Source organism: Butyricicoccus faecihominis, from assembly GCF_014648015.1.
Taxonomy (GTDB): Bacteria; Bacillota; Clostridia; order Oscillospirales; family Butyricicoccaceae; genus Agathobaculum; species Agathobaculum butyriciproducens.
The window spans coordinates 111,607-155,918 of record NZ_BMQH01000009.1 but is presented as its reverse complement, the minus strand read 5'-3'; the positions used below and the strand labels follow the sequence as shown (position 1 = coordinate 155,918).

At 54.7% G+C, this 44,312-nt stretch carries 47 protein-coding genes and 2 pseudogenes (1 of these 49 running past the window's edge); 32 read left to right on the top strand and 17 right to left on the bottom strand.

Annotated features, from left to right (window positions below; all coding sequences use genetic code 11):
- Positions 1 to 139 precede the first annotated feature (139 nt).
- On the bottom strand, positions 140 to 571 hold the full coding sequence (locus IEY11_RS10500) for a hypothetical protein (RefSeq protein ID WP_118478214.1): 432 nt from the start codon (positions 569 to 571) through the stop codon (positions 140 to 142).
- Positions 572 to 584: 13 nt separating this feature from the next.
- Positions 585 to 1,085 carry a recombinase family protein gene (locus tag IEY11_RS10495; RefSeq protein ID WP_279289189.1) on the bottom strand — a complete coding sequence of 167 codons (501 nt, stop codon included), beginning with the start codon at positions 1,083 to 1,085 and terminating at the stop codon, positions 585 to 587.
- Between IEY11_RS10495 and IEY11_RS10490 the strand changes: the two are divergent.
- Positions 1,080 to 1,517 (top strand): annotated as a pseudogene (locus tag IEY11_RS10490) (DUF4316 domain-containing protein); the annotation flags it as partial. The gene IEY11_RS10495 and the pseudogene IEY11_RS10490 sit on opposite strands and share 6 nt — an antisense overlap.
- Positions 1,518 to 1,937: 420 nt before the next feature.
- Here the strand turns inward: IEY11_RS10490 and IEY11_RS10485 are convergent.
- The 7 genes from IEY11_RS10485 to IEY11_RS14655 form a co-directional block, all read right to left on the bottom strand.
- Positions 1,938 to 2,207 (bottom strand): helix-turn-helix domain-containing protein, encoded by a 270-nt coding sequence (locus IEY11_RS10485; protein WP_243022604.1) that lies wholly within the window; start codon positions 2,205 to 2,207, stop codon positions 1,938 to 1,940.
- Positions 2,208 to 2,663: 456 nt separating this feature from the next.
- Positions 2,664 to 5,093 (bottom strand): ABC transporter permease, encoded by a 2,430-nt coding sequence (locus tag IEY11_RS10480; protein WP_188886497.1) that lies wholly within the window; start codon positions 5,091 to 5,093, stop codon positions 2,664 to 2,666.
- Positions 5,090 to 5,764: an ABC transporter ATP-binding protein gene (locus IEY11_RS10475; RefSeq protein ID WP_117489470.1), complete on the bottom strand. Its 675-nt coding sequence runs from the start codon at positions 5,762 to 5,764 to the stop codon at positions 5,090 to 5,092. The genes IEY11_RS10480 and IEY11_RS10475 overlap by 4 nt, the downstream gene beginning before the upstream one ends.
- A gap of 112 nt (positions 5,765 to 5,876) precedes the next feature.
- The gene (locus tag IEY11_RS10470) at positions 5,877 to 7,127 is read right to left on the bottom strand and encodes a sensor histidine kinase (RefSeq protein ID WP_243183993.1); all 1,251 of its coding nucleotides are present in this window, start codon (positions 7,125 to 7,127) and stop codon (positions 5,877 to 5,879) included.
- Positions 7,124 to 7,813: a response regulator transcription factor gene (locus IEY11_RS10465; RefSeq protein ID WP_188886495.1), complete on the bottom strand. Its 690-nt coding sequence runs from the start codon at positions 7,811 to 7,813 to the stop codon at positions 7,124 to 7,126. Before IEY11_RS10465 ends, IEY11_RS10470 begins: the two co-directional genes overlap by 4 nt.
- 574 nt (positions 7,814 to 8,387) lie before the next feature.
- Complete coding sequence (locus tag IEY11_RS10455) at positions 8,388 to 8,591, bottom strand: DNA-binding protein (protein ID WP_119980059.1); 204 nt, start codon at positions 8,589 to 8,591, stop codon at positions 8,388 to 8,390.
- Between the two features lie 126 nt (positions 8,592 to 8,717).
- On the bottom strand, positions 8,718 to 9,047 hold the full coding sequence (locus tag IEY11_RS14655) for a hypothetical protein (protein WP_188886493.1): 330 nt from the start codon (positions 9,045 to 9,047) through the stop codon (positions 8,718 to 8,720).
- Position 9,048: 1 nt separating this feature from the next.
- Between IEY11_RS14655 and IEY11_RS14930 the strand changes: the two genes are divergently transcribed.
- The 6 genes and pseudogenes from IEY11_RS14930 (at position 9,049) to IEY11_RS10420 (ending at position 12,772) form a co-directional block, all read left to right on the top strand.
- Positions 9,049 to 9,414: a plasmid mobilization relaxosome protein MobC gene (locus IEY11_RS14930; RefSeq protein WP_243183992.1), complete on the top strand. Its 366-nt coding sequence runs from the start codon at positions 9,049 to 9,051 to the stop codon at positions 9,412 to 9,414.
- 38 nt (positions 9,415 to 9,452) lie between these two features.
- Positions 9,453 to 9,584 (top strand): replication initiator protein A, encoded by a 132-nt coding sequence (locus IEY11_RS15245; RefSeq protein ID WP_407926652.1) that lies wholly within the window; start codon positions 9,453 to 9,455, stop codon positions 9,582 to 9,584.
- Positions 9,585 to 9,887 (top strand): helix-turn-helix domain-containing protein, encoded by a 303-nt coding sequence (locus tag IEY11_RS10435; protein WP_188886491.1) that lies wholly within the window; start codon positions 9,585 to 9,587, stop codon positions 9,885 to 9,887.
- Positions 9,848 to 9,982, top strand: a pseudogene (locus tag IEY11_RS15310) (IS256 family transposase); the annotation flags it as partial. The gene IEY11_RS10435 and the pseudogene IEY11_RS15310, both read left to right, overlap by 40 nt.
- 248 nt (positions 9,983 to 10,230) lie before the next feature.
- Positions 10,231 to 12,615 carry a ferrous iron transport protein B gene (gene feoB, locus IEY11_RS10425; protein WP_188886490.1) on the top strand — a complete coding sequence of 795 codons (2,385 nt, stop codon included), beginning with the start codon at positions 10,231 to 10,233 and terminating at the stop codon, positions 12,613 to 12,615.
- Between the two features lie 13 nt (positions 12,616 to 12,628).
- Positions 12,629 to 12,772 carry a FeoB-associated Cys-rich membrane protein gene (locus IEY11_RS10420; protein WP_116704689.1) on the top strand — a complete coding sequence of 48 codons (144 nt, stop codon included), beginning with the start codon at positions 12,629 to 12,631 and terminating at the stop codon, positions 12,770 to 12,772.
- A gap of 98 nt (positions 12,773 to 12,870) precedes the next feature.
- Here IEY11_RS10420 and IEY11_RS10415 read toward each other — a convergent pair whose 3' ends face one another.
- Positions 12,871 to 13,416, bottom strand: a complete 546-nt coding sequence (locus IEY11_RS10415; protein WP_110435265.1) for an NADH peroxidase — start codon at positions 13,414 to 13,416, stop codon at positions 12,871 to 12,873.
- 30 nt (positions 13,417 to 13,446) lie between these two features.
- Positions 13,447 to 13,857, bottom strand: a complete 411-nt coding sequence (locus IEY11_RS10410; RefSeq protein ID WP_118285485.1) for an RrF2 family transcriptional regulator — start codon at positions 13,855 to 13,857, stop codon at positions 13,447 to 13,449.
- Positions 13,858 to 14,336: 479 nt separating this feature from the next.
- On the opposite strand from IEY11_RS10410, the gene IEY11_RS10405 reads away from it, so the two are divergent.
- Complete coding sequence (locus IEY11_RS10405) at positions 14,337 to 14,819, top strand: RNA polymerase sigma factor (RefSeq protein WP_243183990.1); 483 nt, start codon at positions 14,337 to 14,339, stop codon at positions 14,817 to 14,819.
- Positions 14,816 to 15,835 carry a hypothetical protein gene (locus tag IEY11_RS10400; protein ID WP_188886489.1) on the top strand — a complete coding sequence of 340 codons (1,020 nt, stop codon included), beginning with the start codon at positions 14,816 to 14,818 and terminating at the stop codon, positions 15,833 to 15,835. The genes IEY11_RS10405 and IEY11_RS10400 overlap by 4 nt, the downstream gene beginning before the upstream one ends.
- Before the next feature lie 50 nt (positions 15,836 to 15,885).
- On the opposite strand, the gene IEY11_RS10395 is transcribed toward IEY11_RS10400, so the two are convergent.
- The 5 genes from IEY11_RS10395 to IEY11_RS10375 all read right to left on the bottom strand — a co-directional run bounded on the left by IEY11_RS10395 (position 15,886) and on the right by IEY11_RS10375 (position 19,584).
- Positions 15,886 to 16,431: a CAP domain-containing protein gene (locus IEY11_RS10395; protein ID WP_188886488.1), complete on the bottom strand. Its 546-nt coding sequence runs from the start codon at positions 16,429 to 16,431 to the stop codon at positions 15,886 to 15,888.
- Positions 16,432 to 16,583: 152 nt separating this feature from the next.
- Complete coding sequence (locus IEY11_RS10390) at positions 16,584 to 17,861, bottom strand: glycosyl hydrolase family 18 protein (protein ID WP_188886487.1); 1,278 nt, start codon at positions 17,859 to 17,861, stop codon at positions 16,584 to 16,586.
- A gap of 109 nt (positions 17,862 to 17,970) precedes the next feature.
- Positions 17,971 to 18,663, bottom strand: coding sequence for an LrgB family protein (locus tag IEY11_RS10385; protein WP_117489444.1), 693 nt, complete (start codon positions 18,661 to 18,663; stop codon positions 17,971 to 17,973).
- Complete coding sequence (locus IEY11_RS10380; RefSeq protein ID WP_147357269.1) at positions 18,656 to 19,024, bottom strand: CidA/LrgA family protein; 369 nt, start codon at positions 19,022 to 19,024, stop codon at positions 18,656 to 18,658. The genes IEY11_RS10385 and IEY11_RS10380 overlap by 8 nt, the downstream gene beginning before the upstream one ends.
- A 5-nt stretch (positions 19,025 to 19,029) precedes the next feature.
- A complete protein-coding gene (locus IEY11_RS10375) occupies positions 19,030 to 19,584 on the bottom strand; it encodes a DUF4364 family protein (protein WP_188886486.1) in 555 nt (184 codons plus the stop codon).
- A gap of 260 nt (positions 19,585 to 19,844) precedes the next feature.
- Between IEY11_RS10375 and IEY11_RS10370 the strand changes: the two genes are divergently transcribed.
- From IEY11_RS10370 to rsmA, 23 genes are all read left to right on the top strand, one after another.
- On the top strand, positions 19,845 to 20,444 hold the full coding sequence (locus tag IEY11_RS10370; protein ID WP_188886485.1) for a GNAT family N-acetyltransferase: 600 nt from the start codon (positions 19,845 to 19,847) through the stop codon (positions 20,442 to 20,444).
- A 135-nt stretch (positions 20,445 to 20,579) separates the two neighbouring features.
- Entirely contained in the window at positions 20,580 to 21,284 is a 705-nt protein-coding gene (locus tag IEY11_RS10365) for a JAB domain-containing protein (protein WP_117489438.1), read from the top strand.
- Between the two features lie 57 nt (positions 21,285 to 21,341).
- The gene (gene uvrB, locus IEY11_RS10360; RefSeq protein WP_243183995.1) at positions 21,342 to 23,264 is read left to right on the top strand and encodes an excinuclease ABC subunit UvrB; all 1,923 of its coding nucleotides are present in this window, start codon (positions 21,342 to 21,344) and stop codon (positions 23,262 to 23,264) included.
- A gap of 68 nt (positions 23,265 to 23,332) precedes the next feature.
- The gene (gene uvrA, locus IEY11_RS10355) at positions 23,333 to 26,179 is read left to right on the top strand and encodes an excinuclease ABC subunit UvrA (protein WP_188886483.1); all 2,847 of its coding nucleotides are present in this window, start codon (positions 23,333 to 23,335) and stop codon (positions 26,177 to 26,179) included.
- Positions 26,180 to 26,359: 180 nt separating this feature from the next.
- Entirely contained in the window at positions 26,360 to 28,435 is a 2,076-nt protein-coding gene (recJ, locus tag IEY11_RS10350; RefSeq protein WP_188886482.1) for a single-stranded-DNA-specific exonuclease RecJ, read from the top strand.
- 20 nt (positions 28,436 to 28,455) lie between these two features.
- On the top strand, positions 28,456 to 30,642 hold the full coding sequence (locus tag IEY11_RS10345; protein WP_110435252.1) for a RelA/SpoT family protein: 2,187 nt from the start codon (positions 28,456 to 28,458) through the stop codon (positions 30,640 to 30,642).
- 414 nt (positions 30,643 to 31,056) lie between these two features.
- Positions 31,057 to 31,509 carry a D-aminoacyl-tRNA deacylase gene (dtd, locus tag IEY11_RS10340; protein WP_118761116.1) on the top strand — a complete coding sequence of 151 codons (453 nt, stop codon included), beginning with the start codon at positions 31,057 to 31,059 and terminating at the stop codon, positions 31,507 to 31,509.
- Between the two features lie 176 nt (positions 31,510 to 31,685).
- Positions 31,686 to 32,318, top strand: a complete 633-nt coding sequence (locus tag IEY11_RS10335) for an MBL fold metallo-hydrolase (protein ID WP_188886481.1) — start codon at positions 31,686 to 31,688, stop codon at positions 32,316 to 32,318.
- The gene (hemZ, locus tag IEY11_RS10330) at positions 32,315 to 33,784 is read left to right on the top strand and encodes a coproporphyrinogen dehydrogenase HemZ (protein ID WP_188886480.1); all 1,470 of its coding nucleotides are present in this window, start codon (positions 32,315 to 32,317) and stop codon (positions 33,782 to 33,784) included. Before IEY11_RS10335 ends, hemZ begins: the two co-directional genes overlap by 4 nt.
- A gap of 46 nt (positions 33,785 to 33,830) precedes the next feature.
- Positions 33,831 to 34,754 (top strand): uridine kinase family protein, encoded by a 924-nt coding sequence (locus IEY11_RS10325; protein WP_188886479.1) that lies wholly within the window; start codon positions 33,831 to 33,833, stop codon positions 34,752 to 34,754.
- 170 nt (positions 34,755 to 34,924) lie between these two features.
- The gene (locus IEY11_RS10320) at positions 34,925 to 35,317 is read left to right on the top strand and encodes a zinc ribbon domain-containing protein (protein ID WP_117751371.1); all 393 of its coding nucleotides are present in this window, start codon (positions 34,925 to 34,927) and stop codon (positions 35,315 to 35,317) included.
- Positions 35,318 to 35,401: 84 nt separating this feature from the next.
- Positions 35,402 to 37,027 (top strand): putative polysaccharide biosynthesis protein, encoded by a 1,626-nt coding sequence (locus tag IEY11_RS10315; RefSeq protein WP_188886478.1) that lies wholly within the window; start codon positions 35,402 to 35,404, stop codon positions 37,025 to 37,027.
- A gap of 15 nt (positions 37,028 to 37,042) precedes the next feature.
- On the top strand, positions 37,043 to 37,840 hold the full coding sequence (gene mazG / locus IEY11_RS10310; protein WP_110435245.1) for a nucleoside triphosphate pyrophosphohydrolase: 798 nt from the start codon (positions 37,043 to 37,045) through the stop codon (positions 37,838 to 37,840).
- Between the two features lie 11 nt (positions 37,841 to 37,851).
- Positions 37,852 to 38,133 carry an HU family DNA-binding protein gene (locus tag IEY11_RS10305; protein WP_110435244.1) on the top strand — a complete coding sequence of 94 codons (282 nt, stop codon included), beginning with the start codon at positions 37,852 to 37,854 and terminating at the stop codon, positions 38,131 to 38,133.
- Positions 38,130 to 38,375 (top strand): RNA-binding S4 domain-containing protein, encoded by a 246-nt coding sequence (locus IEY11_RS10300; RefSeq protein ID WP_118285471.1) that lies wholly within the window; start codon positions 38,130 to 38,132, stop codon positions 38,373 to 38,375. Before IEY11_RS10305 ends, IEY11_RS10300 begins: the two co-directional genes overlap by 4 nt.
- 74 nt (positions 38,376 to 38,449) lie before the next feature.
- The gene (gene yabP, locus IEY11_RS10295; protein ID WP_117751366.1) at positions 38,450 to 38,734 is read left to right on the top strand and encodes a sporulation protein YabP; all 285 of its coding nucleotides are present in this window, start codon (positions 38,450 to 38,452) and stop codon (positions 38,732 to 38,734) included.
- 6 nt (positions 38,735 to 38,740) lie between these two features.
- Positions 38,741 to 39,199, top strand: a complete 459-nt coding sequence (yabQ, locus tag IEY11_RS10290; protein WP_188886477.1) for a spore cortex biosynthesis protein YabQ — start codon at positions 38,741 to 38,743, stop codon at positions 39,197 to 39,199.
- A 46-nt stretch (positions 39,200 to 39,245) separates the two neighbouring features.
- On the top strand, positions 39,246 to 39,527 hold the full coding sequence (locus tag IEY11_RS10285) for an FtsB family cell division protein (protein WP_110435240.1): 282 nt from the start codon (positions 39,246 to 39,248) through the stop codon (positions 39,525 to 39,527).
- Positions 39,528 to 39,560: 33 nt separating this feature from the next.
- The gene (locus IEY11_RS10280; protein ID WP_110435239.1) at positions 39,561 to 40,025 is read left to right on the top strand and encodes a S1 RNA-binding domain-containing protein; all 465 of its coding nucleotides are present in this window, start codon (positions 39,561 to 39,563) and stop codon (positions 40,023 to 40,025) included.
- A gap of 359 nt (positions 40,026 to 40,384) precedes the next feature.
- Positions 40,385 to 41,572 (top strand): amidohydrolase, encoded by a 1,188-nt coding sequence (locus IEY11_RS10275; protein WP_188886476.1) that lies wholly within the window; start codon positions 40,385 to 40,387, stop codon positions 41,570 to 41,572.
- Positions 41,569 to 42,411, top strand: a complete 843-nt coding sequence (locus IEY11_RS10270) for a fumarate hydratase (protein ID WP_188886475.1) — start codon at positions 41,569 to 41,571, stop codon at positions 42,409 to 42,411. Before IEY11_RS10275 ends, IEY11_RS10270 begins: the two co-directional genes overlap by 4 nt.
- A 195-nt stretch (positions 42,412 to 42,606) precedes the next feature.
- On the top strand, positions 42,607 to 43,134 hold the full coding sequence (gene hpf, locus IEY11_RS10265; RefSeq protein WP_118359735.1) for a ribosome hibernation-promoting factor, HPF/YfiA family: 528 nt from the start codon (positions 42,607 to 42,609) through the stop codon (positions 43,132 to 43,134).
- Positions 43,135 to 43,219: 85 nt separating this feature from the next.
- Entirely contained in the window at positions 43,220 to 44,083 is an 864-nt protein-coding gene (rsmA, locus tag IEY11_RS10260) for a 16S rRNA (adenine(1518)-N(6)/adenine(1519)-N(6))-dimethyltransferase RsmA (protein ID WP_188886474.1), read from the top strand.
- A 217-nt stretch (positions 44,084 to 44,300) separates the two neighbouring features.
- Here rsmA and IEY11_RS10255 read toward each other — a convergent pair whose 3' ends face one another.
- Positions 44,301 to 44,312 carry the final stretch of an Lrp/AsnC family transcriptional regulator gene (locus IEY11_RS10255; protein ID WP_116704675.1) on the bottom strand. Its footprint extends 420 nt past the window's final position, so only the last 12 of its 432 coding nucleotides appear in the window; its start codon lies beyond the right edge, outside the window; its stop codon occupies positions 44,301 to 44,303.

Genomic DNA, 44,312 nt, shown 5'->3' with positions numbered 1-44,312 from the left:
TTATCTTGTTACAAAGGCGGTCTCGAATTACAATGCCGCCTTGTGAATATTTTACTCTGTTTTACATCCAATGCGGAGTTTACACAGAATTCGGGATAGAGCCTCTTTTGCTCTCCCTTTTCTCCCTGAATATCAGGGATTATTCTGCGTCATTGCTCGGCGTAACAGGGCGAAAGTCCTCCTGGACCCCTTCATTGAGGTCAAAGCACATGGTTTTTGCGTCGGCAACCCAGAAACCGCGCACCTTGTAACGCTTGCCGGGAATCCAGTCCTCGCCGGTGACAGCGCGAAGCGGGTCAAGCAGATTCTTGTTGGAGATAGTAACAACACCTTTCTGTTCGCCTCTCGGCTTGGAGAACTTGAAGCCCTTCGGTTCGTTGCTCTTGCAGGAACGGATCGCAAATACCCTCGCTTTCGCATCCAGCAGACACAAAACAAAGGCGGGATAGCCCAAGTCCTCAAGCACCTTCTTGGTGATGGTCACGCCATTCTGATTCAGGAATATATCCGGGTAGGCGTTGATGTTGGAGTCGATGGTTTCAAAGTTCAAAGCGGAAAAATCAAAGTTCATAGTTAAAATCCTTTCATTTCATGGTGTTTTGCGCCTCATCCACGTTTTTTATAAACTCCTGACGCTCCATAAAAGACCACCGGGAATCCATAATCAGATAGCCCTTGAAAAGACCATCTTTCACGCGGTATGCGACGAAGCGATTGCTTAGACGGCGCAATGTAGCTCGTTTGGCTGTGCTGTGCCGCTCTGACAGCAACTTTTGTACCTTGATCCAATCCTCTTTTTTGATAATCGCTGTGTGGTGATTTTCCTTGAAATACATATTCAAATCCGTATTTTTGACAGATTTATGGGTGCGAAAATCCTTGGTATAGGTTTTCTGCATCAAAGCATCACCGCAGTATTTCTCATTTCGGAGGATGCTGCGGACAGTACTGGCAGACCAGAGATCGTTCCCCATTGGAGATTTGATACCCTGTTCCGTCAGCGCAGCGGCGATTTCTGCCGGGGTTGCGCCCTCCAAGCAGCTTTCATAGATGTACGCAACAATTCTTGCCTCGGTCGGCTCAATGACATGAAGGACTACGGCTACGCATGGGCTGGCGTTCTTCCCGCTGGACAGGAAGCGGCTGAGAAGGCTTTGGAAAAGGGCTGCGAGGTTTACCGTCTCTATTCGGATAACACCGAGGGCTTGTGCGTGGATACAAAGGAGATTGCCGATCATGCGGCAAAGGGCGGAATGCTCGGTATCAGCAAGGAAAGTTGGATGGTGGCTCTTGAGAAGGAAAACTACCTCAAGGCGGCGGAGATGTCGATGGAGGATGACTACGGCATGATTGATGGGATCATCAACAACGGTCTGAAGGAGGACAAGACCGCAGAGGTCAAAGCCCCCGAAACCGGTGAGAAGTCCTCCATCATGGACAGGCTCAAGTCTGCAAAGGCAGAAAAGCAGGAGGAATGCTGCTCTCCCAAAAAGAACAAAGGAGAGATTGAGCTGTGAGCAGAAGTCAGAAATGGCGGCAGGAGTGGTCGTTCTTCATAGTAGACAGCGGACGCCGGAAGTATAACCGTTTCTGCGTCCGCTGCGTCCATAGCTGCAAGCAGAGCTTCCGCGCGGATCTCATCGCCTGTCCGCACTTCTCACGCAAGGCATCGAGGTGTAGACAGTTAGGGGTCGAAAAAGCCTGTGATTGCAAGCCTCAGAGCGGCGCAAATTGACCAGCCTAAGTGCTTGTATTCCCTGCGTGGTTTCATCTTTAGCGCGGAAATAAGTGTCGATTTCGGCACTTGTTTGAATGCCCGGAAAACGAACCAAGAGCCTCTGTCGATGCCCGGTTTGGGTATCGGCAGAGGCTCTTTTTTTATGACATATTCAAAATTGCGGACAGCAGCTCTTGAACCTGTTGCCGGTATTCCGGCTTTATATCCGAAATACGTCTGGCAAGCGCAAGGGCTTCCGCTTCTGGCTCGTCAGTCCCAAAGATATTCGGTCCGCACTGACGCCGAGCAAACGGCAAAGGCGCTGCAAGGCTTCAAGAGAGATACCGGAAGCACCACGCTCAATAGCACTCAGGTGATTCGGCGTCATGCCAAGCATTTCTGAGAGCGTGTCCTGCGTATAGCCCGCCTGTTCTCTTGCCACTTGAATATTGCCGCCGATTTCAATATTGATGTCCTTCTTCTCGCGCATAGCCTCACCACCTTTGCATTTAGTGTACCTAACGGCGGTGTCATTATCCACGGTGCGCCGTCGTTGATTTTGCTAACGACATTGCGTTGACTGTCCGTGATGAGGGTGATAGAGTGGAGCTACCTACCAAAAGCCGGTAGGTAGCCCGGTCGTCCTATATAGATAGGGTAAGTAACCTGCCCCTCCGGGTTGTCCATTCTTTGTTCAATCAATTTTAGGAGGGATTCTTATGGACAAAGTAAATGGAAAGCTGACAATATTTTTTTGAGGAGCCGTTTGGGGTGGGGATCTTTGATCAGTTAGGGCTAAAAATAGCCGTTGACCTGTTCTTTGTAGGAAGAACGGACAAGGTTGAGACGATGGCGGGTCCTCGCAAAATTTGACTTTTATGTTTGAATCACTATAAAGGTAAGCTGCCGCCCATCTTGAGCGGCAGCTTGCTTTTTATAGAATCTACTATCCCTGATATCTTATTCTTTCTACCAGCGTTTCCTTTTTCAGGTTACTGCTTAAAACACAGGAAAGCACAATTTGTAGAATACCAACCAGAAGAATCATAACAAGAATCGGGATAAGAGGAACGTGATAAACGTTCATTCCAAAAATCCCATTATGCTTCGCATAGGAAAACAGTGCATAGCCAAGGGGCAGACCGGCAGCAAGTGCGACGCAGATGGTGCCAACCGTAAAAATCAAGCCCTGTATTTGTAAGCTCAGATTCAACTGCTTATTGGTCATGCCTACCGCTTGCAGCACACCGTATTCCTGCTTCTTCGTGGTGATATTGATGATCATGGTGTTTGCCAGATTCATAAACCCGATGAGACCGACAATTGCCATGAACAGATAGCAGCCAAGCTTCATCATACGGCTTGCGTATTCTGCAGATTGTAACTGTGCATGATAGGTATCCATTTTTATATGCGAAGTATTAGAAATCAAAGTATTCAGACTCTGTTCCACAGATGCCACATCTTTTTTAGCACAATCCACCCACAGGTATCCATAAGATGTCCCTCTCGGATTTACAGAGCGGTATACTTCTTCTGGAATGACAAGATAAGTGTCCGCGCTTACAAAGGAGCCTGCGATTTTTCCATGATAGGTATAGGTTCCGCTTCCGTTATCAAAGTTGAATGTAATCGGTGCACCCGCAGAATATCCGTCAGCTTCCATCCACATGGACCAGCCAAAGAAAACATCCCCGTTTTTGACAGCCTGTGCATAGTCCATGGAACCGATATCGCCATCCCCGCGCATCATTTCAAAATCCTCTTGATTTACGATTGCAACCGGAAATTTTGTTCCGTTCAAATCTGCAGAGACGATTTCTCTCGTCAGTACATCCGTTACACCGGGGATGGATTTGATTTCTTTAATCAAAGAATCATTCAGTGGGTTGTTCTGTAGGATTGTGTCCAGATTATTCTCCGAATAGGCTTCATCATAATTCTGGGAATAATCCAGCTGCAACTCAAATTGTCCATGATTAACGGAAAGACGTGCTTCATGCTCCGTGTCAATATTCCCAACATAATTAGAGATAATTACAAACAATACGCAGGAAAGCCCCATGGTAAGAATCGTAGCAATGGTTCTTTTCGGATTGCCTGTCACATTTGCCATTGCCATGGAGGAAACGGTGACATCTTTTCTGCCTTTTCGTCTGCCCTGTTTTTGCGTTTTGGAGCCGCCAAGATACCGTGTCGCTTCGATGGGTGAAATCCGGGAAACAATTTTCATGGGTTTGCGCAGAGCCAAAACGACCGTAAGAAACGATACAAAAATGCAGATGAGCATAATTGTCAGTGAAAACAGAGGCACCTGATGGTTCTTCATTCCGGACGATACCAGATTTCCCTGCTCCACCAGCCAGTTGAAGCTGACTTTTGCAATCAGGAAACCAAACAGCAGCCCCAGCGGTATCGAAGGAACCGCCAGAAGAATGCCCTCACGAAAGATCAACTGCTTCATCTGCTTTCTGGTTGCACCCAGCGCCTTGATTTTTCCGTACTCCTGAACCTTCTGGGCGATCCCGACCTGGAAGATATTATAAATGACCACAACGGAAAACAGCACGATTCCGAGGATCAGGGTTCCACAAACCACAATCATTTCATAGCTCGGCTGCAATACCCACTGCAGGTAGAGGTCATTGATGATCACGTTTTTCTGGTCAATGCCGCAGTAATCCGCGATTTCTTTTATAACAGGCGCAACATTATTCATAGATACATTTGCAGAATCGCTCAAGGTAAAATAGATATTATATTGCCTGTCACCCTCCGCAACACGCTCATTATAAAAATCCTGCGAACCGAATACAACATAGGAAGCCTCGATGGTATATTCATCCCGGTCATATAAAATCCCGCTGACAGTAAATTCCACCGGTGCGTATTCCGACTGCATACCGGAACGGTACTCCAATGTTACGGTGTCTCCGACCTTTACATCATGGTATCCCACTGCATCAAAGAAAGCGCGTCCTGCGGCAATTTCCTGTGCCTTTTCCGGATAGGTACCTTCCTCCAACACATATTCCTGATTATAGGGAAGCATTTTCCTGACCGTTTCATCCGCACTGACAAAGCCGCCATTTTCATTTCCTTTCAGGATGCCCTCCGTACACATGATGCCGATATCAGATATCTCAGCTCTGCGTTCCACTTCTTTTAATTGCGTACCATCTGCGGCGATAAACAGGCCGTAGTTGCTTCCGTATGAGCTTGCAGACTGATCCTTCTGTAAGAGGATCAGTCCATTTCCAATTGTACTGATAATGACCAGAAGCATGGTAGTCAGGCAAATCGCCGTCATAATGAGGACACTTCTTGTCCGATTTCTTTTGTCGTTGCTGAATGCAATTTTGCTGATCGTCCTCAATTAAAATCCACCACCTGTCCATCCTCGATGACTAAAATACGGTCAGCAACCTGCGCGATCTCATCATCATGGGTAATCATTACAATCGTCTGTCCATATTTTTTTGCGCTCATTTTCAGCAGCGCGATCACCTCGTCACTTGTCTTGGAATCAAGATTTCCGGTTGGCTCGTCCGCAAGCAAAATCTCCGGTCTGTTTACCAAGGCTCTTGCAATCGCAACGCGCTGCTGCTGTCCTCCGGAGAGAGTATTCGGAAGATTATGAATCCGGTGTTCAAGACCCAGTGTGGTGATAATATCATTGACATAAGCTTTATCCACTTTTTTTCCGTCAAGCCCCAACGGAAGAACGATATTTTCCCACACATTGATGGAGGATACCAGATTGAATGCCTGAAATACAAATCCGATCTTTCTTCTCCGGAAAACGGCAAGCTGATCCTCCTTCATGGAATACAGGTCCTTGTCAGACAAGATCACGCTGCCGCTGGTTGGTGTATCCAGCCCGCCCAGCATATGCAGCAGGGTACTTTTTCCGGAGCCGGATTTTCCGACAATGGCGACAAATTCTCCCTGCCCAATCTGGATATTCACATGATTGACGGCTTTGACCTGATTTTCCCCCGTCCCATAAAATTTGCAAAGCTGATTCGTTTCTAATATCACGCCCACTCCAATGGCCTCCTTTTCTTATTTACCAGCATTGTATCAAAGGAACCTTTCATTTCACTTTCAAAAAGAGAGCAGAAGTCTTACAGATTTGAAAGACTTCTGCTCATCATCTCTACGAAAGTCCATTCTCCGGCAGCTGAATCAAAAAGGTACTTCCTTTTCTGACTTTGCCGGAGGCTACCGTGATTGTCCCACCATGCTGCTCAATAATCTGTCTGGACAGATACAGACCGATGCCAGTTCCGCTCTTTTCGCGGACTTCCGGCGCAGTCCCTCTGTAAAACCGCTGGAATATTTTATGGTATTCACTCTGCGGGATTCCGATTCCCTGATCCTCGATCTCAATTCTCACAAAGCCGGTTCTTTTTTGTAGACGGATCGTGATTTTTGAATGTTCTGGGCTGTATTTGATGGCATTGTCCAAAACGTTAATGATTGCTTCTCCAAGCCAACGTTTATCCTGCATAAGTGCACAATGCTCCAGTGATTCGTTGCAGTCGAAAATAAGTTCTATCCCTTTCTCCGCTGCCTTTGGATACGTTCGGTTTACTGCGGAGATGATCGTATCCATAATGGGAAGTGTTTTCTGATCAAGCTGAATCAAACCTGTCTCCAGTTTGGATATTTCCAGCAGAGACTGCAACAATGTTTCCAATCCGTCCAATGCACTCCGGCAGCGGATGCGAAATTCCTGTTGCTCCGTCTCACTCAGATTGTTCCGCAGCAATATGCTAAAGCAGGTATCCAAGGCTGCAACCGGGGTTTTAAGCTGATGGGAAATGTCGGATACCATTTCCTTTGTGCTTTCCTTCTCCGCTCTGGCTTCCTCTTGCAGCAGCTGGATATGATGTCCGATTGCTTCAAGCTGAAATTTCAGTCTTTCCTGCCCGACATGATCTTCTGTGTCCGGCACTGCCTCAAAGTGATTTTCCCGAAATGCAATCAGGATTTGCTCTATCTGCTCCAATCGTTTCCGACTTTCTCTCGCCTCAGCTTTCTTCCGGTAAAACAGGAACGTTAGCAAAGACAGACATAGCACTGCACTTGTACAGCCGGTTATCATGATATTCTGCCGGAAGCGCACATAAAACGAAGTCCCTTTGTTTTCCCAGTACCCGTATTGCTCTAATAATTGCTTACCTTGTTCATTGGCTTGATGGTCGTTTCCTTTCAGCCATCCTGCGGCAACATCCATGCCGGTGGTCTCTGCGCCCGCCGCAACTTCTGTCAGGATATCCATTTTACATTGATAATCCTGATAATATAAATAGGTGGTAAAGCAGTTCAATACCGCAAAAAAGAGTAGAACCGGCAGCACCAGTGACAAGGCATCAACCCACTTTTTACGATGTCGTTTCGTCACTGACTTACCTCCTGATTCCATATATACCCAAGACCTCTGATATTCTTTATATAGACCGGTGCAGCCGGATTGTCTTCGATTTTCTCACGGAGTCTTCTGATGTTCACAGCTACCGTATTTTCATCCATGAAATCACCATCCAGATCAAACACGTTTTCTAACAGCTGTGTTTTTGAAAGAATCTGTTTCGGGTTTTGAAGAAAAAAGGACAGCATTTTCAGTTCATTCTTCGTAAGGCTTATTTCTCTTTCCTTTACGAACGCCCTCATCTCTCCGGGGATAAATACGATATCCTTTGAATGAATTTTGGGAGTTCCGGGTTCATTCTTTCTGCGGCGGAAATGAGCCTCGATTTTCAGAAGAAGTACGGAAAGGCTGAACGGTTTCGTCATATAATCGTCCGCACCGGCTTCATATCCCATGACCTGATCTGTCTCCTGATCCAACGCGGTAAGACAGATAATATATACATTTTGACAATTCCGCATCCATCTGACAAGCTCTAATCCGTTTCCATCCGGAAGATTCACATCACAAATGGCAACATCCACAGTATTATCACTTGCAATTCTTTTCGCTTTTTTCACTGATTCTGCTGAAAAAACCTCATATCCGGATTTTTTCAGTGAAAAAGTGATTCCACGATTCAAGTTTTCATCGTCCTCAACCACAAGGATATTTGGCATAATTCAAACCACCCTTCCGTCTTAGCTATATATGTTAAACGTTACATCAAATACTGCAAATGCTTTTGTTGATGCAGGCGAATTCTGCATTCCTGTTGGCACATGATTTTCCGCAGGAAAGTATAGTGTGCTATACCTTTGCTTCCGGCTGACGCGGAAAAGGGACCGCATTCGCCCTCCCTCCCCAAAACTAATTTTATTATATTCAATAAATTTCAGGAGCTGTGTCTCGGAAAAACGCGGGATCGGGTACAGCATGATGTGGGTTTTGTCACCACGAGGCATTTTTGTTCCTTTTGCCCCTGACATGACATAATCGAAGAATCCATCTTGAAACATGATGGATTTCAGAAGGTATGCGTACTTCTTGTCCAAGGCTCTAAAACACAGGACGTCGGCGTTACACCCGCCCGAAGTTGTTGCGAACCACATCCTTTTGAAATATGGACGGATGTTGCTAACAAGCACGTCCTCCGCTTGAAAATATGTCACTCGCTCTGAAGAATCAGTCGTGCCAAAGGAAGCAACACCTTGCTCGTCCGGCAGAATGTTTTCCGTTGAGACATGATGCGGCTCATTTTTCGTTTTCGGCGGGCTTCTTGATATACTTGCCGTTTTTGATTCTCGCGTCCGCCGGCTTCTCTGCGTCCTCTGGAATCCCCCAGACCGAGCCAATGCGGATCGCACCGGGGACGCGCCCCTCGCCGCACAAAATCTGAATACGGCGAGTGGATATACCCCAGCGTTCGGCGGTTTGCGTGATAGATAAATACTTCATGGGCGGTACTCCTGTTGCAGTTCAGTTCTGCGTCTGCTTATAAAATCACAGTATAACTATAATCGTCAAAGCGAATAAAAGCAAGAGCTTTCCGGAAAAGCCCAGAAAGTATCTACAACTTAAAAATCAAGGGTTTGGGGCTTCCCCAAAAATCAAAATGGGCGTATCGGCTGCAAGGCTGAAACGCTCATTTTTCCGGTGTGTACGGACACCGGATGTGCTTGCTACTCTCTCAAATCTCATATCCGCAAATACAACGCGCTCCCGCTTTTGCAAAAGCAGGGGCGCATATTTTTTGAAAATCTTTCGTTTCGATACCTGCGTTTCGACGAAGAAATGTCCGTTGTAAAGTGAGGGGCAACGAATCGCCAATGCCCTCGTCTTCAAAATTTTCTTTTCGTCACTACCAAGTTTTTGAGAAAAAATGTCCGTTGTATTGTGAAAGGAGTGTTTCAATATGCCAGACCGCACGCGACCCATCCGCAAAGAAATCTGCCTGAATGAGCAGGAACTGAATCTCATCCAGCACAAGATGCGCCAGTTGGGGACGCACAACTTCGGCGCGTATGCCCAGAAAATGCTGATTGACGGGTACATCATCAAGGTCGATTACACCGAGCAGAAAAAGTTAGCTGCCGCTGTGTCCACGATTGCAAGCAGAGTTTCCGGGCGGTTGTCGTTATTTGTCCGCATTATCAGTCAAAGAGGGCAAAAAAGGGTGGCACAGCTGCGTACTCCCCTCGCGGACCTGACAGAAAACCGCCATAGCAGCCGTATCACACCAGACCAGAGAGGATGTGATGAAAAATCTATTTCAACCTGAACACCACATTGCCGCCGTTCATTCCCTTGCCGCGCTTCATGTTGGCGGGCGAATATTCCATCAACGCCAAACTGCTATATGGGCTGCTCCTCAACCGCACTATGCTTTCCCAGAAAAACGTCTGGGTGTCCGAGGATGGGAATGTGTATGTGATCTATACGATCAAGTAGATGGCGGATGACCTTGACCGGAGTGAGCGGACGGTCAAAACCGCCCTGCGGGAACTGGAAAATGCCGGGCTGATCACCCGCGTACGTCAGGGCTGGAATCAGGCGAACCGCATCTTTCTGCAAATCCCGGACAGGGTGCAGGTTTCTTCCCGTCCAGAGGGCAATATCTGCCCAATGGACGTGCAGGATTCTTCCACTTGCATGGGGCAGAAATTGCCCACAAGTAATACTGATGCAGAGTATAAAGAACATAGTAAGACCGAACCGATGACAGCTTTTTCAAAATGCTGTATCTGGCAATGATCGACATCACGAAAAAGTGGACCGGCCGCAGACAGGACTGGAGCATGATTCATGCCCAGCTGGCAATCTATTTTGAAAATCGGATGCCTGATTAACAATCCGGCTCGAAGGGCAAGGTGCGCTACGCCGCCGGCGAGGCTCCAATGGACGAGGGTGCCACTTGACTTCCGCCCCCGTTGGCGTCATGTTCCTCGTAATTCTCAATGTCATCCGTGCGCTGCGCGTGCACAATCAGCAGGATTGCTGTATAATAAGCATTGACAACTCCCACTCATAGGAGAATAATAGTCTACGAGTATAGAGCAAAACTGTCGACGGCACGAAGCCGCGAGGAGATATAGATATGACATTGGATAAATTGAAACCGCATGAAAGTGCAAAAATCACCGGAGTAGGCGGAAGCGGAGCCTTACGCCATCACCTGCTCGATATGGGACTGACGCCGCAGACCGAGGTCACGCTGCAGAAGGTCGCTCCGATGGGTGATCCGGTGCAGTTTGCGCTGCGCGGCTATGAATTGACCCTGCGCCTGGATGAAGCGCGGAAGATCGAAGTCGGCACACCGTATCAGCGAACAAAAAAGCCTTCCGCCGGACAGGTACGCCACCGTCCTGCGGCGCACCCCGGCATGGGCGAGCTCAGGAAATCCAAGGACTACCACATTTATGAGCACGCCAAAGCCGCGGCTGCCGATAAAAAACTGACATTTGCGCTTGCCGGCAATCAGAACTGCGGCAAAACGACGCTGTTCAATCAGCTGACCGGTGCCAACCAGCATGTCGGCAATTTTCCCGGTGTTACGGTGGACCGTAAGGACGGCACGATCCGCAGCCATCCGGAGGCAACCGTTACCGACCTGCCCGGCATCTATTCGCTGTCGCCGTATTCCAGCGAGGAGATCGTAACCCGCAGCTTTCTGCTGGACAACAAGCCGGACGGCATCATCAATATTGTAGACGCGACCAACATTGAGCGAAACCTCTACCTGACCATGCAGATGATGGAGCTGGGCATTCCGATGGTGCTGGCGTTGAATATGATGGACGAGGTCCGTGCAAACGGCGGCACCGTCCATGTAAATGAGCTTGAACAGGCACTCGGCATTCCGGTAGTGCCGATTTCGGCCGCAAAGAACGAGGGCATTGATGAGCTGATCGACCACGCGATCCACATCGCCCGCTATCAGGAAATACCCAGAGGCATCGACTTCTGCCAGGACAGCAGCGACAAGAACGATCCGGTCGCCGCTGTTCACCGATGCATCCATGCAACCGCCCTGATGATCGAGCCGAATGCCAAACGAGCCGGTCTGCCGGTACGCTTTGCCGCCACCAAGCTGATCGAAAAGGACCCGCTCATCGAAAAGGCGCTCGCGCTGTCCGATGACAATCGCTCCGCTTTTGACCAGATCGTATCCGTCATGGAGAAGGATTCCGGTCTGGACCGCGAAGCGGCGCTGGCAAACATGCGGTTCAGCTTTCTGGAAAACCTGTGCAGCACAACAGTCGTCCGCCCGCACGAGAGCAAAGAGCATAAACGTAGTATGGCGATCGACCGCTTTCTGACCGGCAAATACACCGCTATCCCTTGCTTTGCCGGTATCATGGGTCTGATCTTCATCATGACCTTCAGCTGGATCGGCGCATGGCTGTCCGACGGCATGACCGTTCTGGTCAATGCCTGCATTTCGTGGTTGGATGCCGGGTTATCCGCCCTGCAGATCAATCCCGTTGTTCACTCGCTCGTTGTGGACGGCATCGCAAACGGCGTTGGCAGCGTACTAAGCTTCCTGCCGACCATTGTAACGCTGTTCTTTTTCCTCTCGATTCTGGAGGACACCGGCTATATGGCGCGTGTGGCCTTTATCATGGATCGGCCGCTCCGCAAGCTGGGACTGTCCGGCCGCAGCTTTGTGCCGATGCTGGTCGGCTTCGGCTGCTCGGTTCCGGCCATTATGGCTACCCGCACACTGTCCAGTGAGCGTGACCGCCGCATGACGATTTTACTTACCCCGTTTATGAGCTGCTCGGCCAAGCTGCCCATCTACACCATGATGATCAGCGCCTTTTTCCCCAGGCGGTATCGTGCGCTTGCTATGATAGGCCTGTATCTGTTCGGCATTCTCTGCGGCATCCTGTATGCGGTCATTTTGAAGGTCTCCCGCTTCAAGGGCGAACCGGTTCCGTTCGTTATGGAGCTGCCGAATTACCGTCTGCCCAGTGCCAAAAGTGTTGTGCACCTTATCTGGGAAAAGGCAAAGGGCTTTATCCAGAAGGCATTTACCATCATCTTTGCCGCTTCTATCGTAATCTGGTTCCTGCAGACCTTCGATGCACGCTTTAATGTGGTGTCTATGCCGGAAAGCAGCCTGCTGGCTGCGCTGGGCAGCATTTTTGCACCACTGTTTGCACCGCTCGGCTTTGCGGACTGGCGTGTGTCCACCGCCCTGATTACCGGCTTTACCGCAAAGGAAAGCGTTGTATCCACGCTGACGCTGCTGCTTGGCGGCGAGGTATCCAGCATCGGCACCCTGTTTACGCCGTTTACCGCGGTCGTATTTCTGGTATTCGTGCTGCTCTACACCCCTTGTGTTGCGGCAATCGCCACCGTAAAGCGTGAGATGGGCAGCACACGGGCTGCCATCACGACTGCGCTGACCCAATGCGTGATTGCATGGCTCATTGCCTTTGCCGTCCGCTGTATCGGTCTTGCATTTGGTCTGGCATAAGGAGGCACAGTATATGAATCTCCCCACTATTTTGATTCTGGCATTGATCGGCATCGCGCTGTTTGCCGCGCTCCGTTCGATGAAAAAGCATCCGTCCGGCTGTTCCGGACACTGCTCCGGCTGTCCCGTGCAATGCAAAAGTGAAAAACACAAATAAAACAGCAGCCTGTCCGTTCCAAGAGCGGACAGGCTGTTGTTTATCGGTTTCTGAAAAAAGAGGGCAGGCATTTCTGCCCACCCTCTGAATAGTCTCAATTACTTGTTGAAGTAGCGCTTCAGCAGGCCCTCGAAAGCCTTGCCGTGGCGAGCCTCGTCGCGTGCCATCTCATGTACGGTGTCGTGGATAGCGTCGAGGTTCAGAGCCTTAGCGCGCTTTGCCAGATCAAACTTGCCGGCGGTTGCGCCGTTCTCAGCGTCTACACGCATCTGCAGGTTCTTCTCGGTGGAGTCGGTTACAACCTCGCCGAGCAGCTCTGCGAACTTAGCAGCGTGCTCTGCTTCCTCGAATGCAGCCTTCTCCCAGTACAGGCCGATTTCCGGATAGCCCTCGCGGTGTGCAACGCGAGCCATTGCCAGATACATACCAACCTCGGAGCACTCGCCCTCAAAGTTAGCACGCAGGTCAGCCATGATGTCCTCCGGAGCGCCCTGTGCAACGCCTACAACGTGCTCAGCAGCCCAGGTCTTTTCGCCAGCCTGCTCCTTGAACTTCTCAGCCGGTGCGTGGCAGATCGGGCACTCTGCCGGAGCTGCTTCGCCTTCATATACATAACCACATACGGAACAAACAAACTTTTTCATGATTTTTTCCTCCTGTATCGTTGAACAAATTTATTTTTGAGGGGGCAGGAAACGATCCATTGTTATCGAACAAAGCTGATCGCGCAGAGATCGGTTGATCTCCGAGAACACGCGATGAAAATCACATTCATTCTGGGTGCCCATGTGTGTGCACTGGAACTCATTGGCAAGGCAGTGGTTGATGGCGATCGGACCATCAATGCATTCGATGATCGCGCCGAGACTGATCTCCGATGGGGAGTGGTTCAGCTCATAGCCGCCGGCAACGCCCTTGTAAGATTTTGTAATACCGGACTGTGTCAGCTTGCGGAGAATTTTAAGTGCAAACCGGAGTGTTACGCCGGTTGCCTCGGAAATATCCTTCGCGCACTGCTTTTCGCCTGCAAGTGCCAGACAATAGGTCACACGAATTGCATAATCCGCTTCATGTGTGATTCTCAAATCGTTCCTTCCTTTCTCTCCTTGGAACAACTTTAGTATAACCGTGTTGTGCCAAAATGTCAATAGGCTTTTGTAAAAATAAATAATATTTTTTATTTGATAATAGTTATCAATAAGCAACTTGTTTTTTGAATCAGATTAACTATACCAGATAAGGACAGTATACCATGGCGGGAGACTTTTGTCTATCGGTTCAGGAATGGAGGATGGAAAATGAACGTGGAGATTCAGCATTCTTCATTTATTCATTTGTATTGTGCGATACGATGGGGAAATGCGCTTTGAATCTTTGCACCGATTTCATTCTGTGCGCTTGTACTGTATAATAGGTAATGCAAAATGCAAGTACGAAAAATTTTCCCTTTCACAAAACCATTTGCTGCACCGAACCGTCTAATAGATGAAAGCCGCAGACAGGAAGCGTTTTTGACGAAACCTGTCTGCGCTGTCCGGACGCTTTCGGAAAGGAGAATTCGCTTATGATGGATAGAGAGCAATTTACCTCCGCGGTGCTGGCAGCCGAGCCTACGCTGTACCGCGTAGCGAAAACCATGCTCCGCAGCGAGCATGACTGTGCAGACGCGGCGCAGCAGGCAATCCTGCAGGCGTGGGAGCAGCTGGATTCGCTGCGCAGCACGCGGTATTTCAAAACGTGGCTGGTCCGTATACTCATCAACGAGTGCAGCACGATATTGCGCCGTCAGCAGCGGCTTGCGCCGTATGATGCGGCTGCTGCAGAGGCGATACCGGCGCCTGCGGCTGATGATCACAGCGACCTGTATGCCGCCATCACCGCACTGGAGGAAAAGCTGCGCCTGCCGGTGGAGCTGTACTACTTAGAGGGCTTCAAGACCCGTGAGATTGCCGGAATGCTCGGCATACCGGAAAACACGGTCAAGACTCGTCTCCGAGCGGCAAGAGAGCATTTGCGCAAGGACTTGAAAGGAGCGTGCTTCGCATGATGAACCATAATGATTTCCCGAAAATGACCGAAGAATTTGACCGCAGTGTCCGCAGGGCGCTGGACAGCCTGCCCGAGCGAGAAAGCAAGCCGGTACGCCGTTTCTCAGCGAAGAAAATCGTCTGCACCGGACTGGCGGCAGCGCTGTGCATCGGCGGAACCGCATTCGCCGCGAATGCACAGAGCTGGTTTCCACTGCTGTTTCCGAATGGCGGAGACGCGAATCTCGAAGGGTATGTACAGACGGCGGACAGCACCAGGCTGACCGACGAGAACGAGCATTACCGTCTGTCGGTGGAGTCCGTGCTGTTTGACGAGAGTGCGGGTACGGGTGTGATCAGTCTGCACCTTGCAAACAAAAAGCAGGACGGCGTAAAGCCGTTCACGCTGGCGCACCTGATCGACAGCTATCAGAACAAGCCAGACATCACATGGTCCACGCTGTCCTCGTGCTATGCCGAGGAGGGACAGCTTGATTTCGAGGTCATGTACGGCGACAGCGGCTTCTGCGGCAGTGAATTTTATCTTGATACCGCGCGTTCGACCGACAACGACTACTATTTTGAGGGCGCATTTGCGATTTCAAGCGATTACAGGCAGGGAGAGCCGCTCCGTCTGGAGGCGCTCGAGCCGGGTAAAACGACCGTGCGTGCGGACGGAGCGGGTACCGCAAAGACGGTTCTGGCGGTCGATCTGCCGGAATTTCAGCAGATGCCGTACCTGACGAGCGCAGACGGTGATGTAACTCTGTCGCAGATCGGCATTCGCATCCGCAACGCGGATATGCACTGCACGGTGGATGATGTGGATACGCTGAGCGTGCAGCTGAAGGACGGCTCGGAGTACGTTATTCTGGATGAAAACGCCGATATCGATCGGACATTGTACACTTACGGTTTCAATTCCACCGAGGACACCGACCGTATCGACACCGAGATTGCGGTGCTTGCGCGTGCATTTGACCTGGATAATGTGCAGTCGGTCACCATCAACAGCGAGGTATATCCGCTCTCGTGATAAACGGCAGGATAGAGCAAAACAGACCGCAAATGCGGTCTGTTTTGCGTTTATGCAGTGAAAAGCTGTGCCCAGTATGCGGTTCCGTTCACAACGGTACAGCCGACGCCGATCGAGGTGAAGCTGCTGCTGAGAATGTTCGCGCGGTGGCCGGACGAGTTCATCCACGACTGCACAACAGCCTCCGGCGTGCTCTGACCATAGGCGATGTTTTCGCCGGCACGCGCGTAGGAAACGCCGGCCTCGGTCAGCGCGGTAAAGCAGGATGCGCCGCTCGGGCGCGTGTGCGAAAAGCTGGTTTGCAGTTCTCCGGCGCGGGTCTGCGCCGCCTGCTGCACCGTGGTGCTGATGGTCAGCGCGGGCAGTCCCTGTCTGGCACGTTCGGCGTTTACCAGCGAGACCACCTGCGCGGCGTAGCTGCTGTTCGCGGCGGTGCTTTGTGAGGGCTTGCTCGCCAAAGGACGGCTGACCGTCTGCGTGTAATTCGGACGCACGACGAACGAAAAGCGGTTCTGCTGCAGATGTGCGGCTTCTGCAGCAGTGGTGGATGCGATGACAAGCGCAAGTGCCAGCGGCACGAGTCTCTTGAACTTCATAGGTAGATACCTCCTTGGATTTTGCGGGAAATTCCCATGCACCGTATGATAGCGGGTTTTGTAACCGTTTTGCAATGGAAATCCAAGGAGAAACTGCCGGAATACGGCAAAAACCGACCGAAACAGGGAAAACTCGGTCGGTTTGGTGAATTTTATCCCAGCTTTTCGATGTCGTACAGGCTGTTCAGCACGAGCCACAACTGCGGAAAATACCGCATGATATTCCAGATGCTGACGCCTGCCAGCTGATATTCTCCGGCAAGCGCCAACTTGGCACGGATAGAACGCGCATCCTCAAACCAGACCTCGTGCTCGGCACGGTCGCGCCAGTAGTTGTAGTGCGGAGACTGTGCCGTGGCATCATAGCGAATCGGCGCACCGACCTGAATCGCCTGCTCGACGGCCTGCACGTTGCCCAGACTGCGGGCGTGCGACTGTCCCTGCACATAGGGCAGCGCCCAGTCGTAGCCGTAGTTCGGGATGCCCATGAACAGCTTATCCGGCGGCACCTGCGACACGGCAAACCGCACGACCTGCTCTACCTTGTTAATCGGCGCGACCGCCATCGGAGCGGACAGCGCATAGCCCCATTCATAGGTCATCAGCAGGGCACGGTCCGCCGCAGAGCCGAGCGCGGCATAGTCGTGCGCTTCATACAGAAGACCTTGCTGCGCGGCGGAGGTTTTAGGTGCGAGTGCCGCGAAGACCGTGTATCCGGCAGGCGAGAGCCGCTCGCGGACCGAGCGGACAAATGCGGCATACGCGTCTGCGTCCTCCGGCGGCACATACTCGAAATCGATGTCCACACCGGCGAAGCCCTGCATGGCAAGCACCTGTGCCAGATTTTCAATCAGCGCCGCGCGAGCCGTCGGGGTGTTCAGCAGCCGGTGGGCACGTTCGCCGGAGAACTGCCCGTCCTCGCCGAGTGTTGTCAGAACGAGCAGGGGCTTTACCTGATACTGCCGCGCCATGCGCACGAGCAGCTCGGCAGAGAACGGTAAAATGCGTCCTGCGTTGTCAAAACCGACGGAAAATACGGATAAGTACGTCAGATAGGGCAGTGTCCGGCGCAGAACGCGCAGGTCGATGCTCGGATAGGCGTAGCCGTTCACCGCAAAGCGTCCCAGCTTGTTTCCATAGCTGAGTACAAGCATCTGCCCCGGCTGAATGCGGTCGGTGCCGCCAAGCTGCGGATTGTTCTGCCACAGCTGCATCACGGTTGTGCCGTTCTGCGCGGCAATGCTGCCGAGCGTGTCGCCGCGGCGGACAATGTACGTCTTTTCCGGCTGCGGAACAACGATGGTCTGCCCGGGCGTAAGCCGGTACGGCTCGTGCAGCTCATTCTGCTGGATGAGGAACGGCAGGGGAACACTGTGCAGCTGTGCAATGCGGTACAGCGAATCACCCGGCTGAACAACATGGATCACCATAGAAAAACCACCTTTCTTCCTGCATTTTATGCAGGGGAAAGGTGGTTCTGTGAATGGAGAGTTAGGGTATCGCGCAAGGATAGCGACATTTTCCATTCTCCATTTTCAATTATAACAGAATTGCCGAGCCAATCGATACGATAAGTGCCGTCAGCAGACCGGCAACGCCGATCGCCAGACCGGAAATTGCGCCTTCGGTCTCACCCAGCTCAATGGCACGCGAGGTACCGACTGCGTGAGCTGCCGTGCCGATGGACAGGCCCATCTGCACCGGATTGCGCACGCCGATGCACTTGAGGAAGGTCGGCAGGATGATCGCGCCGATGATGCCGGTGATGACAACCGCAATCGCGGTGATGGAGGTTACGCCGCCGAGCATTTCGGCTACCGCGACCGCAATCGGAGTTGTTACCGATTTCGGCACGAGAGAAAGCGTCGTGCTTTCGCTCAGACCGAACAGATGGCTGAAGAGCAGTACGCTGCCGATGGATACCATCGAGCCGACGAACGCGCCGAGCAGGATGGGCAGCAGGTTTTTCAGCAGTACATCCAGCTTGCGGTAAATCGGGATCGCAAGCGCTACCGTTGCCGGTGTCAGGAAGAACGAGATCAGCTTGCCGGATTCCTCATAGGTCTGATAGGGGGTGCCGGTTGCGATCAGCAGCGCACCGACCAGAATCGAGGCAATCAGCAGCGGATTGCAGACCGCAGAACCGGTTTTCTTTTGAATCTCTACGCCAAGCGCATAAAAACCGATGGAAACCAGCAGCCAGAACTGCGAGGAGGAGAGAAGATCAGTCATGGTCGAACGCCTCCTCGGTTTCACGGTGCTGCAGACGGAACACGATATGTACGGTCAGTGCGGTAGCAGCGGCAGTACACAGCGTGGTCAGCAGGCAGACGGCAAGGATGGCAAGTGCTTCGCTTTTGATGTCGTTCCAGATTTCCAGCACGCCCAGCATGGCGGGCAGAAAGAAAAATGCCATGTTCTGCAGCAGAAAATCCGCTACGCTCTCTACATGGTGCAGACGAACCGCACCGAAGATGAGCAGGGCGAGCAGCAGGGTCAGACCGAGCACGTTGCCGGGCAGCAGACCGCGGAGTAAAAGGGAGAGCAGTGAGCCGCCGACACAGCAGGCAAGCAGCACACCGAGTTGCTTCATGTGTTTCAAGGTTTTTGCGCTTCTTTCTCGTTTGCGTAGTTTTTGGTCATTGCGGCGAGCAATGTTTGGTAGATGGCCTCGGCGTTTTCCTTAAAGGTACGCTCGAGCATGGCAGCCTGTCCGTGACTGACGACGTTCATTTCCACCGCGAACACCTGCTCCATTTCCATGCGGACGGTCAGGTCGTTCGGGCCGTGCTCGGTGACGGCGGTGTGGATGCCGGCGTCGCGCCGGATCTGGCGGACGACACGCAGCGCAGAGCGCTGTGCGGCTTCGCGGACCGGATAGGGAAGCTGCTTCTCGAAAATGCGGGTAGCCTCGCGTCCCTTTTCGGTGATGGTGTACAGGGTTTCTCCTTCGTCGGGTATCTCCTCGATGTGCCCGGTCGGGACCATCTCGTAGAAAGCCTCGCTCAGCTCGAAGTAGCCAAAGCCTTCGTCACACCAGGTCGTTAAGTCCACAATGGTGCTGAAGCTGACCGGAAATGGCAGCAGATCCATGGCGAACAGGACCAGAAACTTGATATCCTCTTTGGTATGGATAAAACCGTAGCGAACCATATGCGCGATGCCTCCTTCTCTTTCCCGGCAGGGCGAAACGCCGTTTTCGTCAGTGCTTTTCATAGTATACTACTCGGCAGGGCAAAATGCAATCGGCTGAAATGACAAAGAATATTATATAGAACGGCAAGAATTATACTGTAAAAAAATCAGCAGATACAAGGCGAACAAATGTGCGATTTTTTGATAATCTCCTATTGAACATAAAAAATGAATGCGGTATACTTATATCGAGATTATGTCGAAACGAGGAAAAAATCATGCCGGAAGTTGTTCTGCGTCCTGCAGAGGAAGAAGATATTGCCGAGATGCTTGCGCTGTATGCGCCGTATGTTATTCAAACCACTGTGTCGAGCGAGTACGATGCTCCTTCGATAGAGGAGTTTACCCGCCGGTGGCGCACCTATACCCAAAAGCTGCCGTGGCTGGTCTGCCGTATTGACGGCGAGGTCGTCGGCTATGGCTATGCTGCGCCGCACCGTACCCGCGCCGCCTATCAGTGGTCGGTCGAAACATCTATCTATGTTGCGCAGGAGCGGCATCGTCACGGTATCGCCGGTGCGATTTACGCCGCGCTGTTTGAACTGCTGGCGATGCAGGGATACTATAATATCTACGTCGGCATCACTTCACCGAATGAGCGGTCGATGAAGTTCCATAAAGCCATGGGCTTTATCATCTCGGGCGCATATCAGGAGAGCATGTATAAATTCGGTCAGTGGCGCGATGTCCTCTGGATGGGCAAGAGCCTGCGTCCGCATGACGGCGCACCGCAGCCGACCGTTCCGTTCCCGGAGATTAAGGACAGTCCGCTGGTAACCAGAGCGCTCAATCAGGCGGTGGAGAAGATTCATTTTTAATGGAGAATTGAGAATGGATAATGGAGAATTAAGGAAACGCCGCGAAGCGGCGTATTAAACAATCGCGCAGAGTGCGATACTGCTTTCAATCTTCAATTCTCCATTCTCAATTTTGCACAGGGGGGGGGAATACAGATGCCGGACAACCCGCATATGGGTCACCGACAGCGCATGCTGGACAAATTCCGCCGGTTCGGACTGGAGATTTTCAGCGACCACGAGGTGCTGGAGATGCTGCTGTATTTTGCGGTGCGGCAGGGCGATACCAACCCGACAGCACACCGGCTGATGCAGCGGTTTGGTTCACTGCATGCGGTGCTCGAGGCAACCGAGGACGAGCTGCAGACGGTCGAAGGCGTCGGTCCGCGCTCGGCGGAGCTGCTGCACCTGTGCTTTGCCCTGTTTCACCGTTATCAGGCGGATGTGGCGAAAATGGAGCAGTTTACCGATAAACTGAACACCTATGACCGCATCGGCGCATATTTCGTGCCGCAGCTGTGCGCCGAGCGGGAGGAAGTGCTGCTGGCCGCCTATGTGGATGGCGCGGGACGTGTGCTCAAGTGCGAGGAGATCGCACGCGGCGGACATGCGCGGGTGCAGGTGGACAGCTACAAGATTGCCCGCGGCGCCTTGATGGCCGGTGCGGCAGGCGTTGCGCTGGCGCATAATCATCCGAACGGCACGCCGACACCCTCGCAGGAGGATTTTGATATGACTGACCGTCTGCAGCGCACGCTCTCCGAACTGGGGTTGGAGCTGGTCGATCACTGCGTTGTGGCACGCAGCAATTTCACATCTATCGGTCGATTAAGAAGCGGCAGCTTGCGAAAAAGATACTGAGTGGCAAAAAAGGAGGTACGCTCTGTGCCGGAATTTAAGATACACAGCCCCTACCAAATGGCAGGCGATCAGCCGGAGGCGGTAGCCAAACTGGTGGAGGGCATCAACAACGGTCTGACCGAGCAGACGCTGATGGGCGTTACCGGCTCGGGCAAGACGTTCACCATGGCGAACATCATCGAGCAGACCCAGCGCCCGACGCTGGTGCTCGCGCACAATAAAACGCTGGCCGCACAGCTCTGCACCGAGCTGCGCGAATTTTTTCCCGAGAATGCGGTAGAATATTTCGTATCCTACTACGATTATTACCAGCCGGAGGCGTATATCGCCTCGACCGACACCTATATTGAGAAGGATTCCGCCATCAATGATGAAATCGACCGTCTGCGTCACTCTGCGACCTCGGCGCTGAGCGAACGGCGCGATGTTATCATCGTGTCCTCGGTTTCGTGCATTTACTCGCTCGGCGACCCGATCGACTACAAGAGCATGGTCATTTCCATCCGTCCGGGCATGGAGATGAGCCGCGAGGAGCTCATCCACCGACTGATAGACATTCAGTACGAGCGCAACGACATTGCGTTCGAGCGCAACCGCTTCCGCGTGCGCGGCGACACGGTGGAAATCTGGCCGGTATACTCGGACGAGGATGTTGTCCGTATCGAGTTTTTCGGTGATGAGGTGGACCGCATCAGCCGTATTAACCCGCTGACCGGCGTTTCTCTCGGTGAACTGGGGCATATTGCTGTTTTTCCGGCGAGCCACTACGTTACACCCAAGGAAAAGCTGGAGGAAGCCATCAAGGACCTCGAAGAAGAACTGGAACAGCGCGTAAAATACTTTGAGGAAAACGGCAAGCTGATCGAGGCGCAGCGTATCGCGCAGCGCACCCGCTACGACATTGAAATGCTGCAGGAGATCGGTTTCTGCTCGGGCGTCGAGAACTATTCGCGCGTGCTGTCGCGGCGTGCGCCGGGAAGTGCGCCGTACACGCTCATCGACTATTTCCCGAAGGATTTTCTGCTTATCGTGGACGAGAGCCACGTCACGCTCCCGCAGGTGCGCGCCATGTACCACGGCGACCGCGCCCGCAAGGAAAGTTTGGTCGAAAACGGCTTCCGCCTGCCGAGCGCATATGACAACCGCCCGCTCAATTTTGACGAGTTTAACGACCGTCTGAACCAGATTGTGTATGTTTCTGCAACGCCTGCCGAGTACGAGCTGTCGCGCTCGGGTCAGGTGGTCGAGCAGGTCATCCGTCCGACCGGTCTGCTTGATCCGGAGGTTGTTGTCCGTCCGGTCGATGGCCAGATCGACGATCTCATTGGTGAAATCAACGCTCGCACAGCCAAGGGAGAACGGGTTCTGGTCACCACGCTCACCAAGAAAATGGCCGAGGATTTGACTGATTACCTCGAAACCGCAGGCATCAAGGTGCGCTACATGCACCACGATGTTAAGACCATCGAGCGGCAGGAGCTGGTGCGCGATCTGCGTCTCGGCGTGTACGATGTGCTTGTCGGCATCAACCTGCTGCGTGAGGGACTCGATATTCCCGAGGTATCGCTGGTTGCCATCCTCGATGCGGACAAGGAGGGCTTTCTCCGCTCGGAGACCTCGCTCATCCAGACCATCGGCCGCGCCGCCCGAAACGAGCACGGCATGGTCGTGCTGTATGCGGACAGCATCACGCCTTCGATGAAGCGCGCGATGGACGAAACCGAACGCCGCCGCGCTTTGCAGGATGCGTTCAATAAGGCCCACGGGATTATCCCCAGGTCTGTGCATAAAAAGGTGCAGGATGTTATCGAGATCACCTCGAATGTGCCCTCGAGCAGCAAAAAGAAAATGCGCTCCAAGGGCGAAAAACAGCAGGAGATCGCCCGCCTGACCCGTCAGATGAAGGAGGCCGCGAAGATGCTCGAGTTTGAGATCGCGGCACAGCTCCGCGACCAGATAAAGGCGCTGGAATCTAATTAGTAATCAGGAATTCATTAGGAGTTATGGGCGCTTCCGCGCCGGTGCAGCAGCAATAAAGGAAAATAAAAATGCAGGAATACATTCACGTTAAAGGTGCGCGAGAGCACAACCTAAAAAACATCGACATCAAGATACCGCGCGACAAGCTGGTGGTTCTGACCGGCCTGTCCGGCTCGGGCAAATCGTCGCTGGCGTTCGACACCATCTATGCCGAGGGCCAGCGCCGCTACGTCGAGTCGCTGTCGAGCTATGCGCGGCAGTTTCTGGGCCAGATGGACAAGCCGGATGTGGACTACATCGATGGTCTTTCGCCGGCCATCTCTATCGACCAGAAGACCACCTCGCAGAACCCGCGTTCGACGGTCGGCACTGTCACCGAGATCTACGACTATATGCGCCTGCTGTGGGCGCGCATCGGCACGCCGCACTGCCCGAAATGCGGCAAGGAGATCCACCAGCAGACCATCGACCAGATCATCGACCGGCTGATGGCGCTCGAGGAAAAAACGCGCGTGCAGCTGCTCGCGCCGGTCATCCGAGGCAAGAAGGGTGAGCACAACAAGGTATTTGAGGATGCCCGCAAGCAGGGCTATGTCCGCGTGCGCGTGGACGGCGAGATTCACGACCTGTCCGAAGAATTTAAGCTGGCAAAGACGAAAAAGCACAACATCGAGATCGTCGTTGACCGTGTTGTCATCCGTCCGGATGCCCGCGGGCGCATCACGGATTCGGTCGAAACCGCCTCGGCACTGTCCGGCGGCCTTGTCATCGCGGATGTTATCGGCGGTGAACCGCTCACGTTCTCGCAGAACTATGCCTGCGACGACTGCGGCATTTCCATCGAGGAGCTCACGCCGCGGATGTTCTCGTTCAACAACCCGTATGGCGCGTGCCCGGTGTGCACCGGTCTGGGCATCCAGAAGCGCGTTGACCCGGACCGCGTCATTCCGAACCGCCATCTTTCGATCAAGCAGGGCGCTATCCGCGCCTCCGGCTGGGGGAACGCCGACACGGGCAGCATCGCGGCGATGTACTACAACGCACTCGGCAAAAAGCACGGCTTTACGCTGGAAACGCCCATCGAGGAGTTCTCCGAGCAGGCGCTCGACGAGCTGCTGTACGGCACGGGCGACGAGCCGCTCGAGCTGTCGGTCAGCCGCATTTCGGGCGGCGTGATGCGCCAGCCGTTCGAGGGCATCATCCCGAATCTGGAACGCCGCTACCGCGAAACCAACAGCGAGTGGTCGCGCGGCGAGATCGAAGAGGTGATGAGCGAAAGCCCATGTCCGGCGTGCCACGGCCGCCGTCTGCGCCCGGAGGTGCTGGCGGTCACGCTCGGCGGGCTGAACATCGCGGAATTTGCGGAAAAGTCGGTCGTTAAGGCGATGGAGTTCCTCCACACGCTCAAGCTGACCGAAATGCAGCACAAGATCGGCGACCGCGTTATCAAGGAGATCATGGACCGCCTCGGCTTTTTGCAGTCGGTCGGACTGGAATACCTCACGCTCTCGCGTTCGTCCGGTACGCTGTCCGGCGGCGAGAGCCAGCGCATCCGGCTGGCAACGCAGATCGGCTCGTCGCTGATGGGCGTGCTGTATATCCTCGATGAGCCGTCCATCGGTCTGCACCAGCGCGACAACGACAAGCTGCTTGCGACCCTGGGGCGGCTGCGCGACCTCGGCAACACGCTCATCGTGGTCGAGCACGACGAGGACACCATGTTCGCGGCTGACCACATCGTAGACATCGGCCCGGGCGCGGGCCGCAACGGCGGCGAGGTCGTGTTCGAGGGCACGATAGACGAGCTGCTGAAAAGTGATAAATCCATCACCGGACAGTACCTTTCGGGCCGCAGATTCATCCCTGTGCCCGAAATTCGGCGCAAGGGCAACGGCAAAACGCTGACCGTCAAGGGCTGCGCGGTGAACAACCTCAAGCACACGGACTTCACCATCCCGCTCGGCACGCTGACCTGTGTCACGGGTGTTTCTGGCTCGGGCAAGTCCTCGTTTGTCAATGAGATCCTGTATAAGAAGCTGGCCGCTGAGCTCAATGGCGCAAAGACCCGTGCAGGCGCGCATGACGAGTTCATCGGCATCGAAAACCTTGATAAGGTCATCGACATCGACCAGTCGCCCATCGGGCGCACGCCGCGCTCCAACCCGGCGACCTATACGGGTGTGTTCAACGATATCCGCGACCTGTTTGCCAAAACGGCGGACGCAAAGGCGCGCGGCTACAGCGCAAGCCGTTTTTCCTTCAATGTCAAGGGCGGCCGCTGTGAGGCCTGCTCGGGTGACGGCCTGCTCAAAATCGAAATGCACTTTCTGCCGGACGTTTACGTTCCCTGCGATGTGTGCAAGGGGCGCCGCTATAACAAGGAGACGCTCGAGGTGCGCTACAAGGGCAAAAACATCTACGAAGTGCTGGATATGACGGTGGATGAAGCGTGTGAGTTCTTCGCCAACGTGCCGAAAATCGCACGCCGTCTGGAAACCATGCGTGAGGTCGGTCTGGGCTACGTTAAGCTGGGGCAGTCCTCCACAACGCTCTCCGGCGGTGAAGCGCAGCGCGCCAAGCTGGCGACCGAGCTGTCCAAACGCTCGACCGGCAAGACCATTTATATTCTTGATGAGCCGACCACCGGTCTGCATGTCGCAGATGTCCACAGGCTTGTGGATGTTCTGCAGAAGCTGGTGGACGCAGGCAACACGGTCGTTGTCATCGAGCATAATCTGGACGTTATCAAAACGGCGGACTATATCCTCGACCTCGGTCCCGAGGGCGGCGACGGCGGCGGTCGACTGGTCGTTTGCGGTACGCCGGAGGAGGTTGCACAGTGCGAGGGTTCGTATACCGGACAGTATCTCGGCCCGATTCTCGCCCGCAAAAACGGCAGAAAACGCGATAAATAAAGTCGAAATATGTAATAAAACAGGTGTTTCTTAGCGAGACACCTGTTTTTTCTGTATTTGATAAAGATGTTGTGATTTTGGGCGTGTTTTGGTATAATAGTGATAATATAAAATCGGAGTTACCATACGCAGGCGCCGGAAGGCGTGCTGCTGCCGTGACTCAGGAAGGGATCGTTCAATATGAGAGCAAAGCGATGGGTGATCGCCTCGCCGGACACCGAGCGGGTGCGGGTGCTGTCGCGGGAGACCGGCTATACACCGCTGACGGCGGCGGTGCTGTCGGCGCGCGGCATCGACACACCGCAGGCTGCGGCGGATTACCTGAGCTGCGATGTGCGCGGACTGCATGATCCGTTCGGTCTGACCGATATGGATAAGGCAGTCGATGTCATCCGTGAGGTAATAGATCGCGGAGAGAAAATGGTGGTCTACGGTGATTACGATGTGGACGGCATCACGGCAACGTGCACACTGGTGGATTATCTGCGCAGCAAGGGCGCAAAATGTGAATATTACATTCCCAATCGTCTGACGGACGGCTACGGTCTGACCCGTCCGGCGATGGAGCAGCTGTATGAGCAGGGCACGCGCCTGCTCATCACGGTGGACTCGGGCATTACAGCCAACGAGGAGATTGCCGTCGCACGCGAGCTCGGCATGCAGGTCGTCATTACCGACCACCACGAGTGCCACGAAAACCTGCCGGACGCGCAGGCGGTCGTAGACTGCAAGCGGACGGACGATACCTATCCGTTTTCCAGCCTAGCGGGTGTCGGTGTGGCATTCAAGCTGATCTGCGCACTCGAGGGAGACACGCTTTCCATGCTCGACCGGTACGCCGACCTTGTAGCGCTCGGCACGGTGGCCGATGTCATGCCGATTGTCGGTGAAAACCGCATTATCGTGGCGGAAGGGCTGAAAAAGCTGTCCGTGACGGCGAATATCGGTCTGGAAATGCTGCTGCGCGAGGCGGGGATGAAGAACAGGCGGCTGACCTCCTCGACCATCAGCTATGTGCTTGCGCCGCGCATCAACGCGGCGGGCCGCATGGGCAAGGCCGAGCTGGCAGCAGAGCTGTTCCTGACGAAGGACCCGGTACGGGCACAGGCGCTTGCCGCTGAGCTTTGCGAGCAAAACAAGCTGCGCCAGAACGAGGAGAACAAGATACTCGAGCAGACGCTCACGCGTTTGCGCCGGGAATACAACCCGCTTGAGGATAAGATCATCGTGCTGGCCGGAGAGGGCTGGCATCAGGGCGTTATCGGCATCGTGTGCTCGCGGCTGTGCGACCGCTACGGCTGTCCGGTCGTGCTCATCTCAGTGGATGAGGACGGCGTAGGCAAGGGCTCGGGCCGCTCGATCGGCAGCTTCAATCTGTTTGAGGCGCTCACCTCGTGTGAGGATTTGTTCGAGCGCTACGGCGGTCATGCGCTTGCCGCAGGACTGACCGTGCAGGCGGACAGGATCGAAGAACTCCGCACGCGCCTGCGCAAGTACGCGGAAACGCATGTCACCATGGCGGAGCTCGTTCCGCAGCTGCACATCGACTGCATGGTGCAGCCGGAGTGGCTGACGCAGGAGAACATCGAATCTCTGGGCGTACTCGAGCCGTACGGCATGAAAAACGCGGAGCCTGTGTTCTGCATGAAGAACATGACCGTTGAGGAGATTACGCCGCTGTCCAGCGACCGGCACGTTCGTCTGTCGCTCATCAAGGACGGCAAGCGTTTTTCTGCAATCTGGTTCGGCATCGGTGCGGGCGGTCTCGGCTTTGTCGAGGGCAACACCGTGGATGCCGCCTTTCATCTGGAGATCAACGAATTTCGAGGCCGCCGTTCGGTGCAGCTGACCATCTGCGATGTGCAGCTGAGTGACTGCGAGCATCTGGCAGATCAGAAGATTCTCAATCTGTATAATACACTTATGCAGGACGGCCCGCTCACCGCAAGGGAAGCGCGTCTGCTCCTGCCCGACCGCAAGGATCTGGTCGCTGTCTGGCGGCATGTGACCTGCCGCGCGGAGGACGGACGGCTTTCCGTACCGGACGGGGCACTTTCCCGCCGGGTTGCATGGGAAAGCCGACGCGACATTAACATCGGCAAGCTGTTTGTCTGTCTGGATGTTTTTCAGGAGTCCGGACTCATCAGCTATCATTTTAAGGAAGGCATGCTCAATATTTTGCTCAAACCCTACGAGGGCAAGGCCGATATTTCCGGATCGGTTGTCCTTGCCACATTGCAAAGTATGGCGGGGTGACACGAATGGGGGAAGGATCTATGCAAACGAAACTGGATTTTTTGATCGAACGCGTACAAAAACAAAACCCGCAGGCGAATATCAAGAAGATTCGCGCGGCATACGAATGTGCGGCCAAGGCACATGAGGGACAGAAGCGCCGCAACGGTGAGCCGTATATCATTCATCCGGTCGCTGTCGCTGAGATCGTTGTGGAGATGGGTCTGGATACGGATTCCATCTGTGCAGCGCTGCTGCATGACTGCATCGAGGACACCGAGTTTGGCTACAAGGAGATCGAAAACAAATTCGGCACGCCGGTCGCGGAGCTGGTGGACGGCGTAACCCGACTGGGCATGCTGCGCTACTCCAAGGAGCAGGAGCAGTTCGAGGACCTGCGCAAGATGTTCCTCGCCATGGCGAAGGATATCCGCGTTATCCTCATCAAGCTGGCCGACCGACTGCACAATGCCCGCACCTTCCAGTTCCTGCCCGAGCGCAAGCAGCGCGACAAGGCACTGGAAACCATGGAGATTTACGCGCCGATCGCGCACCGTCTCGGCATGAGCCGTATCAAGTGGGAGCTTGAGGATCTGTCGCTGAAGGTTCTCGACCCCATCGGCTACAACGAGATTGTGGAAGGCTTAAAGGCCCAGAGTGAGCAGCACGAGGAATTCCTGCAGGGCATTCAGGACCGCATCAGCACCAAGCTGAAGGAAGCGAACATCCACAACGCGATTTCGGCGCGCGTCAAGCATATTTACTCCATCTACCGCAAAATGTATGCCCAGCACAAGACCATCAACGAGATCTATGATATCTGCGCCGTGCGCGTCATTGTCGATACTGTGGCGGACTGCTACAACGTGCTCGGCTACGTCCACGACCTGTACAAGCCGATTCCGGGCCGCTTCAAGGACTATATCTCCACGCCGAAGCCGAACGGCTATCAGTCGCTGCATACGACGGTCATCGGCCGAGCGGGCATCCCGTTTGAGGTGCAGATTCGTACCGTAGAGATGCATAAAATGGCGGAATACGGTGTTGCGGCGCACTGGAAGTACAAGCAGGGTCTGGACAAGAAGGGTAACGAGGAAGCGTTTGCGTGGATTCGCCAGCTGCTTGAAGCCCAGCAGGACACCGAGGCCGAGGACTTTATCAAAAACATCAAGGTTGACCTGTTCGCGGACGAGGTATTTGTCTTTACGCCCAAGGGCGATGTGGTCAATATGCCGGCAGGCGCAACGCCGATCGACCTTGCGTATGCGATTCACTCGGCAGTCGGCAACCGCATGACCGGCTGCAAGCTGAACGGCCGTATCGCACCGATCGACAGCCAGCTGAAAAACGGCGATATTGTCGAGATCCTGACCTCCAAGGAGGCGCACGGTCCGAGCCGTGACTGGGTGAAGATCGTCAAGACCACCGAGGCGCGCAACAAGATCAAGCAGTGGTTCAAGAAGGAATGCCGCGAGGAAAATATCGTCAACGGCAAGGAGGATCTCGACCGCGAGCTGCGTGCCAACCTGCTGTATAACGGCTTCTATGAGAACGAAGAGGTGCAGAAGAACACGCTCAACAAGTTCTCGTTCAACACAGTCGATGAGCTGTACGCGGCCATCGGCTACGGCGGCATTATGCTGACCAAGGTCATCAATAAGGTCAAGGACGATGTCGGCAAGCTGCGCCGTCAGCGCGAGCAGGCCGAGCGTGCCGCGCATCCGCAGAACGAGCAGCAGCAGCGCCGCCAGAATAAATCCAGCGACGGTGTTGTTGTCGAAGGCATTGATAACTGTCTGGTCAAGTTTGCGCGCTGCTGTACGCCGATTCCGGGCGATGAGATCGTCGGCTTTGTCACCCGCGGCTACGGTGTTTCCATCCATCGCCGCGACTGCGTGAATGTCCATATCGAGGAAGAGCCCGACCGCTGGGTACGTGCCTGGTGGGATGAGGATATGGCAGCCAATGCCGGTCACGTCAATAAGTTCTCCACCGGTCTGCAGATTTCCACGCGCAACCGTATCGGCGTGCTGAGTGACGTTACGCTGGCGTTTGCATCGAGTAAGATCAACGTGCATGAGATTTCCGCACGCGACCTCAATGACGGCTACGGCGTTATCAACGCCATGGTTGACGTCACGAGCGTCCATCAGCTGGATAATATGATCAGCCGCCTGCGCTCCATCAAGGGCGTTGTCGATGTGACCAGAACGGTCGATACCAACTGAGAATAGGCAGGAGTTAGGAGTGAGGAGGCAGGAGTTACCCGACAGGTAAAATTCGCAGGTGCCGTCCATAATAATGCGCAAACGAGTTGCGCGACACGGGTATGTCGCGCCTGCGTTGATGAAAACGCCTGTGTAGCAGTACGCTATCTGATGCTGCGAATATGTCGAGTAATGGGAGCACACTGTGCTCCCCTACGGAAGAAAAACTCCTCTGCCGTTCCTTTATAGTCTCAGTTCTCTAATTTTAGCCGTGCTTTCTTAGGAAAGGGGAGATTCACAAGAGGGTGGAAACCTTGGTGTCTACCCTCTTGTGCGCACCGCCGCGCAGGCGAGTTCGTTTCGCTTCTCAAGCGCGGATTTCACGAAATAGAACCATTTAACAAATCAAATTCATTACGAAATGAGGAAATAACTATGCGGGCACTGGTTCAGCGCGTCTCCCACGCCTCGGTCACGATCGACGGCAGGATTCACGGGCAGATCGGACAGGGCTTCCTTGTCCTGCTCGGCATCACAGACGGTGATACCGTGGACGATGCGGTTTATCTGGCCGATAAAACAGTTAAAATGCGTGTATTCACGGACGAAAACGACAAAATGAACCGCTCACTCGCGGATGTCGGCGGCGGTCTGCTCATCGTGTCGCAGTTCACGCTCTACGGCGACTGCCGCAAGGGCAACCGCCCGAGCTTCACGAGCGCTGCCCGTCCGGAGACCGCCATCCCGCTGTATGAAGCATTCATTGCGCGCTGCCGCGAGAGTGGCCTGCCGGTCGAGACCGGTGAGTTCGGCGCGGATATGAAGGTCGATCTATTGAATGACGGCCCGGTAACGCTGTGGATGGACACTAAGGATATGCGGCATTGACAAGATAAACCTGTTCCGTAGGACGGGGCACTCCAGAGTGGCTTCTCTTGCCTATCGGCAATTCACCTTCTGCCCTCACCCTGCGAAATAAAACAATTTACACTGACTTACCACGGCGGGCTGAGGGCAGCCCGCCCGACGAAGAAGGCTTAAATGCCGAAGAAAGGGTATAACTAATGAAGTTGATGCAACTCTGTGTGGGCATGGTCCGCACGAATTGTTACATTGTATATGACGAAGCAACCCGCGAAGCCGCGGTGATCGATCCGGGCGACAATGCCAAGTCGATTTTGAACGCGGTAAACGAGGAACGGCTGAATGTCAAGTATGTGCTGCTGACGCACGCGCATTTTGACCACATTTTGGCGGCGCACGAGGTGCTCGAAGCGACCGGCGCACAGTATGTTGTGCCGGAGAAGGACATCTGGCTGCTGAGCCGTGACAACATGGGTCAGTTCCGCGGACTGGCACGCAATTATGTGCAGGATACGCCGGATATTCTGGCGAATGAGGGCACCGAGGTGACGTTCGGCGGCATGACCGCGACCTACATGGCAACGCCCGGTCACACACCCGGCTCGTCCGTCATCAGGATCGGCGACTGCCTGTTCACCGGCGATACGCTGTTCCGCCACGAGTGCGGCCGCTGCGACCTTGAGGGCGGCGATTTCTCTGCCATGCTGCGCTCTTTGAAGCGTCTGCATGACATTGACGGCGATTACAAGGTATTCCCCGGCCATGAGGGCATTTCTACGCTGAACGAGGAACGCGCATACAATCCATATATGCTGCAGGCGATGGGAAAATGATCTATACACTGGAAAATCACGAACTGAAACACGCGGTAGAGGAAATGCTGTTTCATCTGCTGCCGACCGAAACGTTATCCAAGGCGGATACCGCCGAGCAGCTCACCGAGCCGTACTGCCGCAGCATTTTGACCGAGGAGAACGGCGAAGCCGCCGCGCGTGCGATCGTCTGCATGGACGGCGCAGTGCATGAGGCGGAAAAGCGCGCGTCCGTTACCGGACTGGCAACGCTGGACCACAAGCGCACCATCACCGAACTGGTGAAAACGACCGTGTACGATGCAGTCGTGCCGTTCCTGCCGCAGGCTCCGGTCTGGGGCAGCCTGACCGGCGTGCGTCCGGCCAAGCTGGCGCGCGGCATGATCGAGCGCGGCATGACGCGCGGCGAGGCGGCGGTCGAGCTGCGCGAGCACTTTCACGTTTCGCCTGAGCGCACGGCGCTGACGATTCGTGCAGCCGCAACCGCGATGGAGATGGACAAGACCATCGGTGAAAACGATATTTCGCTGTACGTCGGTATTCCGTTCTGTCCGTCGAGGTGCTATTACTGCTCGTTCGTATCGGCAACCACGGCGCAGTCCGGTAAACTCATCGAGCCATATCTGGACACGCTCTGCCGCGAGATCGAGGAGACAGCCGCGCTTGTCCGCGCAGCAGGCAAGCAGGTGCAGAGCGTCTACATCGGCGGCGGCACACCGACCACGCTGGACGAGCATCAGCTGGCACGGCTGCTGTCGGCGCTCGAAAATCACTTTGATTTTTCACATTTGCGCGAATATACTGTGGAAGCGGGCCGTCCGGATACCATCACACCGGAAAAGCTGCGCGTGCTCAAAAGCGCGGGCGTTGGCCGCGTGAGCATCAACCCGCAGAGCATGAATGACGCCGTTCTGGCTGCAATCGGCAGAAAACACGGCTCGGCAGACGTGCTCCGCGCGTTTGACGAGGCGCGGCAGGCGGGCTTTGACGAGATCAACATGGATCTGATCGCCGGTCTGACCGGCGACACCGCCGAAACTTTTGCACAGACTGTGGATACTTTGCTGAATCTTTCGCCGGAGAATATCACGGTGCATACGCTCGCCATCAAGCGCGGCGCTGATCTGACCGATAAGGCGGCTGCCGCCGCACAGCGCGAGACCGTTTCTCAAATGCTGGATGGAGCATCACACGCGCTGCAGAACGCAGGCTACGGTCCGTATTATCTCTATCGGCAGAAATTTATGGCAGGCGGCTTTGAGAACGTCGGCTGGTGCAAGCCGGGCACCGAATGCTTCTACAACGTGAGCATGATGGAGGAGCTGCAGACCATTCTGTCGCTCGGTGCGGGCGGTGTTTCCAAGCGTGTCGTGCGCGAGACTGGCTGGATCGAGCGCGCGAACAATCCGAAATATCCGCTTGAGTACATTCAGGCGGCGGACAGACTGGCCAACGGCAAGAAAAAGCTGCTGTTCCCCAAGAAATGATCAGGATAGGGAAATGAGTGAGTGATTCCGTAAGAAGGGACTGGCTATGGCAGAATACACACTGAAATACATCAATCACCGTGCCGAATGCGACGCGGAAGCCTTTGTGAACGACTGCGAGGAGCACTATCATCGTCAGCTGCATCTGGTGGCTGACCAGATCGCCGCGAACTGCAAGCGCAAGCCGGTCGTGCTGCTCAACGGTCCGTCCTCATCGGGCAAGACCACCACGAACGACCGCCTCGGGCGCATTCTCGAGCTGGCGGGCATTCACGCGCACATGATCTCGATGGACGACTATTACCGTACCTCGGGCACCTACGACATTCCGTTTGACGAGGAAAACGGCGTCAATGACCTCGAAAGTCCGGAGTGCATGGATCTGGATCTGCTCCGCGACCACCTGACCCGTCTGGTGGCAGGCGAGGAGATCATGGTGCCGCGCTTTGATTTTGAAACGCGCACCTCGCATCGCAACGAGCGTGCGGTGCAGCTGCACAAGGACGAAATTGTGATGATCGAGGGCATTCACGCGTTTAATCCGGTCATCATGGGCGATCTGGAGAAGCATGCGACAAGCGTCTATCTTTCGGTGGCGAGCGTGCTGCTGACCGACCGCAACGTCCGCATTGAGCCGCACATGCTGCGCTTTCTGCGCCGCGCCATGCGTGACAGCCTGTTCCGCAGCTCGCCGGTGGAGTACACCTTAAAGCAGTGGAACTCAGTGCGGAGAGGCGAGAGACTGTATATTTCGCCGTACCGCGGGCAGGCTGATCTTACGGTGGACACCTATCTGCCGTACGAGACCAACATCCTTATGCAGTACCTGAGCGAAAAGCTGCAGGGCGAGGAAAAAATGCTCGAGCAGGCTGACCTTGCACCGCTCAGCGCGATTCTGGATAAGGTTTCGCCGATCGACTACAAGCCGTATATGCCGGAGGATTCGGTTCTGCATGAGTTTATCGGCTGAAAAGTGTCCGGATTCTTGCTTTTTGGCAGGGTATGAAGTATAATGGCAATACCACATAATTGAAACTGCGGCGTTTTGCGGAAATTTTCTCGCAAATCGCCCTTGTTCCATTACGCAATATTACCATGAGACCGGAAACGGAGATATTCCGTCGGAAGGAGCGACAAGCTATGGATATGAAAATGCAGGCTTTTCTGGATAAGGTAAAGGACATGGCGGATAAAACCGGCAAGGTCTCCCGTCATGCGGCAGGCGTAGCCGGCAAAAAGGCGAACGACCTTGCACTGGCGACCCGCATCAACCTGCAGATTTTCGATCTGAACACCGAGTGCGAAGCACTGTACAAGGAAATCGGCAAGCTGGTGTACGATCTGCACCGCGGCGCAGAGGTCACCAACGAGGAAATGGACGAAAAGATGGCGCAGGTCGATGCCAAGCAGGAAAAGCTGGCTGCGCTGCGCGACAAGCTGGCGGAAATGCGCTCGGTAACGGCGTGCCCGCACTGCGGCAAACCGTGCGGCAAGGATGACGCATATTGCTCGTCCTGCGGTGCAGAGCTGTAACATAATACGGTTTGATGCATCATATTGTAATATCGGGCAAGGGCAGCTATGCCCATTCTGATCAAAGGAAGGGGCGTACGGCGTTTGCAGCGTAAAAAACAGAATTTCATTCAGGGTGCGTTCATTTTGATGCTGGCCAGTCTGCTGGTCAAGGTGATTGGCGCATTTTTCCAGATACCGTTGCTCAACATGATCGGCGGCAAGGATTCGCCTGCGTTCGGCATGTTCAGCGCGGCGTACCGTGTGTACACGGCGATGCTGATGATCTCGACTGTCGGTGTTCCGGCGGCGCTGGCGAAAATGGTCGCGGAGGCCACAGCCCGCGGCAGAGAGCATGAGGTGCGGCGTACTGTCCGTGTGGCGGGAAGCATTTTCATTCCGCTCGGTGCGGTCTGCTCGGTCGTGCTGTTCCTCGGCGCGGGCACGTTTGCATCCTGGATCAAGAGCGCGGATTCCCGGCTGGCGGTTATGGCCATCGCACCGAGCGTGCTGATGGTTGCTGTTCTGGCGGTGTTCCGCGGCTACTATCAGGGCCGCTCGAACATGGTGCCGACGGCGGTTTCGCAGGTGATCGAGTCACTTGGCAAGCTGTTTATCGGTCTTGGACTGGCGTATTATGCGGTTCAGCATAACTTTTCCGATCAGGCAGTCGCGGCAATGACCGTCCTCGGCGTTACCATCGGCGAGGTGGCTGCCGCTGTTTACATGCTCATTCAAGGTGCGATCACGCATCGCAGCAGCTCGGCGGTGCACGCGCTGGACGACAGCGCGCGTCCGGCGGGCCAACTGGCGAAAACGCTGCTCAGTCTGTCCATTCCGATCACGATCAGCTCAGCGGTTATGAGTCTGACCGACTTGATCGACGTAGCGCTGATTTCCACGCGTCTGCAAAGTCCGGCGGTCGGCATGACGGCAAGAGAAGCAATGTCTACCTACGGCATTTACACCGGCCAGGCCATCAACTTCTTCAACCTGCCGCAGACGCTCATCACCGCACTGGCGGTCAGCGTGCTGCCGACCATCGCAAGCGCACGCGCAGCGGGCAACCATGCCAAGGTCTCCAAAACACTGGGTACCACGCTGCGTATGACGGTTATCATCACTCTGCCGGCCGGCGCGGGCTTCATCATGCTCGCCGGACCGATCCTGCGCATGCTGTACTCGCAGGGCACGGAGCTTGGCGGTGTGCTGATGGGTCTGCTCGGCTTTGCCGTACCGGCGGCGGCACTTGTGGCTGTCACCAACTCGACGCTGCAGGCGTTCGGCCGCATTGACTTGCCGCTTGTCTCGATGTTTGCGGGCGCGGTTGTCAAAATGCTCGGCGATTATTTTCTCATCGGCAATCCGGCGCTGAATATCATGGGTGCGCCCATCAGTACAGCGCTCTGCTACTGGCTGATCGCGGTCATCAACCTGTTCCACATCAGGCGTCTGACGGGTTCGCTGCCGCCGATCGGAAAAACGGTCTGCCGTCCGCTGGCGGCCACTATCGGCATGAGTGCGGCGATTTTCATTGTGCAGCGCGTGCTGAACGGTGCGTTGAGCGCAGCTCCCGGCACCATGCCTGACAAGCTGATCACGCTCGCGTGCATCGGTGTGGCGGTTGCCGTGTATGCCGTTCTGCTGCTCGCGCTCGGTGCAGTCGAGCGGGATGATGTTCTGCTGCTGCCCAAGGGCGAGAGAATCGCAGATATTTTACATCTAAAGTAATCAGGAAGTGCAAAAATGGTTGATTTTGAAATAAAGGATTGTTACAAGTTCGATGATCTGCTCCGTATTATGGAAATCCTGCGCGCGCCGGACGGCTGCATGTGGGACCGTGAGCAGGATCATCATTCTATCCGCCGCAACTTCATCGAGGAGACCTACGAGGTCTGCGAAGCCATCGACGACGAGGACACCGAGCATATGAAGGAAGAGCTTGGCGATGTTCTGCTGCAGGTAGTATTCCACACCCAGATGGAGAAGGAAAAGGGCACATTCGACATCGACGACGTGGCGGACGGCATCTGCAAAAAGCTGATCTTCCGTCACCCGCATATCTTCGGCAATGTCGAGGTCGCCTCGTCCGAGGAGGTCCTCAGGAATTGGGATGACCTCAAGCGCAAGGAGAAGCATCAGGAGACCGATACACAGGCGCTCGAAAGCGTAGCAAAGAGCCTGCCGAGTCTGATCCGTGCAGAAAAGCTGCAGAAGAAGGCGGCAAAGGTCGGCTTTGACTGGGATAACGTGAAGGATGCACTTGACAAAGTGCAGGAGGAGCTTGACGAGGTCCGCCGTGCCATCGACGGCGACGGCGATCCGGAGGAGGAGATTGGCGACCTGCTGTTCGCGTCCGTCAACGTGGCGCGTCACCTGAAGATCGATCCGGAGGCTGCCGCCGAAAAGACCTGCAACAAGTTTGTCAGCCGCTTTGCGGAGATGGAGCGTCAGGCGACTGCCGCGGGCAAAAAGCTGGCTGACCTGTCCCTTTCCGAGCTGGATGCACTGTGGGACAGCGCAAAGCACGAGGAACACGCATAAGGAGCAAAACCATGAAGAAAAGCGAACTGGTGACGCTGGTTGCAGAAAAGACCGGCTTTTCCAAGAAGGACACCGAAAAGACGATCGACACCGTGTTTACCGCCATTGCGGATATCATGGCGGCAGGTGACAAGTTGCAGATCAGCGGCTTCGGCACGTTTGAGACCAAGGAGCGCGCAGCACGCACGGGACACAATCCGCGTACCGGCGAGGAGATCAATATTGCAGCGGCCACTATGCCGGTGTTCAAGCCGGGCAAAGTTTTGAAGGATAAGGTAGACGGAAACAAGTGAGATTAGACAAGTATTTGAAGGTATCCCGCCTGATCAAGCGCCGCACGGTGGCGAATGATGCATGCGATGCAGCGCGCATCACGGTCAACGGCAAGCCGGCCAAGGCTTCGTATCAGGTGAAGATCGGCGATGTGATCGAGATCGCATTCGGTCAGCGCACGATGAAGGTGGAAGTGCTGAATATCGCGGAGCATACGCTCAAGGCAGATGCGTCCGCGCTGTATAAGGAACTGCCGCTCTGAACAGGTGATAAAGTATCCCGCTCTCGCATATAGTGCAGAGCGGGATACTTTTTTGCAGTCAGGAGGGGAGTTATATGGCACAGGAGGAACGAAACCGTGAAATGCCGCACAGTGTCATTCTGGAGGGGAGAGAGAAGCTGACGATTTCCGGTGTGACCGACGTGCACAGCTTTGATGAGGAACAGGTGCTGCTCGAAACCGTGCGCGGCATGCTGGTCGTGCGCGGTCAGGGACTGCATGTAGAGCGGCTGCAGCTCGAGGCCGGAGAACTGATCATTCAGGGGGAGATCGGCCTGCTTGAGTACGACGACAGCGTGCAGCCGCGCGACAGCCTGTTCCGGCGGATATTCGGCGGGTGAGCGGCCATGCCGGTGTTTACGAACAGCCAGCAGGTCACGCTCGTGCTGCAAAGCCTGCTGCTCGGTGTCGGGATCGGGGCGGTGTATGACATGCTGCGGGCACTGCGTCTGCATTTCCGGTGCGGATGGGCAGGGGTGGCGCTGCTCGATACGCTGTTCTGGGCGATCGTGCTGGCGGCCTTATTCGAGTTCGGGCTGATCGCGGCCGCCGGTCAGCCGCGCGGCTTTGTGCTCTTAACAGCGGCAGGCGGCGTGGGATTGTACTTTGCGGCGCTGAGCGAAACCGTGCTGGAGGTGATTATGCGGCTTCTGCAGGCGCTTGCAAAGCTGAGACGCGCCGTATACGGCCTGCGGATGCACTGTCAAACGGTGGTAAAACAGCGGTGCAGTCCGGTAAAAATTCGGTTTTTGACGAAAAAATTTGAAAAAGACTCTTTTCTTTTTCGCAAAAAAGGTATAAAATAAAACCTGTATCAGTCTGACGCGCAAGCAAACGATATGAGGTGAGCAGATGACAAGGCGCACGCGGATGATCCTTATCAGGGCAGCGGTAGTGGTGTTTCTGCTTTACGCGGTCGTCAATGTGGTAAACCTGCGCACGCAGATCAAGAGCAAGCGGGATGAACTCGCGTCTCTGACCCTGCGGGTGGAGGAATATCAGAAGGCGAACGAGACGCTCCGGCAGGAAATGCAAAGCGGCATTTCCGAGGAGGATATCGGAGAGATGGCGCGGACAGAACTGGGCTATGCGGAACCGGGCGAGCGTATTTTTGTAGATACGTCCAGCCGGTAAAAGGGAAATAATAACGGAGGCAAAACAGCTTATATGGATTTGGCAGTGGGAGCAATCGTAGAGGGCAAGGTAACCGGCATCACCAAGTTTGGTGCATTCGTTGCGCTGCCCGAAGGCAAGTCGGGTATGGTGCATATTTCGGAGGTCGCTTCGACTTTCGTAAATGACATCAAGGATTTCCTGCAGGAGGGCCAGCAGGTCAAGGTAAAGATCATCAATATTGATCAGGCAGGCCGTATCAATCTGTCGATCAAGAAGGCGCAGCCGCAGGAGCCGCGTCAGCCGAGACAGGAGCGCCGTGAGGGCGGCTTTGCGCCGCGTCAGCCGCGTTTCCAGCGTTCGTCCGCACCGCGCGGACGTGTGCAGCAGGCACCGAAGGACCCGTCCACGATGAGCTTTGAGGATAAGCTGAAGGCGTTTATGTCAGACAGCGAAAGCCGTCAGGCCGATGTGCGCCACGCAACCGATCGAAAGAACGGTTCGCGCCGCCGCAGATAAAGAAGAAAACCGAGGGAAACCTCGGTTTTGCTTTTATATGCCGGTGCACGAAGCGTCGGCAGGGTTTTTCGGCACTGGGTGTCCGGTGCACATGAACTGCGTAAGCGTGTTCGCTCCTGACGGGCGGTGCGTTTTTCGCTGAGATTCAGCGGGAGTTTGCCTGCCCGGCATAGCTTGTGCTGGAAAAGTAACGAAATCCTGCTTTTATGCAAAAAAAGCGCGCTCTTCCTTGCGAAAGAGCGCCAAAAGTAGGATTGTGGGGATAAAGATATGAACGGTGCATGGCGGCTTTCCCAACCGCCATAATAAATATACCATAAATTACCACACTTGTCAACAGTTTTTGGAAGAGGTTTTCCATGAATCAAACACTGATCAAAAATATCAATATTTGGACGATGGACGAGCAGGATTCCCGCTTTTTTGGCTGGATTCTGCTCGAAAACAACAGGATTGTGTCCATGGGCGAAGGTGAACCGCCTACAATGTCCGTTATGATTGACGGAGATGTAATCGACGGCGAGGGCGGCGTGCTGACACCCGGCCTGATTGACATTCACTCGCACATCGGTCTGTACGAGGACGGCCTCGGCTTTGAGGGCGCGGACGGCAACGAGGATACCGATCCGGCGACGCCGCATCTGCGTGCACTGGACGGCGTCAACCCGTTCGACCGCAGCTTCCGCGAGGCACTTGAGGCCGGTGTGACGGCTGCCGCAGTCAGCCCGGGCAGCGCAAACCCCATCGGCGGACAGATTGCGCTGCTCAAGACGGCAGGCCGCCGTGTGGACGACATGATTCTTAAAGCGCCGCTGGCGATCAAGTTCGCGCTGGGTGAGAACCCGAAGTCGGTCTATCACGACAAGGACGAAACGCCGGTCACGCGCATGGCGACCGCGGGCATCATCCGTGAGGAGCTGTACAAGGCGAAGGAGTATTTCTCACGCAAGGCGCGCGCGGAGAACGACCCGGACCAGGACGAGCCGGATTTCGACATCAAGATGGAAGCGCTGCAGCCGCTTCTCTGGGGCAAGGCTGAGGCACATTTTCACGCGCACCGTGCGGATGACATTTTCACCGCGCTGCGTATTGCGAAGGAGTTCGGTCTGCGGGCGGTTATCATTCACGGCACGGAGGCGCATCTTGTGGCCGACCTGCTGGCCGAGGAGCACGTTCCGGTGGTCAGCGGTCCGTACATGACCGACCGTTCCAAGCCGGAGATCCGCAACCTGTCGGATGCCGCGCCCGGACTGCTGTGCAAGGCCGGAATCGAAACCGCCATTACGGTCGATCACCCGGAAATTCCGCTGCGGCTGCTGCCGATGGCGCTTATGCTGGCGGTGCGCGCGGGTATGGATAAAACGGACGCGCTGCGCGCGGTCACATCGGTACCCGCGAAAATTGCGGGCATGCAGGACAGAATCGGCAGCCTGAAAACCGGTTTGGATGCAGACTGTGTGCTGTGGAGCGGCGATCCGCTGGATATTGCAACCCAGGTGCAGGCTGTTTTTGTAAATGGCACACCGGAATATAGGAGGACAAAATGAGGACGATTGAGGTTTCGGAAGTAACCAAGCTGGTGCGTCAGCTGTGCATTGATGCCAACTACTATCTGCCCGCAGATCTGCGGCAGGCGTTCGTGGATGGTCAGAACGCGGAGGAGTCTCCGCTCGGCAAGACCATCTTCGGTGAAATGATCGCCAACTGCGACCTTGCACGCGAGAATAATGTGCCGGTTTGTCAGGATACGGGCATGGCGATTGTGTTCGCGGAGATCGGTCAGGACGTGCATCTGACCGGCGGCTCGTTCGAGGATGCAGTCACCGAGGGTGTCCGCCGCGGCTACATTGACGGCTATCTGCGCCTGTCGGTGGTCGGTGATCCGCTGCGCCGCGAAAACACGGGCGACAACACGCCGTGTATCCTGTACACCTCGGTCGTTCCGGGTGACAAGGTGAAGATCACGGTTGCACCGAAGGGCTTCGGCTCGGAGAATATGACCCAGATGAAGATGTTCACGCCTGCCGCTACCAAGGCGCAGATCGTGGATTTCATCGCGGATGCGTGCATCCATGCCGGCTCCAACCCGTGCCCGCCGATCGTTATCGGTGTCGGTCTGGGCGGCACGAGCGATAAGGCGGCATATCTCGCCAAGCGTGCGCTGCTGCGTCCGGTCGATCAGCACAACGCCGATCCGCTGTACGCCGAGATGGAGCAGCAGATTCTCGATAAGGTCAACGCATCCGGTGTCGGCCCGCAGGGACTCGGCGGCACGGTTACCGCTCTTGCCTGCGCCATTGAGCCGTTCGGCACACATATCGCCGGTCTGCCGTGCGTGGTTAATATTTCCTGCCATGTTACCCGTCACGCAGAGGGCGAGCTGTAAGCAACCTTGACAAGAGATTGTAAAACATCTTGGGAAATATGCTGAACAAATTGTGAACTTCTGAAAAATTGTTGGACAAGTTGCATAGGTTGTGCTATACTGAAGATAGCAAAAACCCAATACCGTTTCCGTCACACCACGGCGGCCGCGGATAAAGCCATCAAAGGCGGTTTACGCCTGTTAGGAGATGATTTTATGAAGTTCACTATCGTCGAAAGAAAAATCAAGATCGAGGACGAGCTGCGTCAGTACGCACTGCGTAAGGTAGAAAAGCTGGATCGCTACTTCCAGCAGGATTCGGATACCACGCTTACATTCAGCGAGCTGCGCGGCAAGCAGACGGTCGAGATCACGGTGCGTCAGGTTGGTCTGGTTGTCCGCGCCGAGGAAACGACGACTGATATGTATGCTTCCGTAGACGGTGCCATCAGCAGTATCGAGCGCCAGATCCGCAAGCATAAGACCCGTCTGGAGAAGCGCCTGCGTGAGGGTGCATTCGACAAGATGGCAGAGCAGAAGGCTGCACTGACCGAGGAGGATTTCGATGTAGTACGCCGCAAGCGCTTCGACGTAAAGCCGATGAGCGTGGACGAGGCTATCCTGCAGATGAACCTGCTTGACCACCAGTTCTACTTCTTCCGCAACGCCGACAACGACAATATCCACGCCGTTGTTTACAAGCGTGCGGCAGGCGGTTACGGTCTGATCGAGGGCGAAGAGTAAGCGCTGCTCTAACAATACAAAGTGCATTACATAAGGACCGGCGGCGTTCTGCCGCCGGTTCTTTTCGGTTAAAAGGGGAAAACGAATGAATTTATGTGATATTGAGACAATCCGAGCGGTTCTGGGCCGTCACGGATTCCATTTTTCCAAATCGCTCGGACAGAACTTTCTGACGGACGAGAGCGTGCCGCGCCGTATCGCGGAGATGAGCGGCGCCGCCGAATATGGCAATGCGATCGAGGTCGGCCCGGGCATGGGCTGCCTGTCGGCGGAGCTGTGCCGGCGTGCGGATAAGGTCGTAGCGGTCGAGCTGGACCGTGCGCTCATGCCGGTTCTGGCAGAGACGCTCGCGGATTACGATAACTTCGAGGTCGTGCACGGCGATGTACTCGAAACCGATCTTGCCGCGCTCTGCAAGGAGAAATTCGGTGACGAAAAGGCGATTGCGTGCGCCAATCTGCCGTATTACATCACCACACCGGCGATTACGGCGCTGCTCGAGAGCGGCGCGTTCGAGCAGGTGACGGTCATGGTGCAGAAGGAGGTCGCGCAGCGCATCTGTGCAGAGCCGGGCACGGCAGCGTACTCGGCGTTCTCGATTTATGTGCAGTACCACGCCAAGGCGGAAATTTTGTTTGACGTTCCGGCGGACTGCTTTGTGCCCAGACCTAAGGTGGATTCGGCGGTGCTCAAGCTCGTGCCGCTCGACAAGCCGGCGGTTGAGACTAAGGACGAGAAGCTGTTTTTCGCCCTTGTGCGCGCAGCGTTCAATATGCGCCGTAAGACGCTCGTGAACGCGCTTGGTCCGGTGCTCAGCTCGTCAATGAGCAAGGAGGAGATCATCGCACTCGTAGAAGCAGCCGGTCTGGATGCCCGCGTTCGCGGTGAGCGGCTGAGCCTCGCGGAGTATGCGAAACTGGCAGATCTCGCGGCGGAAAAGCTGCAGTAAATTTTGATTTGTGGGTTTAATCAACCTGTACAGGCTATCGTAGGGGCGGACCGGTGTGTCCGCCCTTTTCCGTGGTTGGCGATCGGTTAGATTAGGGCGCACACATTAGTGCGCCCCTACGGAACGTGTGCCGTTTATTGGCGATACCTAATGTAATACTCAAACCTACCCCCACCCTGTGGATAAAAGAAAAAAGCCTGCACACGCAGGCTTTTTCTTATACCACAAT

Coding starts and splice junctions, on each gene's coding strand:
- IEY11_RS10405 (WP_243183990.1), top strand. CDS start 14,337: ATGATGGATAGAGAGCAATTTACCTCCGCGGTGCTGGCAGCCGAGCCT.
- IEY11_RS10365 (WP_117489438.1), top strand. CDS start 20,580: ATGCCGGACAACCCGCATATGGGTCACCGACAGCGCATGCTGGACAAA.
- IEY11_RS10465 (WP_188886495.1), bottom strand. CDS start 7,813: ATGCCAAATATCCTTGTGGTTGAGGACGATGAAAACTTGAATCGTGGA.
- IEY11_RS10390 (WP_188886487.1), bottom strand. CDS start 17,861: ATGGTGATCCATGTTGTTCAGCCGGGTGATTCGCTGTACCGCATTGCA.
- mazG (WP_110435245.1), top strand. CDS start 37,043: ATGGTTGATTTTGAAATAAAGGATTGTTACAAGTTCGATGATCTGCTC.
- IEY11_RS10280 (WP_110435239.1), top strand. CDS start 39,561: ATGGATTTGGCAGTGGGAGCAATCGTAGAGGGCAAGGTAACCGGCATC.
- IEY11_RS10485 (WP_243022604.1), bottom strand. CDS start 2,207: ATGCGCGAGAAGAAGGACATCAATATTGAAATCGGCGGCAATATTCAA.
- uvrA (WP_188886483.1), top strand. CDS start 23,333: ATGCAGGAATACATTCACGTTAAAGGTGCGCGAGAGCACAACCTAAAA.
- IEY11_RS15245 (WP_407926652.1), top strand. CDS start 9,453: ATGTTGGCGGGCGAATATTCCATCAACGCCAAACTGCTATATGGGCTG.
- IEY11_RS10500 (WP_118478214.1), bottom strand. CDS start 571: ATGAACTTTGATTTTTCCGCTTTGAACTTTGAAACCATCGACTCCAAC.
- IEY11_RS10325 (WP_188886479.1), top strand. CDS start 33,831: ATGGCAGAATACACACTGAAATACATCAATCACCGTGCCGAATGCGAC.
- IEY11_RS10335 (WP_188886481.1), top strand. CDS start 31,686: ATGAAGTTGATGCAACTCTGTGTGGGCATGGTCCGCACGAATTGTTAC.
- recJ (WP_188886482.1), top strand. CDS start 26,360: ATGAGAGCAAAGCGATGGGTGATCGCCTCGCCGGACACCGAGCGGGTG.
- IEY11_RS10370 (WP_188886485.1), top strand. CDS start 19,845: ATGCCGGAAGTTGTTCTGCGTCCTGCAGAGGAAGAAGATATTGCCGAG.
- IEY11_RS10435 (WP_188886491.1), top strand. CDS start 9,585: ATGGCGGATGACCTTGACCGGAGTGAGCGGACGGTCAAAACCGCCCTG.
- feoB (WP_188886490.1), top strand. CDS start 10,231: ATGACATTGGATAAATTGAAACCGCATGAAAGTGCAAAAATCACCGGA.
- IEY11_RS10455 (WP_119980059.1), bottom strand. CDS start 8,591: ATGAAGTATTTATCTATCACGCAAACCGCCGAACGCTGGGGTATATCC.
- IEY11_RS10305 (WP_110435244.1), top strand. CDS start 37,852: ATGAAGAAAAGCGAACTGGTGACGCTGGTTGCAGAAAAGACCGGCTTT.
- IEY11_RS10320 (WP_117751371.1), top strand. CDS start 34,925: ATGGATATGAAAATGCAGGCTTTTCTGGATAAGGTAAAGGACATGGCG.
- IEY11_RS14930 (WP_243183992.1), top strand. CDS start 9,049: ATGCCAGACCGCACGCGACCCATCCGCAAAGAAATCTGCCTGAATGAG.
- rsmA (WP_188886474.1), top strand. CDS start 43,220: ATGAATTTATGTGATATTGAGACAATCCGAGCGGTTCTGGGCCGTCAC.
- yabQ (WP_188886477.1), top strand. CDS start 38,741: ATGCCGGTGTTTACGAACAGCCAGCAGGTCACGCTCGTGCTGCAAAGC.
- IEY11_RS10375 (WP_188886486.1), bottom strand. CDS start 19,584: ATGGTTCGCTACGGTTTTATCCATACCAAAGAGGATATCAAGTTTCTG.
- IEY11_RS10385 (WP_117489444.1), bottom strand. CDS start 18,663: ATGACTGATCTTCTCTCCTCCTCGCAGTTCTGGCTGCTGGTTTCCATC.
- IEY11_RS10345 (WP_110435252.1), top strand. CDS start 28,456: ATGCAAACGAAACTGGATTTTTTGATCGAACGCGTACAAAAACAAAAC.
- IEY11_RS10275 (WP_188886476.1), top strand. CDS start 40,385: ATGAATCAAACACTGATCAAAAATATCAATATTTGGACGATGGACGAG.
- IEY11_RS10270 (WP_188886475.1), top strand. CDS start 41,569: ATGAGGACGATTGAGGTTTCGGAAGTAACCAAGCTGGTGCGTCAGCTG.
- IEY11_RS10285 (WP_110435240.1), top strand. CDS start 39,246: ATGACAAGGCGCACGCGGATGATCCTTATCAGGGCAGCGGTAGTGGTG.
- uvrB (WP_243183995.1), top strand. CDS start 21,342: ATGGCAGGCGATCAGCCGGAGGCGGTAGCCAAACTGGTGGAGGGCATC.
- IEY11_RS10415 (WP_110435265.1), bottom strand. CDS start 13,416: ATGAAAAAGTTTGTTTGTTCCGTATGTGGTTATGTATATGAAGGCGAA.
- IEY11_RS10420 (WP_116704689.1), top strand. CDS start 12,629: ATGAATCTCCCCACTATTTTGATTCTGGCATTGATCGGCATCGCGCTG.
- dtd (WP_118761116.1), top strand. CDS start 31,057: ATGCGGGCACTGGTTCAGCGCGTCTCCCACGCCTCGGTCACGATCGAC.
- IEY11_RS10400 (WP_188886489.1), top strand. CDS start 14,816: ATGATGAACCATAATGATTTCCCGAAAATGACCGAAGAATTTGACCGC.
- IEY11_RS10395 (WP_188886488.1), bottom strand. CDS start 16,431: ATGAAGTTCAAGAGACTCGTGCCGCTGGCACTTGCGCTTGTCATCGCA.
- IEY11_RS10380 (WP_147357269.1), bottom strand. CDS start 19,024: ATGAAGCAACTCGGTGTGCTGCTTGCCTGCTGTGTCGGCGGCTCACTG.
- hemZ (WP_188886480.1), top strand. CDS start 32,315: ATGATCTATACACTGGAAAATCACGAACTGAAACACGCGGTAGAGGAA.
- hpf (WP_118359735.1), top strand. CDS start 42,607: ATGAAGTTCACTATCGTCGAAAGAAAAATCAAGATCGAGGACGAGCTG.
- yabP (WP_117751366.1), top strand. CDS start 38,450: ATGGCACAGGAGGAACGAAACCGTGAAATGCCGCACAGTGTCATTCTG.